Source organism: Flavobacterium sp. (assembly GCF_965277525.1).
Lineage (GTDB): Bacteria > Bacteroidota > Bacteroidia > Flavobacteriales > Flavobacteriaceae > Flavobacterium.
Map to the genome: position 1 here is coordinate 865,074 of NZ_CBDIDC010000002.1, position 57,671 is coordinate 922,744.

44 protein-coding genes and 1 pseudogene (2 of these 45 cut by a window edge) are annotated in these 57,671 nt (G+C 34.5%); 35 read left to right on the top strand and 10 right to left on the bottom strand.

Annotation, left to right across the window (positions count from 1 at the left end):
• The 10 genes from ACQY44_RS05785 to ACQY44_RS05830 all read left to right on the top strand — a co-directional run.
• Positions 1-1,506: the final stretch of a TonB-dependent receptor domain-containing protein gene (locus tag ACQY44_RS05785; protein WP_428229446.1), read on the top strand. 1,737 nt of this gene lie to the left of the window's left edge; only the last 1,506 of its 3,243 coding nucleotides appear in the window; the start codon falls outside the window, past its left edge; its stop codon occupies positions 1,504-1,506.
• A 433-nt stretch (positions 1,507-1,939) separates the two neighbouring features.
• Complete coding sequence (locus ACQY44_RS05790; protein ID WP_428229447.1) at positions 1,940-2,881, top strand: hypothetical protein; 942 nt, start codon at positions 1,940-1,942, stop codon at positions 2,879-2,881.
• Positions 2,882-2,910: 29 nt separating this feature from the next.
• Positions 2,911-3,243, top strand: coding sequence for a hypothetical protein (locus ACQY44_RS05795; RefSeq protein WP_428229448.1), 333 nt, complete (start codon positions 2,911-2,913; stop codon positions 3,241-3,243).
• Between the two features lie 65 nt (positions 3,244-3,308).
• Positions 3,309-4,160, top strand: a complete 852-nt coding sequence (locus tag ACQY44_RS05800; protein WP_428229449.1) for a T9SS type A sorting domain-containing protein — start codon at positions 3,309-3,311, stop codon at positions 4,158-4,160.
• Positions 4,161-4,219: 59 nt separating this feature from the next.
• Positions 4,220-5,008, top strand: coding sequence for a hypothetical protein (locus ACQY44_RS05805; protein WP_428229450.1), 789 nt, complete (start codon positions 4,220-4,222; stop codon positions 5,006-5,008).
• A gap of 69 nt (positions 5,009-5,077) precedes the next feature.
• The gene (locus ACQY44_RS05810) at positions 5,078-6,436 is read left to right on the top strand and encodes a S41 family peptidase (RefSeq protein ID WP_428229451.1); all 1,359 of its coding nucleotides are present in this window, start codon (positions 5,078-5,080) and stop codon (positions 6,434-6,436) included.
• Between the two features lie 110 nt (positions 6,437-6,546).
• Positions 6,547-6,774 (top strand): hypothetical protein, encoded by a 228-nt coding sequence (locus ACQY44_RS05815; RefSeq protein ID WP_428229452.1) that lies wholly within the window; start codon positions 6,547-6,549, stop codon positions 6,772-6,774.
• 413 nt (positions 6,775-7,187) lie between these two features.
• A complete protein-coding gene (locus tag ACQY44_RS05820) occupies positions 7,188-7,490 on the top strand; it encodes a hypothetical protein (RefSeq protein ID WP_428229453.1) in 303 nt (100 codons plus the stop codon).
• Positions 7,491-7,574: 84 nt separating this feature from the next.
• Positions 7,575-11,954 (top strand): CusA/CzcA family heavy metal efflux RND transporter, encoded by a 4,380-nt coding sequence (locus tag ACQY44_RS05825; RefSeq protein ID WP_428229454.1) that lies wholly within the window; start codon positions 7,575-7,577, stop codon positions 11,952-11,954.
• A gap of 4 nt (positions 11,955-11,958) precedes the next feature.
• Positions 11,959-13,089: an efflux RND transporter periplasmic adaptor subunit gene (locus tag ACQY44_RS05830; RefSeq protein ID WP_428229455.1), complete on the top strand. Its 1,131-nt coding sequence runs from the start codon at positions 11,959-11,961 to the stop codon at positions 13,087-13,089.
• Positions 13,090-13,304: 215 nt separating this feature from the next.
• On the opposite strand, the gene ACQY44_RS05835 is transcribed toward ACQY44_RS05830, so the two are convergent.
• Positions 13,305-13,478 carry a hypothetical protein gene (locus ACQY44_RS05835; RefSeq protein ID WP_428229456.1) on the bottom strand — a complete coding sequence of 58 codons (174 nt, stop codon included), beginning with the start codon at positions 13,476-13,478 and terminating at the stop codon, positions 13,305-13,307.
• Between the two features lie 201 nt (positions 13,479-13,679).
• Here ACQY44_RS05835 and ACQY44_RS05840 point away from each other — a divergent pair, with 201 nt between their 5' ends.
• Positions 13,680-15,056, top strand: a complete 1,377-nt coding sequence (locus ACQY44_RS05840; RefSeq protein ID WP_428229457.1) for a sensor histidine kinase — start codon at positions 13,680-13,682, stop codon at positions 15,054-15,056.
• Positions 15,057-15,114: 58 nt separating this feature from the next.
• Here ACQY44_RS05840 and ACQY44_RS05845 read toward each other — a convergent pair whose 3' ends face one another.
• The 5 genes from ACQY44_RS05845 to ACQY44_RS05865 all read right to left on the bottom strand — a co-directional run bounded on the left by ACQY44_RS05845 (position 15,115) and on the right by ACQY44_RS05865 (position 22,808).
• Entirely contained in the window at positions 15,115-15,804 is a 690-nt protein-coding gene (locus ACQY44_RS05845) for a VIT1/CCC1 transporter family protein (protein WP_428229458.1), read from the bottom strand.
• Positions 15,805-16,169: 365 nt separating this feature from the next.
• The gene (locus ACQY44_RS05850) at positions 16,170-19,385 is read right to left on the bottom strand and encodes a TonB-dependent receptor domain-containing protein (RefSeq protein WP_428229459.1); all 3,216 of its coding nucleotides are present in this window, start codon (positions 19,383-19,385) and stop codon (positions 16,170-16,172) included.
• Between the two features lie 421 nt (positions 19,386-19,806).
• Entirely contained in the window at positions 19,807-21,174 is a 1,368-nt protein-coding gene (locus ACQY44_RS05855) for a HAMP domain-containing sensor histidine kinase (protein ID WP_428229460.1), read from the bottom strand.
• A complete protein-coding gene (locus ACQY44_RS05860) occupies positions 21,164-21,856 on the bottom strand; it encodes a response regulator transcription factor (protein WP_428229461.1) in 693 nt (230 codons plus the stop codon). The genes ACQY44_RS05855 and ACQY44_RS05860 overlap by 11 nt, the downstream gene beginning before the upstream one ends.
• A gap of 34 nt (positions 21,857-21,890) precedes the next feature.
• A complete protein-coding gene (locus tag ACQY44_RS05865) occupies positions 21,891-22,808 on the bottom strand; it encodes a bestrophin family protein (RefSeq protein WP_428229462.1) in 918 nt (305 codons plus the stop codon).
• A gap of 445 nt (positions 22,809-23,253) precedes the next feature.
• On the opposite strand from ACQY44_RS05865, the gene ACQY44_RS05870 reads away from it, so the two are divergent.
• Positions 23,254-24,030 (top strand): polysaccharide deacetylase family protein, encoded by a 777-nt coding sequence (locus ACQY44_RS05870; RefSeq protein WP_428229463.1) that lies wholly within the window; start codon positions 23,254-23,256, stop codon positions 24,028-24,030.
• A 292-nt stretch (positions 24,031-24,322) separates the two neighbouring features.
• Here the strand turns inward: ACQY44_RS05870 and ACQY44_RS05875 are convergent, their stop codons facing one another.
• Positions 24,323-26,947 (bottom strand): phosphatidylglycerol lysyltransferase domain-containing protein, encoded by a 2,625-nt coding sequence (locus tag ACQY44_RS05875; RefSeq protein WP_428229464.1) that lies wholly within the window; start codon positions 26,945-26,947, stop codon positions 24,323-24,325.
• Positions 26,948-27,179: 232 nt separating this feature from the next.
• Between ACQY44_RS05875 and ACQY44_RS05880 the strand changes: the two genes are divergently transcribed.
• The 19 genes and pseudogenes from ACQY44_RS05880 to ACQY44_RS05970 all read left to right on the top strand — a co-directional run bounded on the left by ACQY44_RS05880 (position 27,180) and on the right by ACQY44_RS05970 (position 49,783).
• Complete coding sequence (locus ACQY44_RS05880; protein ID WP_428229465.1) at positions 27,180-30,566, top strand: glycosyltransferase; 3,387 nt, start codon at positions 27,180-27,182, stop codon at positions 30,564-30,566.
• A 460-nt stretch (positions 30,567-31,026) separates the two neighbouring features.
• The gene (locus ACQY44_RS05885; protein ID WP_428229466.1) at positions 31,027-34,356 is read left to right on the top strand and encodes an RHS repeat domain-containing protein; all 3,330 of its coding nucleotides are present in this window, start codon (positions 31,027-31,029) and stop codon (positions 34,354-34,356) included.
• Between the two features lie 12 nt (positions 34,357-34,368).
• Positions 34,369-38,013 carry a DUF6443 domain-containing protein gene (locus ACQY44_RS05890; protein ID WP_428229467.1) on the top strand — a complete coding sequence of 1,215 codons (3,645 nt, stop codon included), beginning with the start codon at positions 34,369-34,371 and terminating at the stop codon, positions 38,011-38,013.
• Position 38,014: 1 nt separating this feature from the next.
• Entirely contained in the window at positions 38,015-38,560 is a 546-nt protein-coding gene (locus tag ACQY44_RS05895) for a hypothetical protein (protein ID WP_428229468.1), read from the top strand.
• A gap of 89 nt (positions 38,561-38,649) precedes the next feature.
• The gene (locus tag ACQY44_RS05900) at positions 38,650-39,171 is read left to right on the top strand and encodes a hypothetical protein (RefSeq protein ID WP_428229469.1); all 522 of its coding nucleotides are present in this window, start codon (positions 38,650-38,652) and stop codon (positions 39,169-39,171) included.
• Positions 39,168-40,565, top strand: a complete 1,398-nt coding sequence (locus ACQY44_RS05905; protein WP_428229470.1) for an RHS repeat domain-containing protein — start codon at positions 39,168-39,170, stop codon at positions 40,563-40,565. Before ACQY44_RS05900 ends, ACQY44_RS05905 begins: the two co-directional genes overlap by 4 nt.
• Positions 40,552-41,211 (top strand): hypothetical protein, encoded by a 660-nt coding sequence (locus ACQY44_RS05910; RefSeq protein WP_428229471.1) that lies wholly within the window; start codon positions 40,552-40,554, stop codon positions 41,209-41,211. Before ACQY44_RS05905 ends, ACQY44_RS05910 begins: the two co-directional genes overlap by 14 nt.
• A gap of 305 nt (positions 41,212-41,516) precedes the next feature.
• Entirely contained in the window at positions 41,517-41,951 is a 435-nt protein-coding gene (locus tag ACQY44_RS05915) for a transposase (protein ID WP_428229472.1), read from the top strand.
• Positions 41,951-42,817, top strand: coding sequence for an IS3 family transposase (locus ACQY44_RS05920; protein ID WP_428229473.1), 867 nt, complete (start codon positions 41,951-41,953; stop codon positions 42,815-42,817). The genes ACQY44_RS05915 and ACQY44_RS05920 overlap by 1 nt, the downstream gene beginning before the upstream one ends.
• Positions 42,818-43,154: 337 nt before the next feature.
• Positions 43,155-43,442, top strand: coding sequence for a hypothetical protein (locus tag ACQY44_RS05925; RefSeq protein WP_428229474.1), 288 nt, complete (start codon positions 43,155-43,157; stop codon positions 43,440-43,442).
• 354 nt (positions 43,443-43,796) lie between these two features.
• Positions 43,797-43,949: an RHS repeat-associated core domain-containing protein gene (locus ACQY44_RS05930; RefSeq protein WP_428229475.1), complete on the top strand. Its 153-nt coding sequence runs from the start codon at positions 43,797-43,799 to the stop codon at positions 43,947-43,949.
• The gene (locus ACQY44_RS05935) at positions 43,939-44,664 is read left to right on the top strand and encodes a hypothetical protein (RefSeq protein ID WP_428229476.1); all 726 of its coding nucleotides are present in this window, start codon (positions 43,939-43,941) and stop codon (positions 44,662-44,664) included. The genes ACQY44_RS05930 and ACQY44_RS05935 overlap by 11 nt, the downstream gene beginning before the upstream one ends.
• Before the next feature lie 4 nt (positions 44,665-44,668).
• Positions 44,669-45,190 (top strand): hypothetical protein, encoded by a 522-nt coding sequence (locus ACQY44_RS05940; protein WP_428229477.1) that lies wholly within the window; start codon positions 44,669-44,671, stop codon positions 45,188-45,190.
• Positions 45,191-45,759: 569 nt separating this feature from the next.
• Positions 45,760-46,062 carry a hypothetical protein gene (locus ACQY44_RS05945; RefSeq protein WP_428229478.1) on the top strand — a complete coding sequence of 101 codons (303 nt, stop codon included), beginning with the start codon at positions 45,760-45,762 and terminating at the stop codon, positions 46,060-46,062.
• 65 nt (positions 46,063-46,127) lie between these two features.
• Positions 46,128-46,637, top strand: a complete 510-nt coding sequence (locus tag ACQY44_RS05950) for a hypothetical protein (RefSeq protein ID WP_428229479.1) — start codon at positions 46,128-46,130, stop codon at positions 46,635-46,637.
• 158 nt (positions 46,638-46,795) lie between these two features.
• A pseudogene (locus ACQY44_RS05955) lies at positions 46,796-47,473 on the top strand (IS1 family transposase).
• Between the two features lie 94 nt (positions 47,474-47,567).
• Entirely contained in the window at positions 47,568-48,611 is a 1,044-nt protein-coding gene (locus ACQY44_RS05960) for a tetratricopeptide repeat protein (protein ID WP_428229480.1), read from the top strand.
• A 146-nt stretch (positions 48,612-48,757) separates the two neighbouring features.
• On the top strand, positions 48,758-49,111 hold the full coding sequence (locus ACQY44_RS05965) for a hypothetical protein (protein WP_428229481.1): 354 nt from the start codon (positions 48,758-48,760) through the stop codon (positions 49,109-49,111).
• 174 nt (positions 49,112-49,285) lie between these two features.
• On the top strand, positions 49,286-49,783 hold the full coding sequence (locus ACQY44_RS05970; RefSeq protein WP_428229482.1) for a hypothetical protein: 498 nt from the start codon (positions 49,286-49,288) through the stop codon (positions 49,781-49,783).
• A gap of 299 nt (positions 49,784-50,082) precedes the next feature.
• Here ACQY44_RS05970 and ACQY44_RS05975 read toward each other — a convergent pair whose 3' ends face one another.
• Positions 50,083-50,589 carry a GNAT family N-acetyltransferase gene (locus ACQY44_RS05975; protein ID WP_428229483.1) on the bottom strand — a complete coding sequence of 169 codons (507 nt, stop codon included), beginning with the start codon at positions 50,587-50,589 and terminating at the stop codon, positions 50,083-50,085.
• Between the two features lie 815 nt (positions 50,590-51,404).
• On the opposite strand from ACQY44_RS05975, the gene ACQY44_RS05980 reads away from it, so the two are divergent.
• From ACQY44_RS05980 to ACQY44_RS05995, 4 genes are all read left to right on the top strand, one after another.
• The gene (locus tag ACQY44_RS05980; protein ID WP_428229484.1) at positions 51,405-53,156 is read left to right on the top strand and encodes a sensor histidine kinase; all 1,752 of its coding nucleotides are present in this window, start codon (positions 51,405-51,407) and stop codon (positions 53,154-53,156) included.
• A gap of 85 nt (positions 53,157-53,241) precedes the next feature.
• On the top strand, positions 53,242-53,895 hold the full coding sequence (locus ACQY44_RS05985) for a response regulator transcription factor (protein WP_428229485.1): 654 nt from the start codon (positions 53,242-53,244) through the stop codon (positions 53,893-53,895).
• 453 nt (positions 53,896-54,348) lie between these two features.
• Complete coding sequence (locus tag ACQY44_RS05990) at positions 54,349-55,863, top strand: PAS domain-containing sensor histidine kinase (RefSeq protein ID WP_428229486.1); 1,515 nt, start codon at positions 54,349-54,351, stop codon at positions 55,861-55,863.
• Positions 55,864-55,920: 57 nt separating this feature from the next.
• A complete protein-coding gene (locus ACQY44_RS05995) occupies positions 55,921-56,304 on the top strand; it encodes a YegP family protein (RefSeq protein ID WP_428229487.1) in 384 nt (127 codons plus the stop codon).
• A gap of 185 nt (positions 56,305-56,489) precedes the next feature.
• On the opposite strand, the gene ACQY44_RS06000 is transcribed toward ACQY44_RS05995, so the two are convergent.
• Both ACQY44_RS06000 and ACQY44_RS06005 read right to left on the bottom strand, forming a co-directional pair.
• On the bottom strand, positions 56,490-57,431 hold the full coding sequence (locus tag ACQY44_RS06000) for a proline dehydrogenase family protein (protein WP_428229488.1): 942 nt from the start codon (positions 57,429-57,431) through the stop codon (positions 56,490-56,492).
• Positions 57,432-57,492: 61 nt separating this feature from the next.
• On the bottom strand, positions 57,493-57,671 hold the 3' portion of the coding sequence (locus ACQY44_RS06005) for an ArsR/SmtB family transcription factor (protein ID WP_428229489.1). 124 nt of this gene lie beyond the right edge of the window; 179 of the gene's 303 nt are visible here — the last part of the coding sequence; its start codon lies beyond the right edge, outside the window; its stop codon occupies positions 57,493-57,495.

Below are 57,671 nucleotides of genomic sequence, written 5' to 3' on the forward strand. Positions count from 1 at the left end.
TACGGCAATGTTACAAAAGATACCAAAGATGCTACTTTTATAGATACATACCGAAAAAAAGTAGGAGATGATGAACTGCTTTATCATCAGGTATACAACAGCAGCAGTAAATTTCCGTTCAGCAGGGATAATTATAAAAACGACGAAAATGATTATAACTGGGCTGTTAACCTAAATTTTCCATTCAGCTTCAGTGATACTTTTACCAATACAATAAAAGCAGGTTATTTCGGAACTTATAAAAAAGCAACCAACCAGCAGTTATCCAATAAATTGGTTGTAGTTGGGCAAGGGGCAAATGTAAATAACGCAGAAATTTATGGTCCGATATCAGAATTACTTGATGGTTCCCATTACTATTATGGCGGTTTTGGCTGGGAAAATTACGGACGATATGGCAATAAATACGAGGGTGATGTAAAAATACATTCTCCTTATGTAATGCTGGACAATAAAATCAGCCGTTTCCTGAGATTCGTGTGGGGTGCCCGTGCCGAAAGTTATGTGTATACCCAGATTGCAAGTCAGGCCGAATCTGCGAGTGATTTTATAACTGATCAGAAAGACGATAAAAAATGGCAGGTTTTACCTTCTGCCAGTTTAATTATCAGCCCGACAAATAAAATGAATATTCGATTAGGATACAATAAATCAGTATTACGTCCGCAATTTTCAGAACGATTAAGTATTCCTTATTACGACCCAATCCGCTCTGCAAAAATTTATAACTATTCAAACGGAATGGTTTCGAGTGTTGCCAATAATTATGATTTAAAAATGGAATGGTTTCCGTCAGGCGGAGAAATACTGTCTTTTGGTGTTTATCATAAAAATATCGATAATCCTATTGAAGCTGTTGGTAATTATACACCATCAAAAATTAGAAATATCTACAATCTTAACTCTAATAATGCCAAATTATGGGGTGTAGAAATGGAATTTTACAAAAGCTTATCCTTTTTAGGAGAAGGAGAAACCCTGAAAAACATATTCATATACGGAAACGCCGCTTTTAATGATACAAAAGTAACTTCTTATGTAAACCTTGACGGAACAGGCGGATTATATGAAGCTAACAGACCCTTATACGGACAATCTCCTTATACCTATAATCTGGGATTAGATTATGTAGGAGAACGATTTGGTTTTAGTCTTAGACATAACGCCATTGGTGATCAGTATATTCTGGTAGGATATGCTTACGAATCTGAAGAAATCAGAATGCCATATGCCGTAACCGATGCTCAGGTAAGTTATAAGTTTTTTAAGGAAAAAAATCTCGAGCTAAAGTTTAGCGTCAAAAACCTGTTTGATGCCGGTATTCAGACCTATAACAATACCAACAGTTATTCTCATATAGAAGAAGTTCCTTATGGTTCTAACCCAAGAGACCGTTACAGTCTGGGAGCCAATGCTACAAGTAAATACGATGAAGATATCGATCAGGTAGTATTTAAGGCATTCAGTGGCAGAACAGCGACATTATCGCTTAATTATACCTTTTAATAAAACGCAAATCAACCAATTGACCGGTATTGTAAACCTCAAATATTAAGAAACCGTTAACAATAAAAACAGGGATGATATTTTGAGTTTTCAAAAGCTAATATAGATAGTTGTAAGTATTAGATTTCTTTTTTGTTTAGTGCATGAAACAAAAAATTCAGAAAAAAAATACTTCAGGATGGTCTTTTACAATTGAAGCAGAAAACGAGTTTTCAGGTATAAATTTTAAAAGAATGGAAAGTAAATCTCTCACTGCGATAAAAAAAACCTAAGAGTGAAGGATAGGTCTAGGTATAAACCCCGATGGTAAAGCGGGATCGTTTATAAAAAAAATCTTTACCAAAAAAGAGAAAGACCTGAGGAAAGATATTTTGCTGCTCTCTCCAAAGGCCTAGTTTGTAATAGCGGCAAATATAGCAATAATTAAATTATTATGAAAAATTTTTTTCTATTCGCAATGGTAGCTCTATTAGTGAGCTCTTGCCAAAATGATGATTCTTCTGCAGATTCTTCTTTTTCAATGAAAGCTTCAGGTGCTGATTACACAGGGTATCCTGCAACAGTTCAAACGGTAAGCGGTGCTATTACAACCAATACTACATGGACAAGCGATAAAGTTTGGGAAATTGACGGTGTAATAACTGTAAAAAATGGTGCTAAACTTACTATTCAGGCAGGAACTTACATCAAGGCAAAAGCTTTGGCTCCGGGCGTAGCAACAGGGGTACTTGTTATTACAAAATCAGGTCAGATAGATGCTCAGGGAACTGCAGCTGCACCGGTTGTTTTTACAAGTTATAACTTATTAGATGGCAACGCTAATACTGTAGCAGCTCCCGGAGATTTTGGAGGTGTTGTTTTATTAGGAGATGCTGAAGTAAACAATGGGTTAACTACAAACATTGTAGAAGGATTAGACGATCAGGCTAATTTTGCTGAATTCTATTATGGAGGTACAAACAATGCTCATAATGCAGGAGCTTTAAATTATGTACGTATCGAGTACGCAGGACGTATTTTAGATACGGATATCGAAATCAACGGATTAACATTAGGTGGTGTAGGTAGCGGAACAACAATCGATCACGTTCAGGTATCTTACGGAAGAGATGATTCGTTTGAATTTTTTGGAGGTACTGTAAATGCAAGCCATTTAGTGTCATTTGCTCCGGATGATGATAACTTCGATTTTGATCTTGGTTACACAGGAACAATCACAAAAGCTATTGCTATCGCTGACAGTAACTCTACTCACAGTTTAAGTGGCGGAAATCCTGATTCAAACGGTATCGAATTAGATAACAATGCAGGAGGAACAATAACGACACTTATTACTAGACCGGTTATTTTCTCAATTATCAATCATTGGAGTTAGCTCTACAACAGTAGCTGCTTTATACGAAAATGCAATCCACGTGCGCAGAGCCGGTAAAAATATCACTTACTGATGCAACTGTAACAGGGTACAAAACAGGAATCAGATGGGAATCTCCTTCTGTACCTTCAGGATCTGTGTGGACAAGAATATCAATCCACGGATTCGATAACCCGCTTTTACCTGCAGGAACTGTTTTAGGAGGTATTGGTAATGCTACCTCAACAGTAAACCCTGCTACAAGCTGGTCACTTAGTCAACCATTCTTTAACAATGGTGCTTTAAATTTCACAGGTGCTACAGGTGCATTTAAAACTGAAGCTAACTGGACAAACAGCTGGACCAAGTTTACAAATTTTTAATTCGGTTAATTATTAAAATTGGACATGGGCAGAACATTCTGCCCATGTTTTTAAAAATATAAAAAATGAAAAAAAAGCTACTTTTATTATTATTGATTATGGTTTCAAGTGTATCATCTGCTCAATTTACAGTTTGGGAAGATGATTTTGACGATGCTGATGCTTCAGACTGGACGCTGTTAGACAGAGATGGAAACGGAAGTAACTGGATGGCCAGAAAAAATATCAAACTAGACGAAAATTCCGCCATTGTAGGGGGGACGATTGATGTTTTAGGAACATACAACATCAATTTATCAGATGGGTCACCTTTAGAAACTTTAGAAGATAATCTGGCAATATCACCCGTAATCGATTTATCTTTTTATTCCGGTAAAGTTTCGTTGATTTTAAATGCACAGCCGAGTATTTACGACACTAATGAGGATTTATCCATATACGGATCTACATCACCGGATCCGGCATCTTTTACACTTATTACCAAAGTTACTTTAGAAAGAACCACAACAGACGATCCTGAATTTGAAGATTATACTGTAGATATCTCGCAGTTTTCAGGTAAAACAGCCGTATATATAGCATTAGGAAATAACCTTTCAAGTGGTTTTATCGGATACGAAATTGATAAGATTTCTGTAAGTGCCGAAGCCTTGTTAGGACTGGATGATGTGGAGTTAGCATCAAAAGTTTGCAAACTGAATCAGAATCCGGTTAGTGAATATTTGCAATTAGAATTAGGAGAACAATTTCAAAGTGAAGAAACCACTTTAAAAATTTACAATAGCACCGGATTATTGGTAAAGGAAGCTCCTTATAAAAAAGAAAATTTGAGTGTTGGAGAATTAGCCCAAGGCACCTATTTTCTTGTCGTATCTGATGACACAATTTCAGGGAAATTAAAATTTATTAAAAAATAATGATCGTGAAAATCTACCATTTTCCCATCAACCGTTTATAGCAATACAAACAAATGAATATGAAGCATATATTGACAAGAACATTAATTTTCGCCACTCTAATAACCCTTTTTGGATCTTGTGCCAACGATGAACTTACGCCCTTATACGGAAATGAAAAAGATCAGCCCGGAAAAGTGGTCATCATAGGATACAGCGCCTTAAACGATTCGATACAAATAACCGTAAACGGTAAACCAGTAGAAATTGGAAAAGAAAAACGAACCGCTTTTGTAAAAAAGGTAGAAAAAGAGTACGAATTTGTCTATCACGGAAACGAGGAAAAAGTTTTTCAATTTACCAACAAGACGACAAAAGAATTATTGCGAAGCTACCATTTTAGTGCAAAGAAAACCAAGGATACACTTTCGTTCTACACAAAAGAAAATATATGGTTAGACAAGGTTCACACCTTAAAAACCGGGGTTTTAAGTTTGCCGGGTTACAACGGATATAAATTTATTTTTCCAACACTGAACTTATATTCCAAAACAGGTTACGACGGAAAACTCGACGGAATTATCCGTAAAATTAATGGTCAGGTTCTGGGAGTAGTAGAAAATATAAACAAAGATCAATATAGCGCATTTATTGAATTTCCGTTTAGTTCGCCTCCGACTATTATAATGGAGCTTGTAAAACACGGCACAACAGAATCGTATGTTCCGGGCAAGAAAATAACAGTGAATATGACCATGTCAATAAATAAATCCAAATTAATCGTACTAGAAGAAAAACGGGATGGCAACGGAATTTTTTCAGGAGTAGACGGAACACTGAATTTAACAGACTATTTCGTTTTTAAATAATCAGATCATTTCCCTTTTTGTTTTAGAGATAAAGTTAAAACCGGTACTTATAAATTTCAAACCTATAAAATGAAGAAATGTCCTTCAGCTTTCATTTTGCCATTATTTTTTTTGGTGATTTTTATTTTTTCATGTTCGCAGGATGAGCCTTCTGTTCCTGCTTATAAAGAGGGCTCTAATGAGTATGTTAACGACTGGATCTACCAGCAAATGAAAAAATATTATCGCTGGAGTGCAACAATGCCGGATCAGAAAGATTTATCGGTTAATCCAAAAGAATACTTTGCAGGATTATTGCAAAAAGAAGACATTTATTCGTATGCATTACATCCTGCATTACCGGAAACAGCACCACAAAGCCTGAGGCGAAAATTTGGATTTGACGTGTCATTTTTTGAATTTGACGGAAAAATTTATGGCGCAATATTGTATGTCCTCGCAGATTCACCTGCAAAAAATAACGGACTGCAAAGAGGCCAGCTCATTACCAAAATAGACGGTACCATATTGAATCAGGCCAATTATGACCAATTGTATCAAAAGATGATTGCTTCAGCCCAGTTAAAACTCGAAATAACCTCTTATACGGCGCAATACGGTTTTTCAGCTTCAAAAGAAATTTCAATAGTACAGGGATATACTTTTTCACAGCCCATTCCGTATCGTATCATCGAAGACAAAAACACCAAAATAGGGTATGTCGAGATTCCGCATTTCGATGTTGGGCAGGCACAATTGTTTCAGCAAATTTTTCAGGAATTAAAAAGCAAATCCATCACAGAATTAGTTTTGGATTTAAGATACAACGGAGGAGGAGATATTGCCTCAGCAACTGCATTAAGTATTATTCTGGCACCTAATATCCGATCCGGTGATCTCTTTATAAAATTTGAAGGAAATACAAACGGAGGCCATGTAGATCAGTCCTTTTTGCAATCCTTACAAAGCAATGAAACCAAAATAACCTTTGAGGCTTTACAAAGTGTTCATCCGGCTATAAACAAAGTATATATATTGTGCGGAAATCGTACCGCATCTGCCTCAGAACTTATTATAAATAATCTCAAGCCCTACATAAACATCATTACCATTGGAGAAAAAACCTTTGGTAAAGATGTAGCAGGTTTTCCTATAGAAGACGACCGAATTGCAGGAACAAAAGGCTGGATATTGTATCCGGCTATCTATAAATTGTTCAATTCAAGACATGAGGGCGAATATAGTAAAGGAATACATCCAACTATTTATACAAATGAAGTTCAGGGACCTGAGCTATTTGCTCTTGGCGATCGTTCAGAAATTTTATTACAGACAGCACTAAATACCATTTCCGGAAATACAGGCAAAACAAAAACGGCAACAACACAATCGTTGCCATTATCTGTTATTCCTACAGATGCAGATCCTTTGCTGCGTATTACACCATAAATTCTGGCTTCAATTTAATTTTTATACGATATTTGAGAACTGTTATTATGCAAGGAATCAATAATAGAGAACATCGCAATTTGTTAGATGTATTTCATAAATATGAATATATGTCTGCAATTGCCGGCAATTTACCCGTTTTAGAAGCAGATGGTAAAATACAGCACGATATGGAGGAACTGGCTGTTTTATATACCAGATTTAAGCTATTACTCGCAGAATTGGAAAAATGCACCAAAGATTATGAACTCAAGAAAAAATCGACAAGAAGTGTTCTTCATAAAAGAATAAGAATGCTAACTACAAAAATGCAAAAAGAAAATATGCTGCTACGCTAAAATAACGATTCTCTTGCCTGCCGATAAAATGATTTCGTCATCATCTTACAAAAAACTAAAACAATCATACACCTCTTTTAGCAACTTTTTGAAAATATTCTAAATTGGCAGGTATAGTCGAAATCTCTTTATTTAGTAGAAGAATTAAGAATACAAAAGACGATATTGTGTTATTATTAGGGTTAAAATATATTTACAAATTAATAAGACTTCAATATTTTATAACTATTAATAGCATAAGTTAAATTTCTATTTGCTTATTGCTGCAAAATGATAAAACTTCCTTAGATCTTGCTTAAGGTAAGGGATTATTTTGGCACATCGACTAAATTTGTAATGTGCGAAAAGTCATTATCTACATATTCATTTTTCTAATCGTATCCAATATTGGGTTTTTTCAGCAATTTTATAAATTGCCAATATTGCTTGAGCATTATAAGGAACACCAGCAAAGGCAGGCTGTAAGTTTTATTGATTTTCTGGAAATGCATTATTGGGGAGAAGACCAAAATGATAATGATACAGATCGTGATATGCAACTACCTTTTAAGCATATTTCGAGCGCCTCTTTTCAGCTCGTTTTTGTTCCTGCGGATAAACCTTTATTTTCTATTCCGCTCAATATTGCCTTTTCGGAGTCTGTTATTATTCCGTATAAAGCCAATTTACATTCTAATCCTGCCTTATTTTCAGTATTCAGACCTCCTGTAGCATAATTTAATTTTCTAAAATTTTTACTGTGGTTAAGACATATTGATGTTTTGGCCATCACACTATTATTTCAAAAATTAAATCAAAATATGCTTAATAAGATCATACAATTTTCAGTTAAAAACAAACTGGTAATTGGGATCTTCACATTGCTGTGGATTATCTATGGCGTGTTTGAAGTCACCCGTTTACCAATCGATGCCGTTCCTGACATCACCAACAATCAGGTACAAATTATTACCACAGCTCCTTCTTTAGGGGCCGAAGATGTAGAGCGACTCATCACTTTTCCGATTGAACAGGCGATCAGTAATATTCCACAACTGAAAGAAAGCCGTAGTATTTCACGTTTTGGACTTTCACTCGTTACGATTGTTTTTGCAGATGATACTGATGTGTATTGGGCGCGTCAACAAGTTGCTGAACGTTTGCAAAAGGTTGAAATTGCAGAAAATGCCAGTATTCCTGAAATGGCGCCGGCGACTACAGGACTGGGTGAGATCTATCAATATGTTCTAAAACCCCAACCGGGTTATGAAACCAAATATTCCCTGGAAGATTTACGTACCATTCAGGACTGGACCATTCGAAGACAGCTTCTTGGAACTCCGGGAATTGCTGATGTAGCTACTTTTGGCGGAAAACTAAAACAGTATGAGATCGCTGTGAACCCGTCAAGATTAAAAGCACAAAACCTTACCATAAAAGAAGTTTTTACAGCCTTAAGCAGTAATAACGAAAATACCGGAGGCGCTTACATTGAAAAAGGACCAACAGTATTGTATATCCGAAGTGTTGGTTTGACCCGAAACATCAAAGACATCCAGAATATTATTGTAAAAAATACCGAAGCAGGAACGCCAATTTTAATCAAAGATATTGCTGAGGTAAAAATGGCTGCCGCGATACGTTATGGTGCTTTGACCACAGATGATATTGGTGAATCTGTTGGTGGAATTGTGATGATGCTGAAAGGCGAAAATGCGAATAATGTGATCGTTAATGTCAAAAAACGTGTAGCCGAAATCGAAAAGATCCTTCCAAAAGGTTTAAAAATTGAACCCTTTTTAGATCGTACCAAAATGGTGGATAATGCGATTGGTACAGTTCAGAAAAACCTGATCGAAGGTGCCTTGATTGTAGTTTTGGTTTTGGTGCTTTTTCTTGGGAATTTAAGAGCCGGATTTATTGTAGCCTCTGTCATTCCGTTAGCGATGTTGTTTGCTATTATTATGATGAACACCTTTGGCGTAAGCGGAAATTTAATGAGCCTTGGGGCGCTTGATTTTGGTTTAATTGTCGATGGCGCCGTGATTATTGTCGAAGCTATTCTCCATCATATTCACAGTGCTAAAAAATACCAAGGAATTGATACCATTTCACAAGAGGAAATGGATAAAGAAGTTACCGGTTCAGCCGGACGTATGATGAATGCTGCCGTTTTCGGTCAAATCATTATTCTGATTGTTTATCTTCCTATTTTGTCGCTTGAAGGAATTGAGGGTAAAATGTTCAAGCCTATGGCGCAGACTGTTGCTTTTGCTATTTTGGGGGCATTTATTTTATCGCTGACCTATGTGCCTATGGTCAGTGCTTTGTTTATCAGTAAAAAAGTAAGCCATAAACCCAATCTTTCAGACAGAATTATGGCAAAGCTGGAATTCTATTATGAAATCTGGTTGTCTAAAGCTTTAAAGGTTAGAAAAGGAATTGTCATTTCGGCCTTTGTTTTATTCGGAATTGCATTGTTGCTATTTAGCAGAATGGGAGGAGAGTTTATTCCGCAACTCGAAGAAGGAGATTTTGCCGTAGAAACGCGTTTGCTGTTAGGAACGAATCTTTCGACTACCACAGCAACCATCCAAAAAATATCAACTGCGCTTAAAAGCAACTATCCTGAAGTAGAGAAAGTAGTTTCGAGAATTGGTAGTGCCGAGATTCCAACCGATCCTATGCCTATTGAAGGTGGGGATATGATTATTGTATTAAAGGATAAATCAGAATGGACAAGTGCTTCTTCGTTTCCGGAACTGGCCGATAAAATGACCAAAACCGTAAAAGAAGTCGCTCCCGGAGTGACGACAGGTTTTCAGTTTCCGGTGCAAATGCGTTTTAACGAATTGATGACAGGAGCCAAACAAGATCTGGTTTGTAAAATTTACGGAGAAGATCTCGACAAACTCGCCCAATATGCAGAGCAATTAGGCGCTATAAGTAAAACAGTAGAAGGCGCGACAGATCTTTATGTCGAAAAAGTGACCGGAATGCCACAAATTGTGATTGATTATGACTGGGCAGAAATGGCGAAATACGGTATTTATGTGTCAGATATCAACCAAACTGTCAATGCGGCCTTTGCAGGAGCTGTAGCAGGAAGCATTTATGAAGGAGAAAAACGCTTCGATATGGTGGTAAGGGTAGAAGCAAGCGGACGAAAAGACATATCTGATGTTCGTAACTTGTTAATCTCCACCCGTTCCGGAATGCAGATTCCGCTTTATCAGGTGGCTTCCGTCAAAGAAATTGAAGGACCCAACCAGATTCAGCGTGAAGATGCCAAAAGAAGAATTATTGTTGGTTTTAATGTCAGAGGACGTGATGTAGAATCGATCGTAGAAGAATTGCAGAAAAAAGTAAACAGCCAGATCAAGTTTGATCCGGGCTATTACATCACCTATGGCGGTACTTTCGAAAACCTGCAACAGGCAAAATCACGTCTTGGGGTTGCCGTTCCCGCAGCTTTATTTATGATTTTAGCATTATTATATTTTGCCTTCAGATCTTTCAAAGAAGGAATTATCATTTTTACGGCAATTCCGTTATCGGCCATTGGTGGTGTGTTTGGGCTTGCTTTGCGCGATATGCCTTTTAGTATTTCAGCAGGTGTTGGTTTTATTGCCCTTTTTGGTGTGGCGGTATTGAATGGTATTGTATTGATATCCGAATTCAACCGAATACAAAAACACGGCGAAATTACAGATCCGTTCCAGATTATCATTACAGGAACCAAAAACAGATTACGTCCCGTATTGATGACAGCAGCTGTAGCCTCTTTAGGATTTTTGCCCATGGCACTGAGTAACGGAGCAGGAGCAGAGGTACAACGCCCGCTGGCAACAGTAGTTATTGGCGGATTGATAACGGCTACTTTACTGACCTTATTTGTACTTCCGGCCATTTATTTAATGACGTATCACACAAAGGTATTTTCAAAAAAAATCAAAAAAAATAAGATGGATAAATTGACCTTATTGCTTGTTGCTTTATTGGCTACAATTTCAGTTCAGGCGCAGCAAACACCAATTTCGCTGGATGAATCATTATCTGTTGCGATTCAGAACAACAGAAGAATAAAAGCGGTACAGCTGAATGAGAAATCAAAAGAACAACTGCAAAAATCAGCTTTTGATATCCAGAAAGCGACTGTTGATGCTGATTACGGCCAGTTTAATAGTGGCCTGAACGATACCCGTTTTGGGATTAGTCAGACTTTTGCTTTCCCAACACTGTACATCCGCCAGAAGAAAGCTTTACAGGAAAATTATCATGTTGCCAAAGCACAATCTCAGTTGACCACACAGCAGGTTAAATCGAATGTACGAAACCTGTTTTACCATTATATATGGCTGAACAGTAAAAAAGAATTATTGGCTTACGCCGATTCTATTTACAGATTAATGGAGCAAAAATCAGATTTGCGCTATAAGGCGGGGGAAACCAATGTACTGGAGAAAAGTGCCTCACAATCTGCCAGACAATTTTATACCAATCAGCTCACGATGGTCAATAAAGATATTGCGATTACACTAAAATCATTTAATACCATTCTACAGGATAGTATTGTTCATGTACCGTCTGCTGCGAATATTAAGAATGATTTTACAATTTCATTAAACGAAAAATTAAACACAGCCGAACTTCCTCAAATACAACTTTCGAACCATGAAGCCGAAGCGGCCAAATGGAAATGGAAAGCAGAACAATCGAAACTCATGCCGGACATTACGGTAGGGTATAACAACCTGAGTATTATTGGTGCACAGACGAGTGCTGCCGGACAAGAGGTGTATTATGACAGCAGTCACAGGTTCAGTTATGTAAATCTGGGATTGTCGATTCCGTTATTCTTTTCGAGTCAGTCAGCACGCAATAAAGCAGCTAAAACCGAATACGAAAATTATAATATGATGGCAGAAACGACAAAGATCGAAATGAATGCAGAGATTGTGAATGCTGTCAGTGAGGTCGAAAAGTATAAAGAAAGCCTGAACTATTACGAAAACGAAGGACTTAAAAACGCTTCTGTTATTATTGATGCTGCCAACAGCCAGTTAGAAAATGGAGATATTGATTATCTGCAATGGGTTTTGGTAGTCAATCAGGCCATTACCATAAAAAATGAATACCTCGACAGGATTAATGATTATAACAAAGCAATCATTAATGTGCAAACCCTTAATAATTTATAACATAATGAAAAAATATAGCATCGTAATTTTTAGTTTTTTATTCCTGGTTTCCTGCCAGAAAGATAAAAAAGAGCAGCAAAATAAAACAGCAGTAAAGCAGGAAAACAGCATTCATTTAACCAGCGAACAGGTTAAGAATGCCGGCCTGATTGTGGGGAATCCGGAAGAAAGAACTGTAAAAGGCATATTGCAACTTCAGGGAACCGTTACTGTACCGCCAAAAAGTGTCGTGAATGTGAGTATTCCGTTAGGTGGATACATTAAAAAAACCGATTTAATGGCGGGAATGCACGTAAGAAAAGGACAATTACTGGCCGTAGTAGAGGATATGCAATACATACAATTGCAACAGGATTATCTTACTGCGAAAGAAAAATTTCAATTGGCCAAAAGCGAATACGACAGGCAAAAAGAACTGAATGCAAAAAAGGCAAGCAGTGATAAGTTATACGAACAAACGGCTACAGAAATGCAGACGCAGCGTATTTATATGTCATCATTGGCACAGAAATTAGCTTTATTAAACATTAATGTCAAGACATTATCAGCGTCTAATATTAGCAAAACAGTTGCCATTACTTCGCCTATAAACGGTATGGTTTCTAAAGTAAATGTAAACGTAGGAAAATATATTGCCCCAACAGATATGCTTTTTGAATTAATGGAGATGAGTGATATCGTGCTGGTTATGAATGCTTTCGAGAAAGATATTCATTTGCTTTCGGTTGGTCAGACGGTTACGGCTTTTACAAATGCCAATCCTTCAAAAAAGTATTCGGCTAAAATTGCTTATATCAATCAGAGCCTTAATGATGATCGTGCGGCAGAAGTTATTTGCAAAGTAAATCAATATGACAGCGCATTGGTACCGGGGCTTTTTATTAATACAGAAGCCGAATTTAACAACGAAAAAGCCCTGACAGTTCCGGAAGATGCAGTGGTAAGATGGCAAGGCAAGTTTTTTGTTTTTGCTGCCAATGGAAATAATAATTACAAAATGGTTGCAGTAGAACCGGGAACCAGAAGCGAAGGTTACCGTCAGATTAAATCTGCAGCGATACAGGCATCATCTAAGATTGTAACCAGGAATGCTTACACACTCTTGATGACTTTTATGAACGGTGGAGATCAATAAAATTTGTTTAGTTAATTGTGAAAGGGGAATAGTTATAAAGCTATTCCCTTTTTTTTCTCTTTATTTTTGAATCGTTCTCAACGATTTTTTTATACTATAAGACGTTTCTTTTGAAGGACTTACTTTTTTCCATTCAGTACAAGTATGCCCTGCAAATTGAGGGTTGGTTTTGCTGGGATTATTCAGCCAGTTGGCAACGCTGTTTTGACATATTTTTAAAGGTTTTGAGATTTCAAATAACAGATTACGCTCATCGGCATTTCTTGGTTCCTGAAACGCAGGTTTGGTCTTTTCCCAAAAGCAAGCATCAGAATCCAGGTGTAAAAACAGTCATTATTTTTTACGAAACGATGGCCAAGTGGGGTAGCGCCGGTTCCTGATACTCCCATAATCATTATTTTTATGCTATTTTTATTAGTAATGAATGAATACTTCATTTATATTGAATACAAATTAATAAAATATTCTTATTAAAACTTACTTATGCCGGTCTCAAAGGGTTTTTCTTAGTCAATGGCCTTGCTTTACCCTTTGATTACATCATGAATTTGTATATTTGCAGTCAGTTTTTTTAACACACGAAGTCTATAATGTTCCAATTCTCACCACTGGATCCAAAAACAGTTTTCCTGCTTTATTTTTGGGGAAATTTATTCATTTGCATTCTTATTTTTAGTTATTCGTTTTCGTATGCTACGATTGAGAACAGAAAAAAATTAAAAGCGTTTGGATATGGAAAAATATTACTAACCATTGGCTGGGTGCTCATTTTTTTAAGAAACGTAGCCCCTGATTTCCTTTCTGTTAATCTGGCTAACTCTATTATTTTGTCCGGATGTTGTTATGAAACGATCGCAATAATGTCGATGATCAAAACAAAGACGAGAAGGCATTATCCTTTACAAATTGGGATCACTATTGCTGCAATAGTAGTTTTTAATGTGGCAACATTATTAGGGAGTTTGATGAATACCCGTATTTTAATTATGTCCCTGTCCATATTTGCGATTTATTTGCCACCAACGATTGGCTATTTCAAAAAAAAAGGAAATACTTTTTTCCGAATGTTTTATCTGCTTTGTTATGCCGTATTTGAAATTCTGATTTTTATGCGGGCGGTTTACAGTTATCTCAACCCACAGCCTTACTTTTTTTCTCGTGGTACTTTTGACAGCTTGTACAGTATTAGTCTGTTTTTGCTTACCCTCATTGGTACAGTAGGATTTTTATTGTTGGTCAAGGAAAAACAAGACCTTAAAATCCAAAAACTTCTAAACGATAAAAATTTATTCTTTTCTATTATCGCCCATGATTTAAAAGGCCCTTTGGGATCATCAGTTTCGTTATCAGAAATATTGGCTCAGGAAATTGAAGAATGCAGCCGCGAAGAAATCAGGGAAATTACAGGAATGCTCCATGAATCGAACAAAAATATTTATAAGTTGCTTGAAAATCTTTTAGAATGGTCCCGGGTCCAAACCGGAATGATTGAATACAACCCTAGAAAGGTGTTGCTAAATCAACTAATTGAAGAAAATATAGCACTCAATAAGAATGCGGCATTAAATAAAAATATAGATCTCCGGTTCGATTGGACTGAAATTATTGAAGTGGAACTTGATAAAGATATGATCGATACCGTTTTGAGAAATTTGCTCACCAATGCAATTAAGTTTACGGACCAGCAAGGTGAAATCAGAGTAACGATTGAAAGGATCCGTCAAAAAGCAGCAGTGTCTATTTCAGATAACGGTATTGGAATTCCTGAAAACATACAACAAAAGTTGTTTAAGATTAATGAAAAAGTAATTCAGAAAGGAACAGAAAACGAAATTGGAAATGGATTGGGATTACTGCTTTGCAGTGAATTTGTAAAAAAACATCAGGGCGAAATCTGGGCTGAAAGTGAACCCGGAAAAGGCAGCACGTTCAAATTTATCCTGCCCTTGGAGCGGATAAAAAGATAACCCCAAATTGAATATTAAACTTTGGCCTGATTCAGCACAAGAATCCTTCAGGTTTTGTTTAAGTAGTCTGAACACCAAAAATATAACCTACCAATGCTGACGTTGCCATTGCAAAAGTACCCCAGATGCAAATACGCAATACTGCTTTTATCGTTTTTGATCCTCCTGCCTTAGCGGCCAATATTCCGGAGAGTGCCAGAAAAAGTATCGAGAAACCATATTGATACAACACCATATCTTTGATAGGCGCAAAAAAGGCTACCAGAACCGGTAACAATCCACCGGTAATAAAAGATGTTGCTGATGCAAAAGCTGCCATAAGAGGATTGGCCTGTGTGATTTCGTTTATTCCGAGCTCGTCTCTTGCATGAGCTTCAAGCGCATCGTGTGCCATTAGTGCTTCAGCAACCTGTGTTGCTAATTCTTTATTCAATCCTCTTTGTACATAAATATCCCTTAATTCTTCCAGTTCCTCTTCCGGCATAGTCTCCAGTGCTATTCGTTCTCTTTTTAAATCTGCTGTTTCAACATCAGACTGTGAACTTACAGATACATACTCGCCCGCAGCCATAGAAAGCGCACCGGCAACCAAACCTGCTACTGCTGCAAGTAAAATAGGCTCTCTCGAAGCACTGGCGGCGGCAACACCAATAACTAAACTGGTTGTCGATAAAATTCCGTCATTCGCACCCAGAACAGCTGCTCTAAGCCAGCCACTTCTATTGATATAATGATTTTCTACCTCCATAGTTTTAATTTTTAATGTAGTCGGGTCTGAATTTTTCTAATGAAATTACTTCAAAATAGTTTTGGTTACCAAAAGAAGGGCAATAGAATGATTCTAAATTTTGTAAAATGGTTTTGATTCTTTCAACTTGCTAGTTTAATAATTGCAATAATGAGCTGGCTTAAAAAAATAATTGTAATTCCTAAGGGATATTTTTATCTGGCAGCTGTTTTGGTTACCAATATTAAAATCCTAAGGGCAGTATCTCTTAATAGTTGTATTTAATGGAGCAACTTTGAACCTTTGCACCTTTTTCAAAAAAAAGAGTCCCCCAGTTTCATAAGGTTTGAAACTGGGGGACAAATAAAAAAAATAAAACACAATCTTTAGAACGAATATCTAAGTCCAAGCTGCCCTTGGAATCTTGAGGCTAATTGATCTACAGTATAAGGTGACGAAGTAGGTTTTTGGAACGTATATGTTGGATCGCCGGTAGCAACTCCTCCAATATTTCCGGATTTTGTTAAACCTAAACTCGCTGTTGAATTGTATGTATTTGGAACAAAATAACTTCTTCCCCAATCTTTATTGATAAGGTTTCCAATATTGGCCATACTAAATGAGATTTGGAATGTACCTACTTTTGAAACTTTGATTTCATCCATTAATTTCAAATCAGCCTGAATGTTCCAGGGTGTAGTGTCACCATTTCTTTGAGTGAATGTTCCTCTTCTGCTTTTCAAATAATCATTTCCATTCACAAAAGCTTCGTAATCTGCTACTTGTTGCGCTGCTGTTGCAGATGGAACGCCGGTAGCACTCACCCCGATATATTTAGCGGCTTCTGCAGCATCTTTAAAGATATAAGCCAATCCTGCTGCTTGTCCTGTTCCTGCAATGGTTGAGTTTACAAATCCCCATGAAAACGGATTTCCTGATTGTGCATTAAAATAAACGTTAGCAGACAAAGTGTTGTTATCAGCCACTTTTACGGCATAACCTACATTAGAAACAATTCGGTGTTTGATGTTAAAGTTAGAAGTTGCCAATTGAGGATCATTAGGGGTCAGGGATTGGTTCATCTGGAAATTACTTTCCATAGAGTTACGAATACCGTTTGTAACGTCCCTAGAATCTCCGTAAGTATAAGCCACCATAAAGCTAAGGCCAAAATCGTATGTTTTAGAAACCATCTCCGTAATGCTGTATCGGTATCCTTTATTCGTATTAGATAATAAATAAGCATTAGAAAAAGCAGGATTTATGTTAGCAGCATAAATGGGCATTTGGTGATTCGTATCATAAGAAAAATAAGTAGGATTGTCTGTCTTATTCACTTGTTGAAATTCAAGATCACGAATTACTTTAGTATAAATACCTTCTGTTGTAAACTTGTATCCATCGATGATTTTATCAATTGCAAGAGAGTTTCTTAAAACTGCCGGCATTTTGAATTTATTGTCTACTAAATCTGCCTGTACTTTTGGTGTTGCATCATGATATCCATTTAAACCATTATTGGCCAAAGGATCACCAGCTGCTGCAACCTGTGCAGGAGTGAGGTTGTTTTTGTCATAACTTCCGTAACCAACACCATCATTATAATACGCATATCCTAACCATGCAAACGGAATTCTGCCTGTAAATACCCCTGAACCACCTCTTAAAACAAGTGTTTTGTCTTCGTCTACATTATAGGTAAATCCTATTCTTGGTGATACTAGTGCAGTAGTAAAAAAGTTGTTTTTGATTTGGCTTAATGGTGTATATGAATAAGTAGTACCATAATTTGGATCAGCCGGAGAATTTTGAACTTGAGGGCTTAATTTCGGTTTATTTGGTAAATCGGTGTAATCAACTCTCACTCCGGGAGTAATTTTTAATTTATTACCAATTCTGATTTCGTCTTGCACATAAACACTATAAAGGTTTACCTTGAATTTCGCATACGGATTATTAAAAATTTCATCTCTTGTAGAACCGTCAAAAGGATAAGTCCCACGAACACGAGAAGGCAATTTATTGTAAAAATCAGCAAGGGATTTATAGGAAACCCTTCCGTTAAGTGCATTTACAAATCCGTAATTAATATCGTAGAATTCGTTGTGTGTACCAAACAATAAAGTATGGTTTCCTGTTTTGTATGTAACGTTGTCTGTGATCTCAGCAGTATTTTGTTTCATGTTAAAAACAGTTGCTTCACGATCGTTTCCTAAGAAAATAGTTCCTCCGTTATACCCAATTTCTGCCTGAGGAAACATAGCGTTGGCTGATTTAGGATCACGATAATCTTTAATAGCTGAATAACTGGCAAGAAAGGAGTTCGACCATTGACTGTTAAAATGACTTTTTAATTCTAAAACCGTACTAACAGATTGGTTTTTTTGAGTAAAGTCCATACTTGAGAACCTGAAATTTGCCGCATCACGCTCTAAATTTGAAGCTTGGGAAATAACAGTATTGTTTCTTAGCGAGAGAGAGTGTTTGTCATTAATCTTCCAGTCTAATTTATTAAAGAATTTTTGACTTTTTGCGAAGTTATTATAGGCACCATAACTTCCCGGATCAAATCCGTAATTGGTTTTAACGAAGTTTGCAATTTGTTCTGCTGTAGTGTTATCTACTAATGAAGTTAATTTTCCGTTAGAATCTGTTTGTCCTGCATTATAAAATAAAGGATCAGTTCTCTCTGCATATTCCATGTTTGTGAAGAAGAACAATTTGTCTTTTATAATTGGCAAACCTAATCTGAAACCAATTTGATAATCACCAAAAGATTTTGGCATTTTCGAACCGTCACCGGCATTATTAGGTCCCGTAATAGCAGCACTTCTGCCATAGCTGTAAATGGATCCCGTCACTTCATTTGTACCACTACGGGTAACCGCATTCACACTTCCTCCTAAAAAGTTCCCTAATTTAATATCATAAGGAGCAATATAAACCTGAATATCCTGTATCGCATCAAGACTGATAGAATTTGACCGCGTACTGCTTCCCGGCATTCCTGAAGTTCCGGACTGACCCCCTAAAGACGGACTAAAACCAATAGCATCATTGTTTATCGAACCGTCAATTGTTACGTTATTGTATCTGAAATTCGTTCCTGCAAAAGAGTTGTTTGAACTTTGCGGAACTAATTTGGTCACATCCTGAATTCCTCTGTTGATTAACGGTAAGCCATTAATTTTTTTCTCATTAATATTTGTTCCGTTATTTTTAGAAGAAGGTTTAGAACTTGAGATCACCACTTCTTCTAATACATTGTTATCAGCCTTGCCCACTACAATCGTAGGTAAATCATTGTCGCCAAGTGATAAATGTATTTGTGCATTAGAATAATCTTTGGTGCCCGCACTTTTAATTTCTAATTCGTAAGGACCACCGGCATTTAAATTTTCGAAACTAAATCTACCTTGTTTATCCGTTGTCGCTCTGTAAACGGAGTTGGTAGGTAAATGTGTTAACGTAACCTCAGCGCCAGTAAGTGCGCTTGTTCCATCATTTACTTTTGCAGATAAGGATGAGGTCGTAATTTGGGCAAAAATGTTTCCCATAACAAGGAGCATTAAAGCCGAAAAAAAGAGTTTTAGTTTTGTCATTGTTGTTTAGTTTTTATTTGACAAAGAAACTTCCTTTGTTTCGATCAGATTTAACGCTTTTGTTAACTTAAAATCATAAAACTATTCATTGTTAACTTAAAATTACGAACGTGTTATTTTTGTAAAACCGATGGAGCTCTTTAAAATCAATCACTTGCATAAAAAGCTAAAAATTAATAGATTAGATTTGTATTTAAAGTAGATTAGAAAAAGATTAGAGTGTTAAGCAAATGTTACCGATAAAGAAAAACGATAACCTTAGATATGAATATTCTAATGTAAATATGTAGTTTTTTAAGGCAGAATAGGGCAGATTTTTTTGTTCAGTTAACTCGGCGCAAATCCAGCATTAGATCTGAGGAATCTGCGTGAAAGAAAAATCATTGTAATCCGTTGCGATTATTAATAGAAAAATAATCCTTTACGGAAATACCAAAGAAAATGAAGTTCCTTGTCCGGGTTCAGAATCGACTATTACAGTAATGTTGTGAAGCTTGAGTATTTGCATTGTGATAAAAAGCCCTAATCCCTGTCCCTGAATATGCCGTGTAGTATCACTTCTGAAAAAGAGATCAAAAATAGATTCTTTATCACTATCTGATATTCCGGGACCCTGATCTGTAATTTTTATCACAAGTTTTCCTTCGCTGGAAAGGGCAAAAACGTCAACCGGAGTCGGAGCCGAGAATTTAATAGCATTGTCCAATATATTATACAAAGCAATAAAAAGCATGTGCTTGTTAGCATAAACAGAAAGCAAATCTTCATGATCTGCGATGGCATTCAAATTTACGGAGACCTTAGATTCCGGATATTCAATGGCTTTCTTTTCGAGAACATTCCATAATATTTCATCAATTCGGACTATTTCCATTTGTTGCGGTTCAGAAAGTTCCAGTCCTGATAATACCAGGAGGCCGTCTAAGGTTGCTTTAAGATGTAAAGTATCTTTACGCAGCGATTTTAAGATTTTCTCATATTGTTCGTTGGTTCTGGGCTGTTGCAATGAAACGTCAATATCACCAATGATAATAGTCAGCGGCGTTTTTAATTCGTGCGAAGCATTTTTCAGAAAGTTATTCTGAATCATAATGCCACTCTCTAATCTTTCCAGAAGATAATTAAACGTGGTAACCAATTCTTTGATTTCATCTTTGCCACTGGTCTGCGGTATTTCTAATCTCGAATGTAAATTTTCGGTTGTGATTGTGTTTACCTTAGCAATGACTTCTTCAAAAGGACGGAAAGTTTGTCTGGCTAAAAAGGTTCCCAAAAGATAATTGAGGGGAATTCCTGCCAGATAAAACAGAATAAACATAAAACCAAGAATCTCCAATTGTCTATTTCCGGCGTGATCGATTCCTGAAACTACAATGATAAAATCGCCCTGATTGTCTTTATAAAACAGCCCAACAAACTGTCTGTCTTTTATAGTAAAGGGCAGTATTTTGTTTTTTATGATTTCATTTAGATAATGATCATTCAGCGTAACATTTATATTATCCTGTACAAAAAGCTTTTTGGTTTTGGCATCATAAACCCGTATGGCTTCATTATTGATTCGTTTGTACTGAAGCTCAATTTGTTTATAACGAGCGTTATTCAGTTCTTTGATTTCGTCTTTTTCAAAATAAAAAAGCGCCGTTGTCATGGCGTGATCTTCCAGATTATCAAAATAAAGATCTTTCATATGACTTCTGAACAGTAAGAAAGACCCGGCCATAAGAAGCCCGACAATAAAAGCAAAGAGCAAAGTAGAATTGCCTGCTAACTTATGCTTAAGATTCATGACTCTTTTGTTTGAGCATGTATCCTGTTCCTTTTATAGTGTGAATCAGTGGAGTAGGGAAGTTTTTGTCTATTTTATTGCGTAAATAATTAATGTATACATCTACAGTATTAGATGTCGTATCAAAATCGATATTCCATACGGCCTGGGCAATGGCGATTCGGGATAAAGCTTTCTCACGGTTTTTCATAAAAAAGATCAAAAGCTTCAATTCTCTCGAAGAAAGGTTGAGTTCTTTTCCGTCTCTCGAAGCGCTTTGTTCTTTCATATTGATTTCGACTCCGGCATACGACTGAAAATCAAGAATTCCGGTGCTGAATTCCGCACGACGAAGCTGCGCGTTTATTCTCGCTAATAATTCTTCAAACAAAAAAGGTTTGGCCAGATAATCATCGGCTCCGGATTGCAGTCCTTTTACTTTTTCGTGTGGTGTGTCAAGTGCGCTCAGGATAAGAATAGGCACGATTATTTTTCGGCTTCTTAAAACTTCACAAACTTCAAATCCGGTGATATCGGGTAACATAATGTCGAGAATAATAATATTATAATCATTCTCCATTACTTCTTTTATGGCTTCAAAACCTTTGGTAATCGTTTTGACTTCATAAAGATGTTCCTCAAGACCTCTGGTAATAAACGAAGCAACCCGTGGATCGTCTTCGACTAATAATACTTTATTCATAACCGGAAATAATTTGTGTGTTTACTATCATAAATTAAGTAATGCAATAGTCATTAGCGTTTTTTATCGGATTTAATTTTTTACCGTTTAACTCTAAGAGCGTATTTTCAATCATTTGTGCCATGGTATCTAAGGCAAGATCGTTAGGTTGTAGCCCAAATGGATTTTCTAATTCATCCGCAATCGCCTCAAGTGCAACAAAAGTGTATGCTATAAAAACGATGATAAAAGGCGTAATCCATCCCATTGTTTCTACAAAACCAAAAGACAGTAAAAAGCAGTAAATATAAACTGTTCGGTGCAATAAGACACTATACGTATAGGGAATTTGAGTACTGGCGATTCTCTCGCAGCCACCTACAATATCAGAGATCTTATTCAGGTTTTCTTCAAAAGCCAATTGTGTAACGCTGTCTATTTTATTTTCTGCTTTGGCACTTTTGACCCAAATGCCTAATTCTCGTAAAATAATGATGGGCTTGTATTGTATTGTTTTGAGTTGGTCTGCAAATTCCTTTGGTAATAATCGATTGAGATCGGCATCAGGATCCGTTTCTCTAAGCTGATGTTTGAGACTGTATACCAATGCGATCAATAAATTAGTGAAGTTCCCGCGTTTGGCATCATACGCTGTATCATGAATAAGTGTGATGCTTTGCCTGGCAAGAGATCTGGTATCATTGAGTAATGCTCCCCAAAGTTTTCTGCCCTCCCAGAAACGATCATAACTCACACTGTTTCTAAAACCAAGAAATATAGCAAGCGCAATCCCAAATAGCGTAAAAATGGCAGGATTTATATGGAGATTATATTCAATTAGGTAAGGTTTAAAATAGACTACTGAAAAAGAAAACAACAGTAATAACAACAGTCTTGGAAGAAGTTGTGGTAAAACGGAACCTTTCCATTCAAAGAGCATTTTAAACCAGGTATCCTTTTTCTTGATAATCATTGATTGTGATTAAATTTGTTGTGATAAAAGTAAGTAAAATGTAGAATCTCCTGCAAAAAATAATGAAGAATTAAAATATCACTAAACATCAAAAGCCCTTAAATCATTTAGAGGCTTTTGTTCGTATTTGAAGTGAATTTACGAATTATAAATTCTGTAATTTAAAAATCAGTAAAGCAGGATGTCTTTTTTCAGGCAGACAAAGCATTTTGTGTTTGTTGTAGTTTGTTTTTTGTACAATTATAAGCGACTCAGCAGATAATATCATGAAATCATTTTATTGATAAAATAAAATCTGATCACAAAATGACCGGTTATTTTGTTAAATAAATACGATAGAAAATAAATTTAATACTTAGGAAATATGTATCTTTCAAATTAAAATAAAGAAGGTATTATTCATTTTGAATTTACAGCGTCTTTCTCTTAATCGAAATTTACATTTATGAAGCTATTTTTTACCAGAACCGTGTTATTTTTAATGCTCTTAACTTTTATTTCCTGCGAAACTAAAAAGCAAAAAAAAGAACCAAAACCCTATAAAGCAGGTGTGATTTTATCTTTTGATGATGCTTATGTAGACGAATGGTATCAGGCAGATCAGGCATTGAAAAAATACGGATGGAAAGCTACTTTTAATGTTTGCCGTATCGATTCTATTGGGGCGCCACAACTTAAAAAACTTCTTGAAATGCAAAAAGAAGGTCATGAAATCGCAGCACACGGATACCACCATTACAATGCCGTTAAGTTTGTTCAGAAAAACGGAATAGACGAGTATATGAGGCAGGAAATAGACCCTATGATCATTTCAATGAAAAGGTTAGGATTTAATGTCACGACTTTTGCATATCCTTACGGAGAAAGATCTGATGCTCTTGACAAAGCCCTTTCTGATGATTTTAAAATTATAAGAGGAAGAGCCTTTGGAGGAGAAGCACCTGAAAAACAGGACAGTTATTTTAATAATTCAAAAATTGTATTTGCATTTGATATTGACAACAGTCACATTCATTTTAGCATTCCGTATGTGCTGGAATTATTGGATTATGCGAAGAAACACAATAAAATTTTGCTTTTATGCGGTCATAAACCCGTGGTCAACGTAACCGAAAATTATCAGACCAAAATAGAAACGTTAGAGTTTATTTGTAAATACATGAAACTTAACGACCTTAAATTCTATAAGTTAAATGATTTAGATAATTTACTTCCGGAATAATAACAAAGTGCATTGCCAAAGTATACCACCAAATTTGTTATTTTGAGGAACGAGAAATCTCCACAAGTAACTGCAACGAAAATCCAATCTGGCTCCTAGTGGAGATTTCTCGTTCCCCGAAGGGACATGATTGCGGAAACACTTTTTCCATTCCCGATAACTATCAGGATAAAATGATTTTACAAATTTTTAAAATCATTTTAATCCCTTAATCTGTGGCTAAATTCTTTTTCATGTCGAGTAGTAGTTTTTGTACTCTTTATATGCGACAGCTATCGGGAGTGGCCTTTTTTTAAGGTTTTATCACCTTCGATAAAATTCGCGGAATCTGAAGTAAATCATAATCATCCGTAAAAACAATATACTGATTGTACCATGAAGGAGAAAATTTGTCCTTGAAATCCCTAAGGCCTTTGTAATGCGAAAATGATCGTACTCTTTCATAGGCATATTTCATTGATTTTTCCTGAATAGTCTGCGGGTTTTCGATTCCGCTCATAGGAGCCAGGCCAAGATCAACGTAAGTAATATTTTTCGATTTAAAATAATTGAAAAGCGCCACCATCATAAAATCGATGATGCCGTTTGGTGCATCATCTGTCTTTCGGATCAAATCATACGTGCCTTCGTTTTGGGCATAATCCGGAATGACATTCAGGAAAGCAAGAATTTTTCCCTCACTATTTTCTACCGTAATGATGGTTTGGTTTTTGAGTTCTTCCCACAAGAAAATACCCTGAGAAAAAAGCATTTCTTTTCTCGAAGTTTCCAAAAGCCATTGGTCACTAACCGCTTTAATTTGTTGTAGCAAACCATCTTTTACAGGAGCTTCATTGATTATAGCCTGCAAACCGAGATCGGTTATTTTTTTTAGTGAATTTCGTAATGATTTTCTATTCTGGCCTTCCAGATGAAATTCCTGAAGATCAACAATGGCCGACTGTCCCAGAAAGAAGTATTTTTTACCCAGATTCGTGTAGGTCTTTAAACTTGTTTCAGGTATTCGGTAATAAATACTTCTTAATCCAAACTCATAACAAAAAGTGTCAAATTCAACGATACAAAGTTCTTTTTCCTGAGGATTACTGCCAACCGGATTCTCCAGAACAACAGCAAAATTTCCCGATAACCGATAGGAGAGAAAGGCATTTTTACTTTTTGAAATAAAAAATGATTTGTCAAAATAGGTTTTGAAATAATCGAGACTTGAGTTTCCGTAACTGTTTATAAGTTGCGCAGCGGTTTCTTTTTCCTCCGGAGTAGTCGTATTTTTTATTATAGAAGGTTTTACCAGCGTATAAATTAAAAATCCAAAAGACAGCAATCCGCTAATTTTGAGTGAAATCAAAAAATGCATGGCAAAAGTTCCCGTTGGGTGCAGGTTATCACTTCCCACAAGAAAGTAATTCTGAAGTGTATAACGAATAGATTCCGATAAACTAAAATCGATGTTAAAGTGTTTTTTATCAAAGAAATAAAACCCTAAAACACCATAAATCAAAACGGCCAGAATACTTAATAATGAAGTTTGCAAACCAATGATACCAAGTTTTGGACTTGTCTTTACATAGTATTCTTTTCTTGTCGCAATCAAAACACAGATGACCAGAAGTGCAAGAGTTGATTCTTCAAAATCAATTGCTTTGGTCAGATTGCCAATCAAAGAAATTCCGGATAAAAGTATGGCAAACCACCAGGCCATGCGTAACCCTTTTAGCATAAAAGCTGCAGTAACCAATAAAAACAGACCCGTTGTCAATACCAGGTAGTTAGAGGTATGAATGGCTTCTATGGGCAGGAAATCTTCCAGAGTAATAAGTCTGCTTTGAATTGCAGGTGTTACAACAGAGATGATATTGATGATTCCGAGCGTAAGTAAAAGTAAGGCCGGTACCACACGCAGTAAAAGTTTCCGGATTTTCGAAAGAAACAGTATTATTCCTGCAAGCAAAGGAAGCCAAAATTCGAAAACCCTATAGAAAAGTGTTATGGCAACAGCTTCCATATTATTAAAACCATAACGAATTAATAGATATGCCATAGAAACTTCTACAGCACCTAAACCTCTTAAAAAAGGCGATATAATAAGAAAAATCACCGCCACTACATACGCCATTGTTGCAGCAAAAAGAGAAGCTTCAAACTGAAGGGCTTTCATGGCAATGTAAACATGTGCAACACCAACAGCATCGATGACCAGAGAGCACATTACGATTTTAAAAAAGGTAATTCGGTTTATTTTCTGTTCCTGCAGATCAATTAGAAAAGGTTCTGTTTTGGGAAAACTTTTTAAGAGCAGCCTGTAGAATCTGCCTTTCTGAAGTAAAGAGTTAAACAAAAGAACCAACAATGGGATAATGATGATGACAAGACCTAAAACAAGCCATTCATCAATCCCGATGGTTCCGTCTAACAGCGAGAACAGAAACAATGGAATCGCCAAAAGTATAACAGAAACGATACCTACAAATCCGTATAGCGCTGATGCCAGATGAACTTCTGTTTTTGTCGTACCTTTTTTTAATAAAGCGTCCGTAAAAAAGAAAAGGGAAGTAATGCCTCCCGCCGGAATAAAAACGCTGATAAAATTGCGTTTTAAGAATAAAATGTTGGCATCTTTCCAGCTTATTTTAGCATTAATGGCAGAAAAGGACAGTACATACATCAATCCTTGCAAAGAGAGGTAGAGAAGGGTGACAAGAAAAGCAATCAATACCCATTGTGGCTGAGCCGCCCGAATGCTATTTTTAATTTGATACAATTCGTTTTGTTCGCCTTTGATAAACCAAATACCAATGAAAACAAAAATTAGGGTAAGGAAGATCTGACCGGTCAGCTTGCCATTTTTAGAAAAGAAAGCAACTATTTTTTTTTGTAGTAAGCTTAAAGTGGTATTGGTGTTTTTTATTTCTTTCATAGGAATAGCACTTGTTTTACTTTGTGATAAAAATACTATATTAATTTCTTATTTGCGATGATTTTTTTGTTTGAAATCAGATATTTATAAATTAATCCGCAAAAATCAGGGAGAATTATCTATTAAAAATCAGTGTGTTTTTTTGTAAGATAAAAAATCATTATTTCATTTTAGAGCGTACTATTGAATCAAATTTTTAATGTACATTTATCCATCAATCGTACTGAAAACTATGGATAATAAAAAACAAGTATTTCAAACTGAAACGAAATTACGCTGGAGAACTTTTCAATGGTCAACAAGACTGATTATTTTTCTGGTCCTGATGCTGATTCCTATTTTTATCCTTACCCTGCAGAGGGGACTAAAACCTTTGTTGCCCATATTAGGGAATGATACTTCAACACAAAAATTAGTAAATCCAAGCGTTCCTGTAGCACTTACTGCAAAAGAACTTATAAAATACAAAGGGTTTAATAGTTTTTTGAGATCCAAAACAAAAATGGAAAAACTAAAAAAGCAAAATCAGGGAATTGATTTCCCCGAGATTCGTGCTGCTTTTTATGTAGACTGGGATCCGCAAAGTTTGTTTTCGCTTCAAAAGAATATTGGTAAACTCAATATGGTTGTTCCGGAATGGTTTTTCTTAGATCCCAAAACCGATTTACTTCGTACAGAAATTGATACTGCAGCTTTGAAAGTAATGAAAAAAGCCAGTATTAAGATTGTTCCGTTAATCAATAATATAAACGAATCAAAAGGAGAAGGAGAGTTTGACGGCGATATGATTCACCGCATTTTACACGACAATTTAAAAAGGGAAAGACTGATCAGTGATATCGTTAAAAACCTTAAAAAATACAATCTTCAGGGAATCAATATTGACTTTGAAGAGTTTAAAGAGAATAGTGATGAGCCTATCATCGCTTTTCAAAAAGAACTTTATGAAAAATTGCATCCACTGGGATTGCTCGTTACGCAGGATATTATGGCGAACGATGATGATTTTAATATAAAAGCACTATCAAAATACAATGATTATATGTTTTTGATGGCCTATGATGAGCATTACAGCGGAAGTGTTCCGGGTGCGATCAGCAGTCAAAAATGGACAGAGCGAATTCTGGATCAGGTCGCCAAAGAAATTCCGTCGAATAAAATCATCCTGTGTTTTGCCGGTTATGGTTACGATTGGGAGCAAAATAAAGAAGCCGTAACCGTGACGTACGATGAGGCATTGTCTCTCGCAAAGCAATATGGTGCGACTATTACTTTTAACGATAACAGTTACAATAACTCATTTAGTTACACAGACGGAAGAGGCAAGAAGCATCAGGTTTATTTTACGGATGCTGCGACTAATTTTAATACCATTCGTTTTGCAGATGAATACGGTACTGCCGGAACTGCATTATGGAGGTTGGGCAGCGAAGACGGCAGGTTATGGCATTATTACAATAGAAGTTTAACGAATAAAAGCATTGCCAAAACCCCCTTTAATTTTAGCGGACTAGAGAAGGTACACATGAGCTTTTCGACCCCTGATTATATAGGCGAAGGAGAAATACTGAACGTCCTGACAGACCCGCAACCGGGTAGAATCAAATTGCAGACCGATCCGAATGAATCGATTATTACCGAGGAAAAATACCTGGAGCTACCCACAAAATATGTAATAAGCAAGTTTGGCAACGTGCACAATCAGGTAATTTTAACTTTTGACGACGGACCCGATCCTACTTATACGCCACAAATACTCGATATCCTGAAGCGCGAGAAAATTCATGCTGCTTTTTTCGTAGTAGGACTTCAGGGAGAGAATAATATTCCGCTTTTGCAAAGAATTTATACCGATGGGCATGAGATCGGCAACCACACCTTTACGCATCCCAACATTGCATTGGTCGGCAAAGAAAGGGCTTCTGCCGAGATGGAAACCACACGATTACTAATTGAAGCCGTGACAGGACGAAGTACAGTACTTTTCAGGGCTCCGTATAATGCAGATGCAGAACCAACAACAGAAGCAGAACTACGACCTGTTGCCTTGAGTAAAGCACAGAATTATTATACAGTGGGAGAAAGTATTGATCCTAACGATTGGGAAAAAGGAGTGGTTGCAGACAGCATCTACAACAGAGTCATCAGGGAATATGAAGCGGATCCCACAAAAGGAATTATCCTCCTTCATGATGCGGGCGGCAACAGGCAGGCAACAGTAGAAGCATTACCCCGAATTATCAAGTATTTTAAAGACAAAGGAGTTCAGTTTACTACCGTTTCTAATTTATTAGGCAAAACCAGGGACGAAATTATGCCCAAGGCCAAAGGGAACATGATGACGATCGATAACATCATTTTTGACCTGGGATATTGGTTTGGTAATTTTATCACAGCAGTTTTCTGGATTGCGATCCTGCTGGGATTCTTCCGTATTTTGTTAATGGCCGTTATGGCTTTTTTGAAAAAATGGAAAGATTACAAACATCCCGTACCTTACAGTACCAAAGGAGAAACCGATCCAAAGGTAAGTATCATAGTACCTGCGTATAACGAAGAAGTGAATGCCGTGAAAACAGTTCATAATTTACTGCGACAGGATTACCCCAATTTTGATATTATTTTTGTTGATGACGGATCAAAAGACGGTACATATAATAAAGTAGATGCAGCTTTTAAAAATCATGATGTAGTAAAAGTATACACCAAACCCAATGGAGGTAAAGCCTCAGCACTTAATCACGGGATTGCCATAACACAAAGTGATTTTGTAGTGTGTATTGATGCCGATACACAACTAAAAACAGATGCACTTTCGCAATTAATGAAGTGTTTTAGATTACAGTTTAAAGAACAAGTAGGGGCAGTTGCCGGAAATGTAAAAGTAGGGAATGAAAATACGATGTTGGCCAAATGGCAAAGTATCGAGTATACGACAGCACAAAATTTTGACAGAAGGGCTTTTGACTTAATTAACGGAATTACAGTTGTTCCCGGGGCAATTGGCGCTTTCAGGAAAGAAGCGATCGAAATTGCAGGTGGTTTTACAACAGATACACTGGCAGAAGATTGTGATTTGACGATCAGGATTCTGCGAAATAAGTATCGCATTGTCAATTGTGTTGAAGCTGTGGCGGTTACAGAAGCACCTGAGACGCTCAATGAGTTTATGAAGCAGCGTTTTCGCTGGAGTTACGGAATCATGCAGGCGTTCTGGAAAAACCGTGACGCTTGTTTTAACCCAAAATACAAAGGCCTCGGAATGGTTTCGTTGCCTAACGTATTGATTTTTCAGATTGTACTTCCCATTTTTGCCCCATTGGCAGATTTAATTCTGATCGTAAGTTTAATATGGAATCATAATGATGTAGACAGTCTTTATAAAATAGGCATTTATTACCTAATTTTTATGTTAGTAGACATGATGGTCAGTTTAATCGCTTTTATATTCGAGAAAGAAAAAATAAGTAAGCTCATCTGGCTCATACCACAACGATTTGTATACCGTCAGCTGATGTACGTGATCTTATTCAGAGCCATTCGTAGAGCCATAAAAGGGGAAAGCCAAAGCTGGGGAGTCCTAAAGAGAACCGGAAATGTTGGGTCATTAGATTCATAATATTCATTTAGATTTTTATAGGAGTTTATCATTTGATTCACTAATTATTTGTAAGAAATAATTAGTGAATCAAATTTTTCTACTATGTGGATAATTTTAAGGAATCAATAATTTAACGAATTGTATATAATCCCATTCATGATAGGATAAATAAGAGAAGCCCAAATCCTGGATGGTTTTTGTCAGGTATAATTTATTATTTGTTAGAAAAAAGATTGTTAACAATAAGGAATATTTTTGTTAATATTTTCCTTAAGTATTTAATTGTTTCCTGAAAGTTTATAATTATTATTGTGCAATTCTTACAAAAAAATTAGATTATAATGCTTGAATATCATAATAAAAACGCTAATATGTTAAATGCCAGTAAAATACCGGAAACAATTAGCACCATAATTCCTTCTTTTTTTTTAAAATTTACAATCAAATATCAGAATCTCTCATTACAAAAATAACATCTATGAAATTTAAACTTTTACTTTTACTTTCTTTTCTTATAAATAATACTTATTCGCAGGAAAATTCTTCAAGTGTTCAGCCTCCCAAAATTAGCCCATTACCTCCTGATGTAAGTGCCTTATTTAAATATACAGAAATTCCAGTCTCAAATACTACAGGAATTCCTAATATAACCATTCCAATTCATGAAATTAAATTAAAAAAATATTCCCTGCCAATTAATATTAGTTATCACTCCTCAGGTATAATAATAGATGAAGTTGCAGGTAAAATAGGACTAGGATGGTCGCTAAACGCAGGAGGAATGATTTATCAGGACGTTATTGGTAAACCTGACAACCTTAACAACAGATATCATATACCGCAAGATAGAGAGCTACATCCGGAAGATGTTCCTAATTCCTGTAATATAATTACAAATGAAGATTATAATCTTTTACAAAATTTTTCATTAGGTTCCGGTGGTAGTGATATCGATTCTGAGCCTGATATTTATTTTTACAGTGCTGGTGATAAAAATGGTAAGTTTTTTTTTGATAACAATAATGTAGCTCATACAATACCTGAATCAGATGTTAAAATTGTAAGAGATCTAGGCGGAATAATTATCTATGATGAAATGGGGGTTAAATACACTTACCGTACTTCATCTCTAAATAAGGCTATGTGGTGGATTAGTTTTACAACTCTTCCGTCCACAGGTGCGACTTCCGGAGAAACAGATTCGTATTCATACTATTTAACAGAAATTGAAACTCCAGAAAACGAAAAAATATTTTTCACCTACAATGATTATAATTACGAATATAAAAATCCAGCTTCAAAAACCTGGAAAAAAAGACCTTTTTTAGGTCTTGATGAAGCAACTGGCTGCACCAATTTAGGACAATTTGATTCTTTCCCTTTAGAAATAAAGGAAACGATTGAAAGCTCTACTTTTATTAGAGGAAAATCAATCAGCAAAATAGTTACAAATAGTCAAAGTATTGATTTTATCTATGAAAATTGCCCAAGACTTGATTTACCTCCTACTTCAGGCTTATCTTCTTATTCACCTTCAACGACTGGTGATTTTGCATTAAAAAAAATTAAAGTATCCGATTACAACTCAGTAAAAATAAATGAATTTGTTTTTAACTATTCTTATTTTAATTTGAACAATTATCAGCCCTGTATTAGTCAAACAAATATAGATTTAATGAACTCCTACAGATTAAAACTGGAGTCCGTTGTAAAAAACAATATTGAACCTTACTCATTTCAATATTACTCACCAATAAATCCATACTACTCAATACTAATGCCTGGGAGATTATCTACCAGTTATGACAATTGGAATAGATTTAATTATAATACCGGAGGTGATTTTGGATATGATCCAATATTTAATCCTGATGGAGTAAACAGAGAACCCGATTTAGATTCAACTTTATCTGGTGTATTAAAACAAATTAAATATCCAACTGGTGGGGTAACAAGATTTGAATATGAATTAAATAATATTTTTGAAAGCAAAACATCACCACCAACAAGAAGGAATGAAAGTCTTTATCTTAATGGAAGACAAGAAATAGATGGACAGACAAATGAAATACAAAATCTTGTTAAAACCTTTGAAATTAAGAATATTTGGAATGGAGTAGTAGATTATTCTTGTTATATCAATAGCGGCGCGCCAACAAGTACTGATTGGGTAGACCTCAGTCTTTATGACCATCAGACTAAATCCTATTTTCAATTACCCGGATGTAGTAATCAGGGTAAATATATTTATAATTTGTCACCAGGACTTTATACTTTATATGTAAGCGGTGTTACTGAGGGAGGTGGTGCAACTTTTTCATGGTATGAGAGCAGTAATGAGATAATATATAGCAACTATAGTATTGGAGGATTAAGAATTAAAGAAATTACTTCTTTTGATAAAGAGGGAAATCTAGAACCATCTTTGAAAAAAAAATACACTTATACCAGTAATGAAAATCCTACGAAGTCATCAGGAAAAGTATTAACTACTCCGAGAAATAGTTTCATCGAAACTAAAATAAAAAATTGCTGTATAGGAATATTTCCAAAAGTTGTAGCACATTATTATACTGTTTTACAAAATAAAATTGTTGAACCATTAAGTAATTTAAATGGTTATCACATAATGTATACTGATGTACAGATTTATGATGAGAATAATAAAGCAAATGTATATACAACTTTTAAATATAATTTTACCCCTAATGATAATAATTTTTATTCTCAGTGGCCAATAACTCCATCAACAAGCTTAGACTTTTTGAGAGGTGATTTAATTGAGAAAATTGATTACAGTTTTACGAATGGCAGTTTTAATAAAATAGAAGAAAATTCATACGAATACTTTAGCAATTATAACGGGCAATTTTTTAATCCCACTTTTCCCGGATATAACTATTGTATCGGTTTAAAACTTACAACACTGGCCAGCAACTTTAGTTGTACTCCAGGCGTGTGTATCCCATCAAAATTTCAATTAGGATATTACAAATTATATTCTGTCAGAAAATATATGACTAAACAGGTAAAAACAACTTATGATTTAAATGGCAATAATCCTGTAACTACAACTACAAATTATAATTATGAAAATCTTAATCACTCACAATTAACTTCTCAAGTTACTTTTAGTTCGGAAGGTAAAACTTTAGAAAAAAAGTTTTTTTATGCTAAAGATTCTCAAATGGCTGCTCAGCCTTTTGTAAATGAGATGAAAGACAAAAATATGATTGCAATTCCTCTTGATTATGAAACTTACAACGGAACCAATAAACTATCAGAACAACTGACTATTTATGACAGAAGTGCAGCGACAAGTAACTTATTATTGCCAGGCAAAATTTATACCGCTAAATTTCCTAACGTTTTACCTACTATACTTGACAACAGAAATTTAGAAAAAAAAATCAGCTATGACCTATATGATGCATCTGGAAATATTCTTCAATATACACTGGAAAACGGCATACCAGTTAGCGTTATCTGGGGATATAATAAAACATTGCCTGTTGCCAAAATAGAAAATGCTACAAATGCCCAAATAGCAAGTGCTTTAGGTGTTTCGAATGTAAGTGTACTAAACGAAACCAATCTCGATGCCATTAATGCATTGCGTAATGATGCCTCTTTTGTAAATGCCATGATCACTACTTACACTCACATTCCCCTTGTTGGTGTAAGTACTATAACAGATCCTAAAGGAGATAAAATAACTTATACCTATGATGCTTTTGGAAGACTGCAATTTGTAAAAGACAAAAACGACAACCTATTATCTCAGAACCAATACAACTACAAACAATAAACCAAAAGCATCATGAAAAAATTAATCAAACTCCTTTTGGTTTTATTTCCAATTTTGGCAATTGGACAGACCCAAACCGAAAATTACATTAAAACCACCACCTATAAAGTAGCAAGCCCTGCTGCAATCCTTAATCCTACACCGTCTCAGGCGGCCCAAAGCACGACTTATTTTGACGGACTCGGAAGACCCATCCAGCAAGTTGCCGGACAGCAGTCTAAATCGGGAAATGATATCGTTACACACATCAAATATGACGGTTTTGGAAGACAGACCCAGGAATACCTGCCGTTTAAATCCTCCAATACTAACATGGCTTTTGATCCTTCGGCAGAGGTAAATGTTATGTCTTATTACACAAGCACCAACCCTCTTGTTACCGGAAATCCTACTTTTGAAACCACTTCGTTCCCTTTTAGCCAAAAAGAGCTTGAAGCTTCACCTCTTAACCGTGTCCTGAAACAGGCAGCTCCGGGAAATGACTGGAGATTGGGACTTGACCATGAGATAAAAATAGACTACCAGACCAATGGCGTCGAAGAAGTAAAACTATTCACGGCTACTGCGACTTGGGATGCGGGTTCCGGATTGTATGCTATTTCGTTTACAAACAGCGGTTATTATGGTGTCAACCAGCTTTACAAAACCGTAACTTATGATGAAAATACAATCACTCCATTATCTGAACTTAAAGGATCGACAGTAGAATTTAAAAACAAGGAAGGACAGGTGATACTGAAAAGAACCTACGGTACTGTAGAAAAAGGAACTACCAACGAAAAACACGATACCTATTATGTTTACGATATTTATGGAAACCTAACCTATGTTATTCCTCCTAAAGCAGTAGACCTTATTGGGACTACAACAACTATTCAGGCCGATCTGACCTCAACAGCAGTGGTTACCCCGGGTCTTTCACTTAATCTGACGGCCACCAATTCTATTGTACTAAAAGACGGATTCCATGCTCAGGCAGGAAGTACTTTTAGCGCCCTTATCGATAACGGAACACAAGGGGTTTTGGATATTCTATGCTATCAATACAAATACGATTACCGCAACAGGCTTGTAGAGAAAAAACTACCGGGAAAACAATGGGAGTTTATTGTCTATGATAAACTGGACAGGCCTGTAGCCGCAGGGCCTGCCAGTTCCCCTTTCTCGGATATCACAGCTACGGGATGGCTTATTACCAAGTACGACGCTTTTAACCGTCCGGTATATACCGGCTGGATGAATGCTACCGCTGCTACCGCCACAGGAAGAGCAGCATTGCAGGCTGCCCAGAACAATCCTGCCCTGACTGTACTTAACGAAAGTAAACAAACCAACGGAACACTTGATGGTATTGCAGCGTATTACAGCAATGTAGTGGCGCCTACTTCTTTTAGACTTCTTTCTGTGAATTATTATGACAACTATACTTTTCCGGCTGCAGGTATTACTGTACCTACTAGTGTAGAGGGACAGGCCACGTTAACCACAGATCAGGTAAAAGGCCTGGCAACAGCTTCCTGGACAAGGGTACTGACCACAAGTGGCAGCACAGCGGGAGAAACCACAGCCACTTTTTATGAGGCGAAGGCAAGACCTGTTCGCTCCTTTACTCAAAACTATCTGGGAGGTTATACCTATACTGATAGTAATCTGGATCCTTTTTCAGGACAGTTGCAATACAGTATTACCAGGCACAAAAGAACCTCCGGTGATGCTGAGCTAATGACAAAAGATACTTTTACCTATTCTCCACAGGATCGTTTGATGACCCAAACCCATCAGATAAACAATGGGGCCATTGAGCTCATAGCCAATAATACGTATGACGAACTGGGGCAGCTCATTTCTAAAAAAGTAGGAAACAATATCCAGAACATCAATTATAGCTATAATGTTCGCGGATGGCTTAAGGACATCAATAATGTAAATGCCCTGAGCCAAAATGGGGACCCTGTAGATTTGTTCGCCTTTAAGATCAATTACAATACAGCCTCTGCAGGTGTACAGCCCTTATATAACGGAAACATCTCCGAGACCTATTGGGCAACCAACTCCGGTCCGGAAGCCGGTGTAATACGCTCCTACGGTTACAAATACGACAACCTCAATAGGTTAAAAGAAGCAATATTCAGAAAAGCAGCCATAACAACCAACGCTTTTAATGAAAATTTATGGTACGATAAAAACGGAAACATTACAGGTCTTACCCGTAACGGAAGCAGTGAGACAGCCACACAAATTGATGACCTGCTATACACCTATGCCAATAACAATACCGCCAACCAGCTTATGAAAGTAGTCGACAATGCTCCAACAGCTTCTAAAGCAAACGGATTTGTGGACAGCGCCTCTAACAGCGTCGATGATTATAGCTATGATGCCAATGGTAATATGACCAAAGACAACAATAAAAATATCACCAGTATTACCTACAACCACCTGAATCTGCCAACCCTGATCACCTTTGCAACCACAGGAAATATTGTGTACATTTACAATGCTGCCGGACAAAAAGTACAGAAAATTATAAATGAAGCAGCAAGACCGGCCATTACAACAGATTATCTGGGCGGTTACCAGTATGAAAATGCAACATTGAAATTTTTCCCAACAGCCGAAGGTTATATAGAATCCTCCGGAAGTTCTTATAAATATGTATACCAGTACAAAGATCATTTGGGTAACATTCGTTTGAGTTATGACAAAAACTTGGTCATTCAGGAAGAAAATAACTATTATCCTTTTGGATTAAAACATAAAGGATATAATACTGTTATAATTGGCGCTGAGAATAAGTATAAATACAACGGAAAAGAGCTGCAAGACGAACTGGGGCTTAACTTTTACGACTATGGAGCGAGAAATTATGATCCTGGATTAGGTCGATGGATGAACATTGACCCGCTGGCAGAAAAAAGCCGTAGATTCAATCCTTATACATATGCTCTGGACAATCCAGTATTTTTCATTGACCCCGATGGAATGGAAGCAAAAGACCCAAATGATATTATAACAAAAGTTTCAAATACAAGAGGGGACAAACATTATAAACAAAGAGATGTCAATATGACCATGACTTTAACAGTTGTGAATAAAAATGGTGTAGACTTATCAAAAACAATGTTCAATAAGTCATCTGGAAATGTAAGTTTATCATCCTTATCTGGGAATGCACAATCAGATGATAGAAATACTGATATTACAACTTCTGATAACCTAACTGTATCAGTAACATATAAAGTTGTTAATTCTTTAGCAGATGTTGGGAAAGATGAACATGTGATGATTTTAGCAGATAACATTCCAAAGATGAAGGATGGTACTGACCCTGTTGGTTTAGCTGAGAAGGGAGGAAGAGTAAGTGCAGTAGAGAAAGGCACAATTGCCAATAAGACTTTTAATGAGGCTGCAACACATGAAATTGGACATCTATTAGGTTTATCTCATAAAAATGGTGGTTTAATGAACCCAAGTGTAAATGGTTCATTAAGTACAAGCCAAAAAGAAAGAGGAGAAATAATTAATGGAGGAGCAGGTCAAATATCACAATCAACGGGTAATGGTACTTATCGCCAATCAAGTGTAAACAATAGTTACAAAAGTGGTATCAAGTCTCAGGTAAATAGTTTTGTAAGTAGTAATAATATAACATGGTAAAATGAAAAAAAGACAAATATTTTTAAAATATATGATTATATCTTTATTATTTTTTAGCTGTAATCAGAAGGTTAATTTCCAAGAGTTCAGTTTCGATGGCTTTTCTATGTTTCTTCCTTCAAGTTGGAAAAAAATTAAAGTAAAAGGAATCGATTCGAACGTTAATATAATTGTAACTCAAAACAATGATTCAATATATTTTGATTTGGGACATTATTCCCAAGAGTTTAATGAAACAAATAAGGTGTTTAGTAAAGAACAGATTCGAAAATATGATTCTTTAAAAATGAATACTAATGAGCTTCACTATTCTGATACTCCAGAAATTGACCAAGCGCAAGGAACTTTTTTAAAAGAGTATTATTATTATGACACTATCGACAAAAAAGTTGCAAAAATAAAAATTCCAAAAAAATATAAGCGAGGTGAAACAGGAATTTATTTTAATAAAATTAATAATAATGCATTATCGATTATAGGTAAAAACTTAAATAAAGAAGAGCAAGAAATTTTAGTTGAATCTTTTAAAACCATTAAGTTTAAATAGTATTACACCCGCTGGCTGAGAAATCTCGTAGGTTTAGCCCGTATACATATGCTCTTAATAATCCTATTTATTTTATTGATCCTGATGGAATGATTTCTAAAGCATTTACAGATGATTTAATGAAAAAATCAAATGCAGATAGTGAGACAAAGTGGACAAACAATGATGATGGAACTTTTTCAGGTAGTAATGGAGCAACTGTGAATAGTGGTGAATCAGGTGACACCGAACAAGGAAGTGCTAATCAGGGAAGTAATCCAGACCCTCCAACTACTAGTAGTCTTTGGAATTTACTTAAATCAATTTTTACTATACCAAAAAGTAGTGAAGCAGCCGAACAGCAAAATATTGACAGCGATTTTTTCACTAAATCAATGGATATTATAGTTGAAGCATCAAAAGAATATCAGTCAGGAATGCTTGAAATGATGACGATTCCAATTGGTGGACCAGGAAAAGTTACCGCTGCTAAAAATTCAGGCTGGATTGCTCGTAAATTATACACAAGTTTAGATAAAGCTATTGCAAAAAAAATCGCGGCTGCAATCGGAAAAGGAGTTGTTTCCTGCTATACACCTATGCGAATAACAATACCGCCAACCAGCTTATGAAAGTAGTCGACAATGCTCCAACAGCTTCTAAAGCAAACGGATTTGTGGACAGCGCCTCTAACAGCGTCGATGATTATAGCTATGATGCCAATGGTAATATGACCAAAGACAACAATAAAAATATCACCAGTATTACCTACAACCATCTGAATCTGCCAACCCTGATCACCTTTGCAACCACAGGAAATATTGTGTACATTTACAATGCAAGTGGGCAAAAAGTACAGAAAATTGTAAATGAAACAGCAAGACCGGCCATTACAACAGATTATCTGGGCGGTTACCAGTATGAAAATGCAACATTGAAATTTTTCCCAACAGCCGAAGGTTATATAGAACCCTCCGGAAGTTCTTATAAATATGTTTACCAATACAAAGATCATTTGGGTAACATTCGTTTGAGTTATGACAAAAACTTGGTCATTCAGGAAGAAAATAACTATTATCCTTTTGGATTAAAACATAAAGGAGATAATACTGTTATAATTGGCGCTGAGAACAAGTATAAATACAATGGAAAAGAGTTACAAGACGAACTGGGGCTTAACTTCTACGATTATGGAGCACGTAATTATGACCCTGCACTTGGACGTTGGATGAATATTGATAATATGGCTGAAAAGTATCTTTCATCTTCTCCTTACCATTACGCTGGAAATAATCCTGTACTTTATTTAGATATTGATGGTAATGAATTCACCGAAAGTGCATGGAAATGGGTTAATAGATTAATTGCAGACATAAATTCTAGGCAAGGAAAAAATAATAAAAGTATTGCTGATTATCAATCTAAAATTTCAGGTGGTGGAACTGAAAAACAAATAGCTAAATGGAATAAAAGTATAAATAACCTACAGACAAATAACCAAGAATTGGAGGCAACAAGAGGTGAAACAGCTACTTTAGCAGCATCATCACAAGTTTATGATGTAGAAAATGATAATTCTGGTACGGAAAGAGATGCAATAGGAAATTCAACAATTACAAATCAGACGTATTATAAGACCCAAAATGATAGAGTAACTATTACGGTATCTTCAGGTACAGATTTAGGTCTTTTTTCTCATGAATTAAAGCATGCTTTCCAATTTGAAACTGGTCAGACTAGTTTATCATTTGACAGGAAACCAGTGGTAAATTTTCTCCATGATGGGTTTGATGAAGTTGAAGGATATCAAAGAGGTCAGCTTTTCGGTCAAAGAGAAAATATTAATACACCTGCAGATTTATCGAGTAAGGGGCTATATGGAGGTTTACAAACGGGACCAATTACTATTCATAATTACAGTTATGGACAAATGATGAATTCAAATAATGCAGCTTTAAATTATCTTGCTAAACAAAAACAACAAGCATTTAGAATTAATAATACTACATACAATGGAAAACGATAAAATAAAATTTCAGATTATTTTTATAATTCTATCTATATTTACAAATAGCTGTAGTAGCAACTATGTTGGACATTATTATAGTAAAAATAATTCAAGCTTAAACAAATCAGAAATTGAAATAGATAGTGAGTATTTAATTTATAAAGCATCTTCAGATATGTTAGGTACAGTTATTCAGAAAGAGAAGTATTTGATAGATAAAGATTCATTAATTGTTAAGTTTAAAACTGATAGTTTAGTTAATCCATTTGTAGTTTCACATTTTGATAGCCAAATTAAAGGAATAAAAATTAATTTAGTTTCAATTCTAACGAATGATTCTATAGCTCCTGTTGCAAATGTTACGATAAATGATAGTATAAAATATATTTCGAAAAGTAATGATACTATTCTAAATATTGCTAGACTAAAAAAAATTGAATTTAACGATGTTGGATTAAATTTTATTAGAGATACTATTATTAATTTTTCTAATAATAATGACAATGTTTTTAAAATTCGATTAGAAAGTAGAAATGAATTACCAGTATTAGAAAAAAGTGGAACGTATAAATATTTAATTAAAGGAAGGAAATTATATATATTAACTTATGATAAATTAATAAATAAATATATTAAGACTGAGAGATATTATATAAAAAGGTAATGAGTAATGTATGAGATGTGTTGGTGGTTAATTATTGCATCTAACATTTACAGAAAATCAGATATTTATATTAATACCCGCTCAGATATGGAAGAATTTTCGAATGTAATTTTTGTTGGGGCAACTATGAATGTTTCACCCGCTCTGCGAAGAGTTCTTATAAGGTGCTGTGCGAATGTCTCCTGACTTCGCACCCACAAAGAGAATCGACAAATTATAGAAACAAAAAACCTCGCCAACTGGCGAGGTTTTTTGTTTCTATAATCTGTCTTGTCCTGAAATAACGATACACAAAAAGTATCATTATGGAAAAAGATCAAGAATTGCGATATATTAAGCGCACCCAGAAAGATTACAGTATGTCTTTTAAACTTCAAATTGTTCAAGAAATAGAACAAGGAAGAACCTCAATTTCTCAAGTTAAAAAAGATTATGCTATTCAATCCCGTTCTACAATCGTTCAATGGCTTCGAAAATTTGGTAACTTTGATTGGGACAATCAAACACCTTCTATTATGCAAAAATCTCCTGAACAGAAAATAATGGAACTTGAAGCCAAAGTGAAGTTATTAGAAAAACAAAAAGCATTTTTAGAACAGCAGGCTTTCGTCGCTGATAAAAAAGCTATTATTTTCGATATGATGATTGATATAGCAGAAAAAGAATATCAAATCGACATTCGAAAAAACTCACCACCCGAACAATCGACCATTTTAAAAAAGAACACCAACAAACAATAATGTTTGCCTGTACTTTGTTCGGGATTGACAGACAGGTTTATTATCGTCGAGTAAAAAAAAGTAACTCCAGGAAGCTTTTGGCTTCAGAAGTTGTTAATATGGTTTTGGAAATTAGAAATACAATGCCCCGAATAGGAGCAAGAAAACTGTATTACCTTTTAAAAAGGGAGTTGAATCAACTTAAAATAGGCAGAGATAAATTTATAGATATACTTAGAGCAAATCATTTACTGATAATGCCAAAACGTTCTTATCATATAACAACAAACTCTCATCATCGATTTAGAAAACATCAAAATCAAATATTAGAGCTACAAATCTGCAGGCCAGAGCAAGTCTGGGTATCAGACATAACCTATATTGGAAAAAGAGAGAATTCATGTTATTTAAGTCTAATAACTGATGCTTACTCTAAAAGAATAATGGGTTTTAATGTCGCAGATAATATGAATGCTCATAGTAGTTTAACAGCTTTAAAAAATGCAATAAAAAAACGCAGGGATAGAGGAAAAACATTAATACATCATTCTGATAGAGGAATACAATATTGTTCTGATCAATATCAAAAACTATTACATAAAAACAATATAAAATGTAGTATGACACAAAACTCCGATCCATATGAGAATGCAGTAGCTGAGAGAATAAATGGAATTTTAAAACAAGAATTTAGTATTGATAAATTTAATCTAAAACTTGATGTAATGAAGGTTTTAGTAAAAAATGCAATTGATATTTATAATAACAAAAGACCACATTACTCTAATTATATGCTTACTCCAAGTCAAATGCATCAGCAAAGTGTAGTAAAGATGAGAACTTATAAAAGAAAAACACCCGCAATAAAAAATATTACAGGTGTTTAATTAAATATATTTGTCTAAATCTTTATCGATTATTTAGGACTAGTCAATCTTTAATTATTGGCTTGTTTTTCTTCAAAAATGCCCCCATAAAGTTCAATTGAAAGGAAAAATGTCTGGGCATTTATGCAGAAAAAAAAGCATAGCCCTTGTGGCGACTGAACAAATAAAAAAACTTACCGAGTGCGAGGGCAGAAGCGTCGGCTTTGGGAGAGGTCTTAAAGAAACGGGGATATTTTACATAACGAGTTTATAGTGCAGCGCGATAGCGCTAGAACTATAAACTCGTTATGTAACATAGCTTTGGTATGTTTTTACTACAAAAGATCTTGAAAAGCCAATGCGCAAGTGTATCGACAAAAAGAATAAAAACAAGACCCTGCTATACACCTATGCCAATAACAATACCGCCAACCAGCTTATGAAAGTAGTCGACAACGCTCCAACAGCTTCTAAAGCAAACGGATTTGTGGACAGCGCCTCTAACAGCGTCGATGATTATAGCTATGATGCCAATGGTAATATGACCAAAGACAACAATAAAAATATCACCAGTATTACCTACAACCACCTGAATCTGCCAACCCTAATCACCTTTGCAACCCCGCTCTGCGAAGAGTTCTTATAAGGTGCTGTGCGAATGTCTCCTGACTTCGCACCCACAAGGAGAATCGACAAAGAATAAAATAATAAAACACCTTGCCAATGCGCGAGGTTTTTTGTTTTATAATCTTTAATTATTGTTTTTTTTTCTTCAATTGAAAATAAAAAAAAAGACAGAAAAATCAATCAATTTTATTTTTCAAATGAAAATTAAAAAAACTATTTTTGAGCAGATAAGAAAATGAAAAAGTACGTTCTTAAAAAATAGTTTTTGCTCGCAGGAAAGCAAAAATAAACGCTCAGGCGAGGAAAATATCGCACAGGACAATACAAGTATAAGTACAACGGCAAGGAGCTTCAAGACGAGCTGGGGCTTAACATGTACGATTACGGAGCGAGAAATTATGACCCTGCTTTGGGCAAGTGGATGAATATTGATCCATTGGCGGAAATGTCAAGGCGTTTTTCTCCATACACTTACGCACTTGACAATCCTGTGTTTTTTTATAGACCCCGACGGTATGAAAGCTGAAGCTGGACAATCTGGAAACTATTATGATTGGGACGAAGGAATTTATAAAAATAAAGATACAGGTAAACAAGTTGATGCTGATGTGGCAATTGCGAGTCATAGTGGAAGTGAAGGTGGAACTCCACCTGATGATTATGTATTTAATGAAAATGGGGATTACGTGAGGACTGATAAGAATAATAAGCCAGATCGATTAATTGTTGAAAACTCAAAAACTGGAGCAAGAAGAAGTTATGGGTTCGCAGATCCTAAAGAAGATCCTAAAAATATTAAGAACGGTTTTATTAGTAAACTTGAATTTGTTAGCGTAACCCAAATAAGTGATATGATTAAGCAACAGGGAGGATTTAAAGCAGAAAATGGATCTTGGATGGCTTTTTATGAAAAAAGTAAAGGAGGTCAAAATTTCGATTACACTTTTTCAGTATTATCCTCGACTTATCATAATGCTGCAAATTCTTTATATCTACCTAAAGGAGGAGATGGCCTCGCACATAATTTGATGAATTTCGGCAACTTTTTATGGACTGCAACGGGTTATTCATTGGGATTTGATTACAGCACTTTAAAAATGGCCGCGCATGCAAATAGTTTGTTTAATCCCGGTTCAAATGGATATAGTCCACAATTAGATTCCAAGGATGATCAACGATCGATATTTTCGGGGGCTACATATTCAGCAATGTATGGTTTTAAATTTTTTGTAAAAAAATAATGATATGTATAAAAAAATAATTAATTGTTGTCTGATTTTAATATTTTTTAGTAGTTGTATAAATAATAAAGTTGACGAAAACGACATAGATAATTTTATTTTAAAATATGAATTTGAAGATTTTAGCTTTTTTAAAGATTATAGAATAATTATACGGCAGAAAAACTTCAGTGAAACCATTTACATGATAAGTGACTCTGAAACTAATATAGACTCTGTATTGTATTTTGTTTATGTGGATAATTTTTCAAATAAAATTTCTCAAATTAAAGTTGGGAATGATAAAAATTCAAAGCTCTTTCAAGCGTTAACAGATATTAAGATAAAAGAAATTATTAATAAATATAAAATTTATAATTTCCCATATTTAAGTGTTAATAACGATAATTCTGTATCAATAAACCCTTTTTTTGTTGATATGAATCCTTATTTATTAAGACTAAAAACGAAGTCAGATGAAGAAAATATCAAAAAGAATTATAGTGTATTTAAGCATTATAAAAATAATTGGTATATTAAAGATTAGTTTAAGTTATCATAATAGAACATGTTAGCTAATGGGTAATGTTTCAGAGTTAGGGTAGTGTTTCAAAGTTAGTGATATAAGATTTTAGATTTCTAACCTTTTGAAATTGAGCAAATTTTAGAAATAAATAATTTTAAGATGAGCAGTGATGCTCATCTTTTTTGTTTTATTATTGCCAGCTGTGCGAAGAGTTCTTATAGTGCTGTGCGAATGTCTCCTGACTTCGCACCCACAAAGAGAATCGACAAAGAAATAAAAACAATAAACCTCGCCAATCGGCGAGGTTTATTGTTTTATAATCTTGAATTATTGGCTGTTTTTTCTGCAAGAACGCACCCAGTCTCGTCCTGAAAAAAGTTTACATATTAGACTTAATCCTAAAATAGCTCTACATTTCCCCTTGCTGAGGCGAAATTTACTCTGCTTTTCATAGAGTTCCAAAAGATTTCAAATATGTAGAAGGTGATGGGGTTTTTAACGTATTTGGACATGCTAGTTCAAGAGGTATTGAATATTATGACGATAATGGAAAAAAACAAATTGCTACAACTGCGGCGGAATTTGATGCAATGATGTCACAAAAAAGTGAAGCTTGGAAAGAAGCTAGAAAAAATGGTAAATTTATAACCTTGTATTTTTATGCATGTAATATAGCATCGGAAGACTATATATCTCATAGTACAGGAGAACATGTTAAGAGAACTGTCACATTTGCTGAAAAGGTTTCTACTATTCCTGGGCTAATGGTTGTTGCTCCAGATGGTTTTGTGAATTATGGATGGAGAGATGGTGTTCCTCAAATTACAAAAATTGATAATTTTAGAAATGATGGAGGTTATTTAACTTTTATCAACGGTAAACAAGTAGGGTAAAAAACAGATTTACAAACAGTAAAAATGATGTCTCAAATAAGAACTGGATTAACAAGATAAAAAACATGAAAAATATATTTATTTATTTAAGTGTGTGCTTAACTTTTTTAATTTTTTCATGTAATGAAAAAAAGGAATCTACAATTATTAAACCTTCAGTAGTGAAAGACCACGATGAAAGACCAAACCATGAAAAAATAACTGAGAATAAAAAAGCGAGTGATAGTTTACTAAGTCTTGCTATTAGCAAAGGAGACGAGATGGCATATAATTCTGTAGCACAAGATTTTATTATCAATGAAAACTATAAAAAATTGTTGTATTATTCATTGATTATGGCAAATAAATATAATAATTCCCAAGCTCATTTTGATATTTATGTTATACTTGTGGAGTCATCTGAAAATAAATCTTTGAATGATTTAGACAAAAAAACAAAAAACTTAGCGATGTATCATTTGATAAAATCAGTTGAATTAGGTTATAAAAGTGCTAAATACGAAATTGATGAAATTTTTGGAAAAGAAAAAAAAATCAAAAACTCAGATTATTATTTAATCGAGTATGCAAAGTAATTAAAGATAAACTAACCCGGTAATGTATCAGATATGTTGGTAGTTAATTATTCCATCTAACATTTGCAGATAATCAATGATTTATAGTAATATCGCAAAGAAATTAAAACAACCTTCGGGTTGTTTTTTTTATTTTATAATGTCTTAAATCGAAAAAAATGGGCTTAAACTCGACTAAGTGTTACAGATGTGTTGGTGAAATTAAAAACATGATAAAATATGGAAAAACAAAGTCAGGTAATCAAAGATATATTTGTAAGCTTTGCAGGAAAACAAGAATTGAAAATTATACTTATCAAGCTTACAAACCTTATATTGATGGAAATATAATTCAATTAACAAAAGAAGGTTTAGGAATAAGAAGCACAGCAAGAATATTAAAAATTTCAACCACAACATTATTAAAAAGGATTGTATCAATTGCTCGAAAAATTCAACAACCAATTATCAGTAAAGGAAAAACCTATGAAGTAGATGAAATGTGCACTTATATCAAACACAAAAGAAATTTTATCTGGCTGGTTTATGCATTGGAAAAGAATTCTAAAACTGTCGTAAGCTTTAACGTTGGGAAACGAAACAATGAAACGCTTAACCGTGTTCTGGAAACTTTAAAATTATCTGAAGCTAAAAAGATATTTACGGACAGATTAAAAAACTAAAGATATTTGATTGATGAGAAATTGCATTCGGTAAAACGTTTCGGGACAAACCATATTGAAAGGAAGAATCTGACACTCAGGACTCATCTGAAACGACTCAACCGCAGGACAATATGCTTCAGTAAAAGTTTAATAGTTTTTCTAGCAGTTTTAAAGATTTATTTTTGGATTTGAGTAATAAAATAGTAAGTTTATCCTTTAAAAATGCTCTTTAACTTAAAATATTTATTCTAAAAAATAAAATCGATATAACAAGTATAAATGCAAAATGAAAAACATTTTTTTGATTATAGCCCTAACTTTTTTTTCTAATAATTATGGACAGATTAAGCTTTCAGAAATACAGGGATATTGGATAAAAAATAAAATAAAAATGAAAGATGGCAGTGATCTTTTTGATCGATTTGTAGAAGATTCTGCTTATACAGAGTATCGAATTGATCAAAATAGGCTATGTATTAATTCAAGTCCTATCCATAGAACTAATGAAAGCTGTTTAGATTTTAAATTGATTAATAATTTGATAAAAACCTCCCAATATGCTGGATTTATTATTGAAAAAGTTAATAGTGATTCCTTGATACTAAGCGAAAAAATTGATGGCTTAGCAGATGATCAGCTCAAGAGATTATATTTTAGTAAACAGGAAGTTGTACTAGCAAAGTTTAAAGAAGAGAATAAAAACAAAAAAAATATAATCGCTTCAAAATTATTCACACCAAAAACTAACGCAACGATTGAAATAGATTTAAATAAAGCCTTCAAAAATAATTATTCAAATTTTGAATTGGTAGGAACTTTTAAAATTTATCCTGAACAAAAAAAAGTAAAGACGGCTATAACGTTTTCGACACAAAATGATTCTTCAAGGATAAGAATAGTAAAAAAAATTATTGATCATTCCTTTGAAAAATGGAATCTAAAAGACTTTCAAGGTTATGAATCCATTGAAATTCCTTTTGTTTTGAAAAGTGAAATTACAAAAAGATCTTGGGGAATTTCAGTAGCCTTTTTTACAAGAGATTTAACTGAATTTGAAAGGATTTATGGAATAAAAATGGAAGACATTCGAAAATCCTCGGATTATTTTAATAAAGCATTAGTCGCTTACGCTGAAAAGAGATACTCAGATGCCATTATATATTTTACAGAATCATACAATCTTGATTATAAAAACATAGATGCATTATATAATAAAGCTGCAGTATATTTTGAATCTGAGGATAAACAAAATGCCTGCCAAGTATGGTTGGAAATTTCGATGTTGGGTCAATTAAATGCAAAACAATTATTTCTCGAGCATTGCAATTGATAAGAAAACAGAACTATTTAATAATGCAGAGATTAGGAATTAATTTTATTAAAAAAAATGTATTAACCCTCAGTTTCGCAAAGTGTGCTGCTGCGTAAATGTCTTTGATTTTTAGTTATTAATTCAACAGTTAAAAAGAAATTAAAATGAAATATTTGATGTTAATAATTAGCATTTTTGTATTTACATCTTGTTATAATGACGTACAAAATGTTCGAATTCATGGAACGATTGCAGATAGTATATCTAAAAAGCCGCTTGAAAATGTTAAGGTTTCAATTGTTTGCTGGAATTATGGTAAAACACCCGATGGCAGCTATACGGGTAAAGATTCAATAATCGTTACTACAAATAAAGATGGTCATTATAAATATAATTTTGAAAAAGGCACTTTTTTTGAAATCAAAGCATGTAATAATGGATATAAGATTGGTTTTAAATCAGATGAGATAATTAATAATGAAGTTATCATTAATTTAGATTTAATACCAAATCATTAATAATTTTTCTCCCGCTGCTCGTACGAATGCTTTCGTGTGGTGCAAAGAATATCGGTAAAGAAAATTAAAACAAATAACAAATTGGCGTTGCGCTAATATCAACATTTAGGATAGTCAGGGGTAAGAATTGATAATCAACTAAAGCCTACAAGAGCTAACTAATAGAGTTTAAATATGAGAAATTCATTTTTTAGATTATTTTTAATAATTATTACGGCAATTATATCTTTTAACTTAATTGAATTTACTGATTCTGATTTTGTTATTGCATTTTTATTGTTCATTGGTCTAGTTTTAAATTATAAAACAACTGAAAATACATATGATACATTTTCAAATTATTTTTTTTGGATAATAATGTTTTTGCTTATTACAATTTTAAAGAAAATAAGCTTTACTGCTCTTTTAGATTCATTTTTAATACTTTTAGTCCTCAAAGTATTTGTTTTATTATATAATTATATTAAATATAAAAATGTTTCGGTAACGAGCTTATATTTAAGTAAGATTTGGATTTTTACATTTTTTTTGTATCAAGTTGAAATTATACTAAATAGTACTCATGGATTTAAAAGTTTATGTTTTTTTCTGGGTTTAATTTCCATAATTGAAACTTTTTTAATTATTTTTAGAAACAAAGAATGGAAATTTAGCGTTGTTAGTTTTTGGTAGGCAAGTGGTAAAAAATATCCCCCCCGCTCCCGCACGAATCCTTTCGTGTGGCGCAAAGTAAATCGACAAAGAATAAACTTAAGAGGACCTCGCCAACTGGCGAGGTTTATTGTTTTATAATCTTTAATTATCGGCTTATTTTTTCTGCAAGAACGCACCCGGTCTCGTCCTGAAAAAAGTTTACATATTTAGACTTAATCCTAAAATAGCTCTACATTTCCCCTTGCTGAGGCGAAATTCACGCTTCTAAGGGAAATTCAAAATATTCTATAAGTAGAAAAAAAGTGGTAATACAAGCTTCAGACCAATGATCTTTCTATCTTAAAATAGGCCAGTTCTTCTTCATTTCTCATTAAATTATTTAATCGTTGAAAACCGGCTTTTTGCAACACATTTTGTGATCCACTGTTGCTAAGATCTGTTATTGCTACCACTTCTTTCGTATTGGTATTCGCAAAACTATATTGAGTCATAGCTTTGCACACTTCTGTAGCAATGCCTTTTCCCCAATATGCCCTCCTAAGTACATATCCAATTTCTATTTGGTGAGTGTTGTATGCAAAAATACGGGCAACACACATTCCGATAAAGTTATTATTTGTAGTATCGAAGATTGCCCATCGACTAAGATTTTTCTTTTCATAATTTTCAAGCAATTCAGTAAACATCTCTGCATACCTTTCCGGCGAAGTATTAGGAAGGTATTGTGTAACCTGATGATCTTCAAAAAGAGCTAAAAAAATTTGTTGTTCCTGCGGTAAAAATTGGCGAATAATTATTTTGGGACTTTGGTAAAGGGTAGACATGGATTAGAGCTAATTAAGGTAAGTAGTTTAGAAGTTTTTAAACTTTTTTGCTAAAAGCAATAGCAGAATTTTTCTTTGTAAATGCAATCGAATTTAGAGAAAATAAACAAGCAGAACAAACTTTCTTATGAATTTAAAATAGGTAAATAAAGTAAGATGGGTACCCCATAATAAAAGCCAAATTAAGGATGGGAATAAAATTATTCAAGCGTACAGGATTCTTTTTGAGAATTTTAAAGAGGACCTGAAATGCCGGATTATTAGATAAAATCCTAATGCAATTGTTTTATCGGTCAACTTAACTATTTTTGCATGCTGTTACATTCCTGGTTTTAGAAAAATTGAGTCATAAAAAGAGTGTTTATTTTGTAGAACAAGTTCTACAAATGGTTTTACAATGTTCTACACGGTATTAAAGCTGCGCTAGCTACTTTTGCAACTTGTTAAGAAATAAAAGCCACACCGCTATTCTAAAATCGGAATAAAATATGTAGATTGTTTAAGACAAATACAAGAAATTAAAAGAATCCCCCCAAATCTCTTTTAAATATTTGTTGTCGTTATAGTTAGAGTTGAATTCGCAAGCGCTGCGCTTTGCTGTTTTTTATTTAAATGAAGTTTATTTTTAGACTCCTGATAACTTTTACCGACATTAGATTTTAATACGTCATACGCATTAAAATCTAAACATAATATTTATTCAAAATGTAGTACATCATTCGTGATAATACTTCAGAACCTACTTAAAAACAATTATAGGAGTCATTGATTTTGTTCTTTCCTCCTTATTTTTTATCATTTTAAAAGTAGCAATTTTGATCAAAAAGCATTTATTGAATAATACTTTTAGTTTCCTGAAACTAAAATTCAAACAGAGAAAAATAATTCATTATACTTTAATAGCCTGCGTTATTTTTTTGCAAGTAGTGGTTGTAATCATTTGGTACAATCAATCTTCTAATGAATCTGAAATGTCTAAGGCTTTGGATTCAATGAATTCGCTGAATAAAATAGCACATTTTACAGGTAAGATCAACCATTCGTTTCTGGATTCCCAAAGGAGTTTTAATACGTATAAAATCCAAAAAGACCAGGGATCCCTGGATAAGTATAATACGTCGCTAAACGAAATAAGCCGTCTGATTGACAGCCTGAGCCTAATTACCAGCGATAATATCGCGTTTATGAAGATTCTCAAAGAAAAGTACCAATCAGAACAGACCATACAATCTTTAAAATCAGATATCGATTCGATAATCGAAACGCAGATTAACCTGGACAAAAACAGGACTGCAAAACCCTTTAAACTAAATAAGTTTCAGTACAAGAAGATTTTAGACAGTATCAAAACAGATTCTTATATCAAGGTCGACAGTGTTTCGAAAAAGGGATTGTTTACAAGATTAGGCAATGCATTGGCCGGAAAAATGGATGTGCAGAAAGAGCAGCTAAAGATAACGGTGACTATGAAATATAACAACAAAGTGGTCTCCGGAAGTATCGAAGATCAATTTGCCAATATGTTTAATACGACCAATAAATATTATGAAAATCAATTTCAAAATTTAAAAAAATCGTTTACAAGTTTAAAAGATCAGGACTCAAAATTAGTAGAACTGAATAGTAAATTACTGGATTTAGAAGCTGAAATAATGCCCAATTACGGTAAATCTTTAAAAACGCTTCAGGATGATACCCAAAAGCAGTTGCTGAACCAATACAATTCTGACAAAGCGGTCAGGAGTTATACAATTGCCATTCTGATCATCCTGATGTTTGTGATCTCGATTGTCCTTTTTAGTTTTACGAGAATGGCTTTTCAATATGAGAAAAGATTAACAATTGCACAGCTTAAAATACGCGAGAGCTTAAACTTTAAAAACAGGATTATGGGGATGATCAGTCATGAAATCAGGTCACCGCTGAGCATAATTTCGATCTACAGTAAAATGATAAGTGCATCGATCAAAGATCCTGAAATCAAAGACACTTTTAAATCGATTCAGTTTACAACAAATTCGCTGCTTCTTTTGGCGAATCAGATTTTAGAATATTCTAAGGATGAAAATTATTCCCCAAGATTAAAGAGCAACAATTTTCCTTTAAAAGAAGAAATCAATCAGATTATTTATTCGATGACTTCACTGGTAGAAAGCCAGGGAAATAAAATAGAAGTAAGTTCTAATTTGCTTTCAGATTTTGAAGTGTATGCTGATGCCACAAAAATACATCAGCTTTTTTATAACCTTATTGGTAACGCCAATAAGTTTACGAAAGAAGGATTAATATCAATTGCAATTGATCTTGAAAAAACGTCAGCAAAACAAGCCAACTTAAAAGTGGAGATTCAGGATAACGGAACCGGTATTGCAGAAAATGATTTAAAAAACATATTTGAGCTTTATTATCAGGGAACTGTGTCAGGAAAAGTAAATGATCTTGGAGTAGGTCTGGGACTCAATTTGTGTAAGGAAATAGTGGAGCTATTTGGAGGAAAAATTAATGTTCAAAGTCAGGAAGGCAAAGGCACAAAGATTATATTTAACCTGATATTAAGTTTAGTTTAAAGTATCAAAAAGCATCATTTTTTTGCATTTTACAATCTTATAAACAGGAATTAATTAGAGAAGAGAGTTGTAATAATTTTAATTTATGAAAATGAAATCACCATCCAACAACTATGCTTTTTTAGTTGCCGATGATCACAGTGTGGTAAGGCAAGGCGTTTCTCTGATGATCAAAGAGTTATTTTTGAATGCCCAAATTTATAAAGCAGGAAATTTTAAAGAGACATTTGAAATTCTGAAAAAAGTAAAAGTCGATTTACTCATATTAGACGTCAATTTTCCTGACGGGAACAGTATCAATGTGATAGCAGAAATAAAGACCATTCAGCCAGACATTAAAATATTAATATTTTCGGCTTATGATGAAAATATTTATGCCATGCGGTATTTGAATGCCGGTGCTTCCGGATATCTCAATAAGGAAACCTCAGAAGATGAAATGAAAAACGCGATCAATTCAATGATTGCATCAGGAAAATACATTACGCAGAATATTAAAGACAGAATTTTGGATTCTTATATTTCAAAGAGGCCTACCAACCCATTGGATCTATTGTCTAACAGAGAGATCGAAGTGGCGCAGCTCTTGATTAAAGGCTATGGTAATCTGGAAATATTAGAACTTCTGAACATCAAGAAAACGACAGTAAGTACCTATAAAAACAGGATTTTCGAAAAGCTGGAAATTGATAATTTAGCTGATCTGATTAAGTTTTTCCAATTGTATTATGATGAATAATGGAATGGGGTGGAAGCCAAACAGGAAGTAGCTATTTCTTTAAAGCATTGTATCTAAAAACAGGAACTTATGGGTTCCTGTTTTTTTTTGAATAAACTATAGAAATTGTAGTGTATTTCCTGTAGAAATAATTCTACAGAAGACCGTACCTAATTCTATAAAGGATTGATTGTATTGCGAGTACTTTTGTAATGTCAGGAAGAGAGAAGGAGCAAAGGTTGGCAAATAACGTATTGAATAATAATACTATTAATGCTGAATTTCCTGATTTAAGAATAATCTTTTTGTTGTTACAGACGGCTTTTGTTTGTGTTTTTGGATTTATGCAATGCAGGTCAATTTTTATTTTTAGAAGATGGCCGTCTGATCAACGAAATTTAATTTTTAAAACAGAATGGAAATTTAGAAGTATAAGAAGTGATAAAAGAAAGAATGTTATTAAAAAATAAGAGTATGGAATTCGATTTTTATAAAACAAAAAAGAAAACAAATACCGACTTGTTACAATCTAAATTATTTGATGAAATTCAGGATGCCTTTTTCGTTCTAACCATTTCAGAACATAATGATTATAAGATGCCTTTTATAAATGACTATGCGTACGAAATGTTCGAAATCCTGCAGGAGGATATGTTCCCTAATACAATACTTTCCGTCTACAAACAAATTCATCAGGAAGATAAAAATCGGGTTAAGCAGTCTTTGATTGATGCGATCAAAAAAGGAAATAAATGGAACGTCATTTTTAGGGCACAATTGCCTACGAAAGGATTATGCTGGTTTAACATTACTTCAAAAAGAGAAACAAATAGCGACGGAAGTGCTGCATTATATGGAAGAATAAGGGATATTACAGATTTTAAAGACCAGGAACTGAAACTTAGGATTTCAGAAGAGCGTTTTAAATTTGCGATGGAAACTTCGACTTCAGGTGTTTGGGACTGGGACATGAAAGCGAATACTGTATATTATTCTCCACAATCCTTAAAAATACTGGAACTCGATGCTACAAAAAACCTGGATGCACCGGAACGCTGGAATGAAATTGTGCATCCGGATGATCTTGAGAAATATTACAAAGCTCTTAACGATCATTTTGAAAATAAAACGTCTTTCTACGAAAATTTTCATAGGATATTGACCCCCAATAAAAAATACAAATGGATTTTAAGCAGGGGAAAAGTGATCACCCGTGATGCAAACGGCAACCCGTTAAAAGTTATAGGAACCCATACTGATGTTTCTTCACAAAAGGAAAAAGAGCTGGAACTGATGAAAAAAATGGAGTTGTACAGCGAAAAAAATAACAGGCTGTTGAATTTCTCGCACATCGTATCTCATAATTTAAACTCGCATGCAGGAAATTTCAAATTGCTTCTGGATATGATTGATCTCGAAGAAAATTTTGCTGATAAACGCGAAACGATGAAATACCTTCGCACAGTTTCTAATGATCTCAACAAGACCATTGAAGATTTGTCTCAGATCGTTAACATTCAGAACAATGCAGGGATTGTAGTAGAGTCCCTGAATCTCAACACATATTTGAGCAGGGTACTTAATATCGTTAGTGCTTACAGTTATAGAAACAATGCTACCATTATAAACAATATTCCTGCTGAAGCGACAATTAATTTTAATCCGGCTTATCTCGAAAGTGTCTTGCAAAATTTATGTACAAACGCCATAAAGTATGCCAATCCGGATAAATTTTTAATAATTGAATTCAACTTTTTCCTCGAAAACGACAAAAAAGTATTGACGATAAAAGACAATGGATTAGGGATTGATCTCGAAAAATACGGGCATTTATTATTTGGGATGTACAAAACATTTCATAAACATGAGAAAGCAAATGGCATTGGCCTGTACATTACAAAAAATCAGATCGAGTCGATGAACGGAAGTGTTACAGTGGAAAGTCAGGTAGGAAAAGGAACCACATTTAAGATCATTTTTAAGGATTAAAAACGATCGTTTACACTATAATTTAATATCAGGTTACATAAATAATTAATTTTTAGAATGGAAAAATTTGTAATAAATAAAAATGCAAATGGAGAATATCAATTTGATTTCATAAATAATAAGGGAGAAGTTATTCTGAGCAGCGGAGAATACACCAGAAAATTTATGTGTATAAAAGGAATAGAATCCGTAAAACTCAACTCGCAGGACAACACAAAGTTTAATAGAAAAACATCTCAAAGCTCTAAAAGATACTTTAATATAAAAGCGTTCAACGGAAAAATTATCGCCAACAGTAAAATGTTTGAAGACAAGCTTTCCTGTGATGCGGAAATGGATTTATTCAAATCAAATGCTCAGGAAGCCATAATCGAAGACCGGTCTAATAGCAGAAAGGAACCCAAAATTTATAGCAGGGCAATCGCTGAAATGAATCTATAAATCAACTCTTTTTTTTTCTTTTTTGCAATGCATAATGATCATGGAGGCCGTTGCAGGATTCCTGACCTGGGGTTAGTAAGAGCTAAAAAATTAAAAATTCAGGAATAGCAGTATTAAGTATCTTAAAAGCCAAAATCCGGTAAAGTCAATTTACCGGGTTTTGTATAAAATAGAAACAAAAAATATTAACTGACAATATCATTTAATGCCTGAAAGATATTCAAAGGATATTCAGCAATTCTGTTGCACAGGTATAAATACCATTCTTTACCATAGACAAAGTATAATTTGGCTGGATAACCCTGGTCTTTCAATCGCGCTAATTGCTCATTTTGAATCCCGTATAAACTTTCAAATTCATACAAATTTTTGTCAGGTTTATAATGTTCAAGCATAGCAACCACTTCTTTCTGAATGAGATCGTGATGGGTTGCGATAGCGCAGCTGTGTTTTCTTGACAACAGTTGATCGACATAATACAAATAACGCTCATCGAGTGCTGCACCTCTTGGAATAGAAACGTCTTTGGGAGTTTCAAAAGCACCTTTTACCATTCTGATTCTTCCTTTTTGCTGAATCAGATCTTCAAAGTCATCTTTTGACCGATGCAAATAAGCCTGAAGCGTAATCGAAACATTTTCATAGGTTTTAGAAGCCGTTTTATATACCTCGATAACAGCATCGGTTATTTCGACATTTTCTGCACTGATTGTTACCTCTATATTCTGTTTTTCAGCTTCCTGACATATTAAATTCAGATTATTTAAGCACAGGTCTCTTGATATCGATAAGCCGATATGCGAAAGATCAAGGGAAAAAGTAGAATGCAGTTTTTGATTTTGGATTTCCTGTGCGATCCTAATAAACTCATCAGTTGCAGCAATTGCTTCTTTTTCAGTGAGTGTATTTTCGCCCATGAACTCTATAGAAGTTTTAAATCCCTTCGTATTTTGTTCTTTGACTTTAACAATGGTTTCTTCTAATGTTTCTCCACCAATATAGCGGTCTGCTGCTTTTTTAATGGTGTTGAATAAGACTTCATTTGAAAGAATATATTCTTTTGCCTGCTCATTTAAGGCTGCTTTTCTTAAAGCATTTGCACCCATTAATAATAAATCCTGTTCCATATTTAGTGTTTAGTATTGATAAGAAAAAAGTTCAAATTAGGGCTATTGAGATTAAAAGAAATCAAAGACTGTCAGACAATGTATGAATGTAGTGTAAGATTTCATCTTCATTCCTTCTATAGTACGTCCATTTTCCGTGTCTGGTAGCAATCAGGAAATCTATTTTGTGCAACATCATTAAATAATGGGAAATTGTCGACTGCGATAAACCTGTTTTGTCCTGTATGTGACATACACAGA

Bases quoted from the DNA above. Each gene is read 5' to 3' on its own strand.
- ACQY44_RS05865 (WP_428229462.1), bottom strand. From the start codon at position 22,808: ATGATTATCAAGAAAAAGGATACCTGGTTTAAAATGCTCTTTGAATGG.
- ACQY44_RS05930 (WP_428229475.1), top strand. From the start codon at position 43,797: ATGTACGATTACGGAGCGAGAAATTATGACCCTGCTTTGGGCAAGTGG.
- ACQY44_RS05940 (WP_428229477.1), top strand. From the start codon at position 44,669: ATGTATAAAAAAATAATTAATTGTTGTCTGATTTTAATATTTTTTAGT.
- ACQY44_RS06000 (WP_428229488.1), bottom strand. From the start codon at position 57,431: ATGGAACAGGATTTATTATTAATGGGTGCAAATGCTTTAAGAAAAGCA.
- ACQY44_RS05920 (WP_428229473.1), top strand. From the start codon at position 41,951: ATGTTTGCCTGTACTTTGTTCGGGATTGACAGACAGGTTTATTATCGT.
- ACQY44_RS05935 (WP_428229476.1), top strand. From the start codon at position 43,939: ATGAAAGCTGAAGCTGGACAATCTGGAAACTATTATGATTGGGACGAA.
- ACQY44_RS05870 (WP_428229463.1), top strand. From the start codon at position 23,254: ATGAAGCTATTTTTTACCAGAACCGTGTTATTTTTAATGCTCTTAACT.
- ACQY44_RS05860 (WP_428229461.1), bottom strand. From the start codon at position 21,856: ATGAATAAAGTATTATTAGTCGAAGACGATCCACGGGTTGCTTCGTTT.
- ACQY44_RS05850 (WP_428229459.1), bottom strand. From the start codon at position 19,385: ATGACAAAACTAAAACTCTTTTTTTCGGCTTTAATGCTCCTTGTTATG.
- ACQY44_RS05835 (WP_428229456.1), bottom strand. From the start codon at position 13,478: ATGGGAGTATCAGGAACCGGCGCTACCCCACTTGGCCATCGTTTCGTA.
- ACQY44_RS05840 (WP_428229457.1), top strand. From the start codon at position 13,680: ATGTTCCAATTCTCACCACTGGATCCAAAAACAGTTTTCCTGCTTTAT.
- ACQY44_RS05890 (WP_428229467.1), top strand. From the start codon at position 34,369: ATGAAAAAATTAATCAAACTCCTTTTGGTTTTATTTCCAATTTTGGCA.
- ACQY44_RS05845 (WP_428229458.1), bottom strand. From the start codon at position 15,804: ATGGAGGTAGAAAATCATTATATCAATAGAAGTGGCTGGCTTAGAGCA.
- ACQY44_RS05925 (WP_428229474.1), top strand. From the start codon at position 43,155: ATGCGCAAGTGTATCGACAAAAAGAATAAAAACAAGACCCTGCTATAC.
- ACQY44_RS05900 (WP_428229469.1), top strand. From the start codon at position 38,650: ATGATTTCTAAAGCATTTACAGATGATTTAATGAAAAAATCAAATGCA.
- ACQY44_RS05990 (WP_428229486.1), top strand. From the start codon at position 54,349: ATGGAATTCGATTTTTATAAAACAAAAAAGAAAACAAATACCGACTTG.
- ACQY44_RS05815 (WP_428229452.1), top strand. From the start codon at position 6,547: ATGTCTGCAATTGCCGGCAATTTACCCGTTTTAGAAGCAGATGGTAAA.
- ACQY44_RS05810 (WP_428229451.1), top strand. From the start codon at position 5,078: ATGAAGAAATGTCCTTCAGCTTTCATTTTGCCATTATTTTTTTTGGTG.
- ACQY44_RS05805 (WP_428229450.1), top strand. From the start codon at position 4,220: ATGAAGCATATATTGACAAGAACATTAATTTTCGCCACTCTAATAACC.
- ACQY44_RS05800 (WP_428229449.1), top strand. From the start codon at position 3,309: ATGAAAAAAAAGCTACTTTTATTATTATTGATTATGGTTTCAAGTGTA.
- ACQY44_RS05970 (WP_428229482.1), top strand. From the start codon at position 49,286: ATGAGAAATTCATTTTTTAGATTATTTTTAATAATTATTACGGCAATT.
- ACQY44_RS05965 (WP_428229481.1), top strand. From the start codon at position 48,758: ATGAAATATTTGATGTTAATAATTAGCATTTTTGTATTTACATCTTGT.
- ACQY44_RS05880 (WP_428229465.1), top strand. From the start codon at position 27,180: ATGGATAATAAAAAACAAGTATTTCAAACTGAAACGAAATTACGCTGG.
- ACQY44_RS05960 (WP_428229480.1), top strand. From the start codon at position 47,568: ATGAAAAACATTTTTTTGATTATAGCCCTAACTTTTTTTTCTAATAAT.
- ACQY44_RS05905 (WP_428229470.1), top strand. From the start codon at position 39,168: ATGAAAGTAGTCGACAATGCTCCAACAGCTTCTAAAGCAAACGGATTT.
- ACQY44_RS05995 (WP_428229487.1), top strand. From the start codon at position 55,921: ATGGAAAAATTTGTAATAAATAAAAATGCAAATGGAGAATATCAATTT.
- ACQY44_RS05985 (WP_428229485.1), top strand. From the start codon at position 53,242: ATGAAAATGAAATCACCATCCAACAACTATGCTTTTTTAGTTGCCGAT.
- ACQY44_RS05885 (WP_428229466.1), top strand. From the start codon at position 31,027: ATGAAATTTAAACTTTTACTTTTACTTTCTTTTCTTATAAATAATACT.
- ACQY44_RS05825 (WP_428229454.1), top strand. From the start codon at position 7,575: ATGCTTAATAAGATCATACAATTTTCAGTTAAAAACAAACTGGTAATT.
- ACQY44_RS05795 (WP_428229448.1), top strand. From the start codon at position 2,911: ATGCAATCCACGTGCGCAGAGCCGGTAAAAATATCACTTACTGATGCA.
- ACQY44_RS05830 (WP_428229455.1), top strand. From the start codon at position 11,959: ATGAAAAAATATAGCATCGTAATTTTTAGTTTTTTATTCCTGGTTTCC.
- ACQY44_RS05975 (WP_428229483.1), bottom strand. From the start codon at position 50,589: ATGTCTACCCTTTACCAAAGTCCCAAAATAATTATTCGCCAATTTTTA.
- ACQY44_RS05910 (WP_428229471.1), top strand. From the start codon at position 40,552: ATGGAAAACGATAAAATAAAATTTCAGATTATTTTTATAATTCTATCT.
- ACQY44_RS05945 (WP_428229478.1), top strand. From the start codon at position 45,760: ATGATGTCACAAAAAAGTGAAGCTTGGAAAGAAGCTAGAAAAAATGGT.
- ACQY44_RS05875 (WP_428229464.1), bottom strand. From the start codon at position 26,947: ATGAAAGAAATAAAAAACACCAATACCACTTTAAGCTTACTACAAAAA.
- ACQY44_RS05895 (WP_428229468.1), top strand. From the start codon at position 38,015: ATGAAAAAAAGACAAATATTTTTAAAATATATGATTATATCTTTATTA.
- ACQY44_RS05915 (WP_428229472.1), top strand. From the start codon at position 41,517: ATGGAAAAAGATCAAGAATTGCGATATATTAAGCGCACCCAGAAAGAT.
- ACQY44_RS05855 (WP_428229460.1), bottom strand. From the start codon at position 21,174: ATGAATCTTAAGCATAAGTTAGCAGGCAATTCTACTTTGCTCTTTGCT.
- ACQY44_RS05950 (WP_428229479.1), top strand. From the start codon at position 46,128: ATGAAAAATATATTTATTTATTTAAGTGTGTGCTTAACTTTTTTAATT.
- ACQY44_RS05790 (WP_428229447.1), top strand. From the start codon at position 1,940: ATGAAAAATTTTTTTCTATTCGCAATGGTAGCTCTATTAGTGAGCTCT.